At 61.0% G+C, this 55621-nt stretch carries 56 protein-coding genes (2 of these 56 cut by a window edge); 40 read left to right on the forward strand and 16 right to left on the reverse strand.

The features are described 5' to 3' along the window. The 3 genes in view from glpA to glpC are tightly spaced (each overlapping or abutting the next) and all read left to right on the forward strand, a layout consistent with a single transcriptional unit that may run on beyond the window. Window positions 1-746, forward strand: the 3' portion of a protein-coding gene (gene glpA, locus BVU99_RS22950) for an anaerobic glycerol-3-phosphate dehydrogenase subunit A (protein ID WP_099816937.1). It extends 904 nt beyond the left edge of the window; 746 of the gene's 1650 nt are visible here — the last part of the coding sequence; the start codon falls outside the window, past its left edge; its stop codon occupies window positions 744-746. Then, window positions 736-2004: a glycerol-3-phosphate dehydrogenase subunit GlpB gene (glpB, locus tag BVU99_RS22955; protein ID WP_060434789.1), complete on the forward strand. Its 1269-nt coding sequence runs from the start codon at window positions 736-738 to the stop codon at window positions 2002-2004. The genes glpA and glpB overlap by 11 nt, the downstream gene beginning before the upstream one ends. Continuing rightward, on the forward strand, window positions 2001-3200 hold the full coding sequence (gene glpC / locus BVU99_RS22960; protein WP_043142203.1) for an anaerobic glycerol-3-phosphate dehydrogenase subunit GlpC: 1200 nt from the start codon (window positions 2001-2003) through the stop codon (window positions 3198-3200). The genes glpB and glpC overlap by 4 nt, the downstream gene beginning before the upstream one ends. A 35-nt stretch (window positions 3201-3235) precedes the next feature. Here glpC and BVU99_RS22965 read toward each other — a convergent pair whose 3' ends face one another. From BVU99_RS22965 to BVU99_RS22975, 3 genes are all read right to left on the reverse strand, one after another. Continuing rightward, complete coding sequence (locus BVU99_RS22965) at window positions 3236-3799, reverse strand: DcrB family lipoprotein (RefSeq protein ID WP_025304887.1); 564 nt, start codon at window positions 3797-3799, stop codon at window positions 3236-3238. A gap of 80 nt (window positions 3800-3879) precedes the next feature. Beyond that, window positions 3880-4314 carry a GNAT family N-acetyltransferase gene (locus BVU99_RS22970; RefSeq protein ID WP_099816938.1) on the reverse strand — a complete coding sequence of 145 codons (435 nt, stop codon included), beginning with the start codon at window positions 4312-4314 and terminating at the stop codon, window positions 3880-3882. A gap of 40 nt (window positions 4315-4354) precedes the next feature. Then, the gene (locus BVU99_RS22975) at window positions 4355-5014 is read right to left on the reverse strand and encodes a 7-cyano-7-deazaguanine/7-aminomethyl-7-deazaguanine transporter (RefSeq protein ID WP_025304889.1); all 660 of its coding nucleotides are present in this window, start codon (window positions 5012-5014) and stop codon (window positions 4355-4357) included. A gap of 219 nt (window positions 5015-5233) precedes the next feature. On the opposite strand from BVU99_RS22975, the gene tusA reads away from it, so the two are divergent. Continuing rightward, the gene (gene tusA / locus BVU99_RS22980) at window positions 5234-5479 is read left to right on the forward strand and encodes a sulfurtransferase TusA (RefSeq protein ID WP_025304890.1); all 246 of its coding nucleotides are present in this window, start codon (window positions 5234-5236) and stop codon (window positions 5477-5479) included. A gap of 80 nt (window positions 5480-5559) precedes the next feature. Here the strand turns inward: tusA and BVU99_RS22985 are convergent, their stop codons facing one another. Next, on the reverse strand, window positions 5560-7878 hold the full coding sequence (locus tag BVU99_RS22985) for a zinc/cadmium/mercury/lead-transporting ATPase (RefSeq protein ID WP_099816939.1): 2319 nt from the start codon (window positions 7876-7878) through the stop codon (window positions 5560-5562). Window positions 7879-8560: 682 nt separating this feature from the next. On the opposite strand from BVU99_RS22985, the gene BVU99_RS22990 reads away from it, so the two are divergent. Both BVU99_RS22990 and BVU99_RS22995 read left to right on the forward strand, forming a co-directional pair. Continuing rightward, window positions 8561-10024: a serralysin family metalloprotease gene (locus BVU99_RS22990; protein WP_099816940.1), complete on the forward strand. Its 1464-nt coding sequence runs from the start codon at window positions 8561-8563 to the stop codon at window positions 10022-10024. A gap of 54 nt (window positions 10025-10078) precedes the next feature. Then, window positions 10079-10456, forward strand: coding sequence for an AprI/Inh family metalloprotease inhibitor (locus tag BVU99_RS22995; RefSeq protein WP_025304893.1), 378 nt, complete (start codon window positions 10079-10081; stop codon window positions 10454-10456). Window positions 10457-10496: 40 nt separating this feature from the next. Here BVU99_RS22995 and BVU99_RS23000 read toward each other — a convergent pair whose 3' ends face one another. Next, window positions 10497-11123, reverse strand: a complete 627-nt coding sequence (locus tag BVU99_RS23000) for a lysoplasmalogenase (RefSeq protein ID WP_033644998.1) — start codon at window positions 11121-11123, stop codon at window positions 10497-10499. A 159-nt stretch (window positions 11124-11282) separates the two neighbouring features. On the opposite strand from BVU99_RS23000, the gene BVU99_RS23005 reads away from it, so the two are divergent. After that, window positions 11283-11639: a DUF2500 domain-containing protein gene (locus BVU99_RS23005; protein WP_099816941.1), complete on the forward strand. Its 357-nt coding sequence runs from the start codon at window positions 11283-11285 to the stop codon at window positions 11637-11639. 3 nt (window positions 11640-11642) lie between these two features. On the opposite strand, the gene BVU99_RS23010 is transcribed toward BVU99_RS23005, so the two are convergent. Together BVU99_RS23010 and rsmD are read right to left on the reverse strand one after the other, a co-directional pair. After that, complete coding sequence (locus BVU99_RS23010) at window positions 11643-11915, reverse strand: DUF1145 family protein (RefSeq protein WP_004934327.1); 273 nt, start codon at window positions 11913-11915, stop codon at window positions 11643-11645. After that, the gene (rsmD, locus tag BVU99_RS23015) at window positions 11905-12525 is read right to left on the reverse strand and encodes a 16S rRNA (guanine(966)-N(2))-methyltransferase (protein ID WP_025304896.1); all 621 of its coding nucleotides are present in this window, start codon (window positions 12523-12525) and stop codon (window positions 11905-11907) included. The genes BVU99_RS23010 and rsmD overlap by 11 nt, the downstream gene beginning before the upstream one ends. Before the next feature lie 242 nt (window positions 12526-12767). On the opposite strand from rsmD, the gene ftsY reads away from it, so the two are divergent. From ftsY to rpoH, 4 genes are all read left to right on the forward strand, one after another. Beyond that, window positions 12768-14420, forward strand: a complete 1653-nt coding sequence (ftsY, locus tag BVU99_RS23020) for a signal recognition particle-docking protein FtsY (protein WP_099816942.1) — start codon at window positions 12768-12770, stop codon at window positions 14418-14420. Window positions 14421-14425: 5 nt separating this feature from the next. After that, on the forward strand, window positions 14426-15097 hold the full coding sequence (gene ftsE / locus BVU99_RS23025) for a cell division ATP-binding protein FtsE (protein WP_004934337.1): 672 nt from the start codon (window positions 14426-14428) through the stop codon (window positions 15095-15097). Beyond that, complete coding sequence (ftsX, locus tag BVU99_RS23030; protein WP_025304898.1) at window positions 15087-16040, forward strand: permease-like cell division protein FtsX; 954 nt, start codon at window positions 15087-15089, stop codon at window positions 16038-16040. The genes ftsE and ftsX overlap by 11 nt, the downstream gene beginning before the upstream one ends. A gap of 317 nt (window positions 16041-16357) precedes the next feature. Further along, entirely contained in the window at window positions 16358-17215 is an 858-nt protein-coding gene (gene rpoH, locus BVU99_RS23035; RefSeq protein ID WP_004934345.1) for an RNA polymerase sigma factor RpoH, read from the forward strand. Between the two features lie 64 nt (window positions 17216-17279). On the opposite strand, the gene BVU99_RS23040 is transcribed toward rpoH, so the two are convergent. From BVU99_RS23040 to panM, 3 genes are read right to left on the reverse strand one after another with little or no spacing between them, the layout of a single operon-like run. Next, window positions 17280-19355, reverse strand: coding sequence for a hypothetical protein (locus BVU99_RS23040; RefSeq protein ID WP_099816943.1), 2076 nt, complete (start codon window positions 19353-19355; stop codon window positions 17280-17282). After that, entirely contained in the window at window positions 19342-20559 is a 1218-nt protein-coding gene (locus tag BVU99_RS23045; protein WP_099816944.1) for a DUF3142 domain-containing protein, read from the reverse strand. The genes BVU99_RS23040 and BVU99_RS23045 overlap by 14 nt, the downstream gene beginning before the upstream one ends. Continuing rightward, complete coding sequence (panM, locus tag BVU99_RS23050) at window positions 20556-20948, reverse strand: aspartate 1-decarboxylase autocleavage activator PanM (protein WP_025304901.1); 393 nt, start codon at window positions 20946-20948, stop codon at window positions 20556-20558. Before panM ends, BVU99_RS23045 begins: the two co-directional genes overlap by 4 nt. Window positions 20949-21353: 405 nt before the next feature. Here panM and BVU99_RS23055 point away from each other — a divergent pair, with 405 nt between their 5' ends. The 12 genes from BVU99_RS23055 (at window position 21354) to BVU99_RS23110 (ending at window position 33640) form a co-directional block, all read left to right on the forward strand. Next, window positions 21354-22469, forward strand: a complete 1116-nt coding sequence (locus BVU99_RS23055) for a branched-chain amino acid ABC transporter substrate-binding protein (RefSeq protein ID WP_099816945.1) — start codon at window positions 21354-21356, stop codon at window positions 22467-22469. Window positions 22470-22586: 117 nt separating this feature from the next. Next, entirely contained in the window at window positions 22587-23513 is a 927-nt protein-coding gene (gene livH, locus BVU99_RS23060; protein WP_015376290.1) for a high-affinity branched-chain amino acid ABC transporter permease LivH, read from the forward strand. Further along, window positions 23510-24793, forward strand: coding sequence for a high-affinity branched-chain amino acid ABC transporter permease LivM (locus BVU99_RS23065; protein WP_025304903.1), 1284 nt, complete (start codon window positions 23510-23512; stop codon window positions 24791-24793). Before livH ends, BVU99_RS23065 begins: the two co-directional genes overlap by 4 nt. Beyond that, window positions 24790-25560, forward strand: a complete 771-nt coding sequence (livG, locus tag BVU99_RS23070) for a high-affinity branched-chain amino acid ABC transporter ATP-binding protein LivG (RefSeq protein WP_025304904.1) — start codon at window positions 24790-24792, stop codon at window positions 25558-25560. The genes BVU99_RS23065 and livG overlap by 4 nt, the downstream gene beginning before the upstream one ends. Window position 25561: 1 nt before the next feature. Beyond that, window positions 25562-26263 (forward strand): high-affinity branched-chain amino acid ABC transporter ATP-binding protein LivF, encoded by a 702-nt coding sequence (gene livF / locus BVU99_RS23075; RefSeq protein WP_025304905.1) that lies wholly within the window; start codon window positions 25562-25564, stop codon window positions 26261-26263. A 44-nt stretch (window positions 26264-26307) separates the two neighbouring features. Then, entirely contained in the window at window positions 26308-27495 is a 1188-nt protein-coding gene (locus tag BVU99_RS23080) for a PLP-dependent aminotransferase family protein (RefSeq protein ID WP_025304906.1), read from the forward strand. A gap of 187 nt (window positions 27496-27682) precedes the next feature. After that, window positions 27683-29002 (forward strand): sn-glycerol-3-phosphate ABC transporter substrate-binding protein UgpB, encoded by a 1320-nt coding sequence (gene ugpB, locus BVU99_RS23085; protein WP_049195230.1) that lies wholly within the window; start codon window positions 27683-27685, stop codon window positions 29000-29002. A gap of 78 nt (window positions 29003-29080) precedes the next feature. After that, entirely contained in the window at window positions 29081-29968 is an 888-nt protein-coding gene (gene ugpA / locus BVU99_RS23090; protein WP_099816946.1) for a sn-glycerol-3-phosphate ABC transporter permease UgpA, read from the forward strand. Next, window positions 29965-30810: a sn-glycerol-3-phosphate ABC transporter permease UgpE gene (ugpE, locus tag BVU99_RS23095; RefSeq protein ID WP_004934403.1), complete on the forward strand. Its 846-nt coding sequence runs from the start codon at window positions 29965-29967 to the stop codon at window positions 30808-30810. The genes ugpA and ugpE overlap by 4 nt, the downstream gene beginning before the upstream one ends. Window positions 30811-30815: 5 nt before the next feature. Further along, window positions 30816-31886, forward strand: a complete 1071-nt coding sequence (locus BVU99_RS23100) for a sn-glycerol-3-phosphate import ATP-binding protein UgpC (protein WP_099817764.1) — start codon at window positions 30816-30818, stop codon at window positions 31884-31886. After that, the gene (gene ugpQ, locus BVU99_RS23105; RefSeq protein ID WP_025304910.1) at window positions 31886-32623 is read left to right on the forward strand and encodes a glycerophosphodiester phosphodiesterase; all 738 of its coding nucleotides are present in this window, start codon (window positions 31886-31888) and stop codon (window positions 32621-32623) included. The genes BVU99_RS23100 and ugpQ overlap by 1 nt, the downstream gene beginning before the upstream one ends. Before the next feature lie 60 nt (window positions 32624-32683). Beyond that, window positions 32684-33640: an AEC family transporter gene (locus BVU99_RS23110; protein WP_025304911.1), complete on the forward strand. Its 957-nt coding sequence runs from the start codon at window positions 32684-32686 to the stop codon at window positions 33638-33640. Here the strand turns inward: BVU99_RS23110 and BVU99_RS23115 are convergent. Beyond that, window positions 33621-33950, reverse strand: coding sequence for a hypothetical protein (locus tag BVU99_RS23115; protein WP_025304912.1), 330 nt, complete (start codon window positions 33948-33950; stop codon window positions 33621-33623). The genes BVU99_RS23110 and BVU99_RS23115 overlap by 20 nt on opposite strands. A gap of 151 nt (window positions 33951-34101) precedes the next feature. Here BVU99_RS23115 and BVU99_RS23120 point away from each other — a divergent pair, with 151 nt between their 5' ends. Next, entirely contained in the window at window positions 34102-34962 is an 861-nt protein-coding gene (locus BVU99_RS23120) for a carboxylate/amino acid/amine transporter (protein ID WP_025304913.1), read from the forward strand. A gap of 15 nt (window positions 34963-34977) precedes the next feature. Here BVU99_RS23120 and metR read toward each other — a convergent pair whose 3' ends face one another. Then, entirely contained in the window at window positions 34978-35922 is a 945-nt protein-coding gene (metR, locus tag BVU99_RS23125) for an HTH-type transcriptional regulator MetR (RefSeq protein ID WP_016929455.1), read from the reverse strand. 90 nt (window positions 35923-36012) lie between these two features. Here metR and metE point away from each other — a divergent pair, with 90 nt between their 5' ends. Next, window positions 36013-38301 carry a 5-methyltetrahydropteroyltriglutamate--homocysteine S-methyltransferase gene (metE, locus tag BVU99_RS23130; RefSeq protein ID WP_072070321.1) on the forward strand — a complete coding sequence of 763 codons (2289 nt, stop codon included), beginning with the start codon at window positions 36013-36015 and terminating at the stop codon, window positions 38299-38301. A gap of 84 nt (window positions 38302-38385) precedes the next feature. Here metE and BVU99_RS23135 read toward each other — a convergent pair whose 3' ends face one another. Then, complete coding sequence (locus BVU99_RS23135) at window positions 38386-39213, reverse strand: dienelactone hydrolase family protein (protein ID WP_025304915.1); 828 nt, start codon at window positions 39211-39213, stop codon at window positions 38386-38388. Window positions 39214-39702: 489 nt separating this feature from the next. Between BVU99_RS23135 and udp the strand changes: the two genes are divergently transcribed. From udp to hemB, 12 genes are all read left to right on the forward strand, one after another. Then, the gene (gene udp, locus BVU99_RS23140) at window positions 39703-40464 is read left to right on the forward strand and encodes a uridine phosphorylase (RefSeq protein ID WP_004934432.1); all 762 of its coding nucleotides are present in this window, start codon (window positions 39703-39705) and stop codon (window positions 40462-40464) included. A gap of 257 nt (window positions 40465-40721) precedes the next feature. Continuing rightward, window positions 40722-41504, forward strand: coding sequence for a tyrosine-protein phosphatase (locus BVU99_RS23150; RefSeq protein ID WP_025304916.1), 783 nt, complete (start codon window positions 40722-40724; stop codon window positions 41502-41504). 79 nt (window positions 41505-41583) lie between these two features. Beyond that, window positions 41584-42114, forward strand: a complete 531-nt coding sequence (locus tag BVU99_RS23155) for a DedA family protein (RefSeq protein ID WP_004934438.1) — start codon at window positions 41584-41586, stop codon at window positions 42112-42114. A 140-nt stretch (window positions 42115-42254) separates the two neighbouring features. Then, a complete protein-coding gene (rmuC, locus tag BVU99_RS23160; RefSeq protein WP_049209369.1) occupies window positions 42255-43802 on the forward strand; it encodes a DNA recombination protein RmuC in 1548 nt (515 codons plus the stop codon). Window positions 43803-43880: 78 nt separating this feature from the next. Beyond that, entirely contained in the window at window positions 43881-44636 is a 756-nt protein-coding gene (ubiE, locus tag BVU99_RS23165) for a bifunctional demethylmenaquinone methyltransferase/2-methoxy-6-polyprenyl-1,4-benzoquinol methylase UbiE (protein ID WP_025304918.1), read from the forward strand. A gap of 13 nt (window positions 44637-44649) precedes the next feature. Beyond that, window positions 44650-45258 carry an SCP2 domain-containing protein gene (locus BVU99_RS23170; RefSeq protein WP_099816949.1) on the forward strand — a complete coding sequence of 203 codons (609 nt, stop codon included), beginning with the start codon at window positions 44650-44652 and terminating at the stop codon, window positions 45256-45258. Continuing rightward, window positions 45255-46886, forward strand: a complete 1632-nt coding sequence (gene ubiB, locus BVU99_RS23175) for a ubiquinone biosynthesis regulatory protein kinase UbiB (RefSeq protein ID WP_025304920.1) — start codon at window positions 45255-45257, stop codon at window positions 46884-46886. The genes BVU99_RS23170 and ubiB overlap by 4 nt, the downstream gene beginning before the upstream one ends. A gap of 80 nt (window positions 46887-46966) precedes the next feature. Beyond that, window positions 46967-47230, forward strand: a complete 264-nt coding sequence (gene tatA, locus BVU99_RS23180) for a Sec-independent protein translocase subunit TatA (protein WP_004934452.1) — start codon at window positions 46967-46969, stop codon at window positions 47228-47230. Window positions 47231-47233: 3 nt separating this feature from the next. After that, the gene (gene tatB, locus BVU99_RS23185; protein WP_025304921.1) at window positions 47234-47779 is read left to right on the forward strand and encodes a Sec-independent protein translocase protein TatB; all 546 of its coding nucleotides are present in this window, start codon (window positions 47234-47236) and stop codon (window positions 47777-47779) included. A gap of 3 nt (window positions 47780-47782) precedes the next feature. Further along, window positions 47783-48553 carry a Sec-independent protein translocase subunit TatC gene (gene tatC, locus BVU99_RS23190; RefSeq protein WP_004934456.1) on the forward strand — a complete coding sequence of 257 codons (771 nt, stop codon included), beginning with the start codon at window positions 47783-47785 and terminating at the stop codon, window positions 48551-48553. A 53-nt stretch (window positions 48554-48606) separates the two neighbouring features. After that, on the forward strand, window positions 48607-49389 hold the full coding sequence (gene tatD / locus BVU99_RS23195; RefSeq protein WP_099816952.1) for a 3'-5' ssDNA/RNA exonuclease TatD: 783 nt from the start codon (window positions 48607-48609) through the stop codon (window positions 49387-49389). Between the two features lie 14 nt (window positions 49390-49403). Beyond that, window positions 49404-50426, forward strand: a complete 1023-nt coding sequence (gene hemB, locus BVU99_RS23200; RefSeq protein WP_025304923.1) for a porphobilinogen synthase — start codon at window positions 49404-49406, stop codon at window positions 50424-50426. 45 nt (window positions 50427-50471) lie between these two features. On the opposite strand, the gene rfaH is transcribed toward hemB, so the two are convergent. After that, window positions 50472-50960: a transcription/translation regulatory transformer protein RfaH gene (rfaH, locus tag BVU99_RS23205; RefSeq protein WP_025304924.1), complete on the reverse strand. Its 489-nt coding sequence runs from the start codon at window positions 50958-50960 to the stop codon at window positions 50472-50474. Window positions 50961-51206: 246 nt separating this feature from the next. On the opposite strand from rfaH, the gene pepE reads away from it, so the two are divergent. The 3 genes from pepE (at window position 51207) to fre (ending at window position 54267) form a co-directional block, all read left to right on the forward strand. Further along, on the forward strand, window positions 51207-51932 hold the full coding sequence (pepE, locus tag BVU99_RS23210; RefSeq protein WP_025304925.1) for a dipeptidase PepE: 726 nt from the start codon (window positions 51207-51209) through the stop codon (window positions 51930-51932). Between the two features lie 86 nt (window positions 51933-52018). Beyond that, the gene (gene ubiD / locus BVU99_RS23215; RefSeq protein ID WP_099816950.1) at window positions 52019-53515 is read left to right on the forward strand and encodes a 4-hydroxy-3-polyprenylbenzoate decarboxylase; all 1497 of its coding nucleotides are present in this window, start codon (window positions 52019-52021) and stop codon (window positions 53513-53515) included. Between the two features lie 50 nt (window positions 53516-53565). Beyond that, a complete protein-coding gene (gene fre, locus BVU99_RS23220) occupies window positions 53566-54267 on the forward strand; it encodes an NAD(P)H-flavin reductase (protein ID WP_025304927.1) in 702 nt (233 codons plus the stop codon). Between the two features lie 172 nt (window positions 54268-54439). Here the strand turns inward: fre and fadA are convergent, their stop codons facing one another. Next, window positions 54440-55603 carry an acetyl-CoA C-acyltransferase FadA gene (gene fadA, locus BVU99_RS23225; RefSeq protein WP_025304928.1) on the reverse strand — a complete coding sequence of 388 codons (1164 nt, stop codon included), beginning with the start codon at window positions 55601-55603 and terminating at the stop codon, window positions 54440-54442. A 10-nt stretch (window positions 55604-55613) separates the two neighbouring features. After that, window positions 55614-55621: the 3' end of a fatty acid oxidation complex subunit alpha FadB gene (gene fadB / locus BVU99_RS23230; RefSeq protein ID WP_043137486.1), read on the reverse strand. Its footprint extends 2182 nt past the window's final position; the window shows 8 of its 2190 coding nt (coding positions 2183-2190); its start codon lies off the right edge, out of view; the stop codon is at window positions 55614-55616.

The raw sequence follows: 55621 nt of genomic DNA on the forward strand, positions 1-55621 counted from the left end.
CCCTGGCGCAGACCCGCATTCTGCGCGCCTATGCCGGGGTGCGGCCGCTGGTCGCCAGCGACGACGATCCCAGCGGGCGCAACGTCAGCCGCGGCATCGTGCTGCTCGATCACGCCGCCCGCGACGGGCTGGAAGGGTTTATCACCATCACCGGCGGCAAGCTGATGACCTACCGCCTGATGGCGGAGTGGGCCACCGACAAGGTGTGCGAAAAGCTTGGCGTAAACCGTCCGTGCACCACCGCGCAGGACGCGTTGCCCGGATCCCGCCAGTCGGCGGAGGAAACGGTGCGCAGCGTGGTTTCACTGCCCGCCAGCATCCGTGGTTCGGCGATTTACCGCCACGGCGATCGCGCCAGCCAGGTGCCGGCGGCCGATCGGCTCGACACCAGCCTGGTGTGCGAATGCGAGGCGGTGACCGCCGGGGAAGTGCGTTATGCGGTCAATTCGCTGACCGTCAATAACCTGGTGGATCTGCGCCGCCGCACCCGCGTCGGCATGGGCACCTGCCAGGGCGAACTCTGCGCCTGCCGCGCCGCCGGGCTGCTGACGCGCTTTAACGTCAGCACGCCGCAGCAATCCATCGCGCAGCTGTCGCAGTTCCTCAACGAACGCTGGAAAGGCGTACGGCCGATCGCCTGGGGCGATGCGCTGCGCGAGAGCGAATTTACCAGTTGGGTTTACCAGGGGTTATGCGGGCTTGAAGCCCAGGCCGACCAGGAGCAGGAGGCAGATGATGCGATTTGACGTCGTGGTGATTGGCGGCGGTCTGGCGGGCCTGAGCTGCGCCATTGCCGTGGCCGAACAGGGCAAGCGCTGCGCGGTGGTCAGTTCTGGCCAGAGCGCGCTCTACTTCTCCTCCGGCTCGCTCGACCTGTTGGCGAGATTGCCGGACGGCACGCCGGTCGAGATGCCGCTGGCGGCGTTGCCGCAGCTGGCGCAGCAGGCGCCGCAGCATCCGTATGCCCTGATCGGGCCCGGCCGGGTGGCGGCGCTGTCCGCTGCCGCACAGCGGCTGCTGGAGCGCTGCGGGTTGAACCTGCAGGGGGAGGGAACCAATAACCATCTGCGCATTACGCCGCTGGGCACGCGCCGCGCCACCTGGCTCAGCCCGCAGGCGATCCCGACGCTGCCGCTGACCGGCCAACTGCCGTGGCGGCGCATCGCGGTGATCGGCATCGAAGGGTTCCTCGACTTCCAGCCGCAGATGGCCGCCGATTCCCTGAGCCGCGAGCTTGGCGTGCAGACGGACGTGGCCTATCTGCACATGCCGGCGCTGGACAGATTGCGCAATAACCCCAGTGAGTTCCGCGCGGTGAACATCGCCCGGGTACTGGATTTGATGGAAAGCCTGCCGCCGATGGCCGAAGAGCTGCGGCGGCTGGCGGGCGAGGCCGAGGCGCTCTTCCTGCCGGCCTGTCTGGGCCTGGAGGACGATGCGTCGCTGGCGGTGTTGCAGGATGCGGTCGGCAAACCGATCCGACTGCTGCCGACGTTGCCGCCTTCGGTGCCCGGCATGCGCTTGCATCAGGCACTGCGGCGGCGTTTTCAGCAGCTGGGCGGCATTTTCATGCCCGGCGACAGCGTGCTGCGCGCCGAGAGCGAGGCCGGCCGTATCACCGGTTTGTACACCCGCAACCACGGCGATATTCCGCTGCGAGCGCAGCAGGTGGTGCTGGCCAGCGGCAGCTTCTTCAGCAATGGGCTTGTGGCCGATTTCGACCGGGTGCGTGAGCCGATCTTTGGGCTGGACGTACACAGCCGGGCGGATCGCGCCGACTGGAGCCGACGCGAGCTGTTCGCGCCGCAGCCTTACCTGCAGTTCGGCGTGCGTACCGACGGCAGGCTGCGGGCGATGAAGCAGGGAGTGCCGTTCGACAACCTGTACGCCATCGGCGCGGTCGCCGGTGGCTACGATCCGCTGCAGCAGGGCTGCGGCGCCGGCGTGTCATTGATCGGCGCGCTGCACGTCGCGCAGCAGATCGCCGCGGAGGAGAACGTATGAGCCTGCATCGGGACCACAGCTTTGAAAGCTGCATCAAATGCACCGTCTGCACCACTTACTGCCCGGTCGCCAAAGTGAACCCGCTCTACCCGGGGCCGAAACAGGCGGGGCCGGACGGCGAGCGGCTGCGGCTGAAAGACCCGGCGCTGTACGACGAAGCGCTGAAATACTGCACCAACTGCAAACGTTGTGAAGTGGCCTGCCCGTCCGACGTCAAAATCGGCGACATTATTCAACGCGCCCGCGCCGACTTCGCCCAGAGCAAGCCGACGCTGCGCGATGCCATCCTCAGCCACACCGACATCATGGGCTCGCTGTCGACGCCGTTCGCGCCGATCGTCAACGCCGCCACCGGGTTGAAACCGGTGCGCAAGCTGCTGGACAAGGCGCTGAAGATCGATCACCGTCGTGAGCTGCCGAAATATTCCTTCGGCACCTTCCGCCGCTGGTACCGGCAACAGGCGCAGGCTCAGCAGCGTTACGCTGAGCAGGTGGCATTCTTCCACGGTTGCTTCGTCAACTATAACCACCCGCAGCTGGGCAAGGATTTGGTCCGGGTGTTCAACGCGCTGGATATCGGCGTGCAGCTGCTGAAACGCGAGAAATGCTGCGGCGTGCCGCTGATCGCCAACGGGTTTATCGAGCAGGCTAAAAAGCAGGCCAGGGTCAATGCCGAATCGCTGCAGGAAACGGTGCTGGAGCGCGGCATTCCGGTGGTGGCGACCTCATCGAGCTGCACCTTCACCCTGCGTGACGAATACCCTCATCTGCTGGACGTAGACACCACTGCGGTGCGCGATCGGGTGGAGCTGGCGACGCGCTATCTCTATCGCCTGATCAATCAGGGGCGCAGCCTGCCGCTCAAGCGCACGCCGCTGCGGGTGGCTTATCACACGCCTTGCCATATGGAGAAGATGGGCTGGACCGCCTACACCCTGGAGCTGCTGCGGCAGATACCGGGGCTGGAGCTGGTGGTACTGGATTCGCAGTGCTGCGGCATCGCCGGCACCTACGGGTTCAAATCGGAGAACTACGCCACGTCGCAAGGCATCGGCGCGCCGCTGTTCCGGCAGATAGAAGAGAGCGGGGTGGATCTGGTGGTGACCGACTGCGAAACCTGCAAATGGCAGATAGAAATGTCCACCAGCAAGCGCTGCGAACATCCGATCACCCTGCTGGCGCAGGCGCTGGTATAAAAACGAAAGGGCCGGCAAACCGGCCCTCTGTGGGATTACTGCTTCAGCTTCAGAGTGGAGATGATGCCTTCGGCTTCGGTCTGCGCCTGCTGCTGATTGTCTGCCGGCAGCGTTACCTGGATGGTCAGCATGTTGTTGTTCAGCGAACCGATCAGGACGGAAGAATAAGCCTTTTCACCGCCGCTGGTGATGATGCTGTCCAGCTGACGCAGCGGCACGCCGTTGACGTCGAGCGCCTTGTTGGTGATCACCTGCAGGTTGGCGTCACGCGCGCGCTGGGTATTCTCCAGGCGTTTGGCCAGGGTCTCCAGGCTGTCGGCGGTCTTGTCGCCCAAGATGACGATCACCGCGCGCTGGCCGGTGCTGTCTGCGTAAACATGCATGTTGTTAGCCTGGTTGCCCAGCTTGCCGCTCTGATCCGCCATGCCGACCGGCAGGGTGAACGCCAGTTTACCGTCCAGCAGGCTTACCTGCTGCCCGGCCGGCGCGCTGGCCGCCGCGCCGTCTGGCGCTGCCTTGGTGTCTTTGGTGTTGCCGTCGCAGGCCGCGAGGCCAAGCGCCAGCAGGCTGATACCCATCAATTTCGCTACTTTACGCATCGGGCTTCCTTCTTCCTTTCCGGTAGGGATTTACTGTCGTATCGCAACCTATTCCAGGTTGAAATGCAAGGCAGATGTTGTCACAAGTTTTTTTCCAGTAATAGCCGATAATCAGCCACTTCGCCTTTCTTTTCCAGTTGAACAATCTGATAGTGGTGGGTGAGCAGCATCGTCAGCATGGCGCGGAACCGGTTACAGGTTTTGACCGTCAGTTGGCGATAGCCCTGCGCCCGTGCCCAGCGTTCCTGTTCGGCCAACAAGGCCTGCGCCACGCCGTGGCGACGGAATGCCGGCAGCACGCCACCCAGCCAGCTGTAAAACACCGTTTCCTGCCGTTGATAACCGAGTTTGAAACCGGCCGGCTGCCCGTCTATCTCGGCGATCAACAGGCTGGCGGGGGCGGTGCCGATACGCTGCTGCAGATCGGCCAGGCTATGCAGGCCGCCGAATTCGGGGATGCGTTGATAAAGGCGGTGGATTTCTTCGAGCGTGGCGGTGCGGACGATTGGGGTCATGAGCGGCCTCCAAGGATAAGGCCGCCCAGAATAGCATGGCTCAGCTCGGCTGCAGGCTGCCGCTGCGCGCCGCGATGCGTTTGAGCAGCATGTTCAGCAACACGCCGTACATCGGCAAGAAGAACAGCAGGCAGATCATCACCTTGAAGCTGTAATCCACCAGCGCAATCTCCACCCAGTTGTTGGCCATGAAGGGATCGCTGCTCTTGTAGAAGGCGATGAAGAAGAACGCCAGCGTATCGCTGATGTTGCCGAGGAACATCGCCGCCGCCGGCGCCACCCACCAGGCGCTGCGTTGGCGCAGACGGTTAAAGACGTGTACGTCGAGGATCTGGCCGAGCACATAGGCCATAAAGCTGGCCACGGCGATGCGCGCCACGAACAGGTTAAAACTGCTCAGCGCCGCGAAGCCCTGCCATTCTCCCTGATAGGTGACGGTGGAGATCACATAAGAGATGAACAGCGCCGGCACCATCACCGCCAGGATGATGCGTCGCGCCAGCGGCGCGCCGAAGATGCGCACGGTCAGATCGGTCGCCAGGAAGATAAACGGGAAGGTAAAGGCGCCCCAGGTGGTATGGAAGCCGAAAACGGTGATCGGCAGCTGCACCAGGTAGTTGCTGGAGGTAATGATGGCGATATGAAACAGCGAAAGCCAGACCAACGCCGTGAAGCGCTGCTGTGCGGTAAACGAATACATGTTGTAGCCTTTTTAGCAGTGGGGTGAGGGAACCCAGTGTGTCTTGTCAAAACAGCAAAAAACGCTGCGCGGCGGCATGATACGCGTTTGCGCAACCAATGCAATGGTTAAATTTAACGCAAACGTTAACGCATCTTGCGCAGAAAAACTACCGGCGTAAACTAGGCGCTAATGAGATGCGGCGAGCGTTCGCCGATCGTTTTGAACGAGAAAAATTGCATGACTGACTTATTTGCCCAGGCAGACCAGACGCTCGACGCGCTGGGGCTGCGTTGCCCAGAACCGGTGATGATGGTGCGTAAAACCGTGCGCCATATGGACAACGGCGAAACGCTGCTGATTATTGCCGACGATCCGGCTACCACCCGCGATATCCCGGGGTTCTGCCGCTTTATGGAGCATACGCTGGTGGCGCAGGAGACCGAGCAGGCGCCATACCGTTATCTGCTGCGTAAAGGCGTATAACGGCGGCGCGGCCGAGTTAAAAGTTCCTTCCCCCAAATGACAACGGGCGCGGTATGCCGCGCCCGTGTTTGTTTCAGAGCTTAGCTGCGCTTTCTCAACAGCCGCAGCGCGTTGGCGGTGACCAGCGCGGTGGCGCCGGAGTCGGCCAGCACCGCCAGCCACAGCCCGGTTAACCCCAGCAGGCTGGTGATCAGGAAGACCCCTTTCAACCCCAGCGCGATGGTGATGTTTTGCCGGATATTGGCGTGGGTGGCGCGCGAGATGCGGATCATTTCCGCGACGCCCACCAGTCGGTTGTGGGTCAGGGCGGCGTCGGCGGTCTCCAGCGCCACGTCGGTGCCGCTGCCCATGGCGATGCCGATGTTGGAGGCTTTCATCGCCGGGGCGTCGTTGATGCCGTCGCCGATCATCGCCGTCGGGCGCAGTTCGCTCAGTTCGGTGACCGCGCTGACCTTATCTTCCGGCAACAGACCGGCACGATAGTCGAGGCCCAGCTCGCCGGCGATCGCCGCGGCGGCGCGCGGGTTATCCCCGGTCAGCATCACGCCGCGAATACCCAGCGCGTTCAGTTCGGCTATCGCCTGTTTGGCGTCGCTGCGTAGCGTATCACGCAGCGCCAGCAAGCCGATGGGCGCGCCGTCTTCCAGCACCACCACCGCCGTTTTACCGGCGTTTTCCAGCTTGTCTACCTGGCTCTGCCATTGTGTGGCGAGCAGGCCCGGCGCCAGCTTGCCCGGCGCACTGATCAGCACGGTCTTGCCGTCCACGATCCCTTCCACACCGACGCCGGCCAGCGCGCGGCGCGCCTGCGCCAGCGGCAGCTCAGCCCCGCTTGCGGCGGCGCGGTTGATGATCGCTTGCGCCAGCGGGTGATGTGAACCGGCCTCTACCGCGGCGGCAAGCTGCAACAGCCGTTGTTCGGTCAGCGCGCCGATGGGCAGCACGTCGGTGACCGTCGGCTTGCCTTCGGTCAGGGTGCCGGTTTTATCGAAGGCGATGGTTTGAATCTGGCCCAGTTGCTCCAGCGCCGCGCCGCCTTTAATCAGCGCGCCGCGCCGCGTGGCGGCCGCCAGCCCGGATGTGATGGCCGCCGGCGTCGAGATCACCAGCGCGCATGGACAGCCGATCAGCAGCAGCGTCAGGCCGCGATAGATCCAGGTCTCCCACGGCTGCGAGAACAGCAGTGGCGGTACCAGGATCACCGCGACGGCCAGCAGCATAATGGCCGGGGTGTAATAGCGGCTGAAGCGATCGAGGAAGCGTTCGATCGGCGCGCGGCGTTCTTCGGCCTCTTCAATAAGCTGCAAAATGCGGTCGATGGCATTTTTGCCGGGCTCGGAAATCACCTTCATCTGTGCCGCCTGATCGACGGACAGGCTGCCGGCGGCCACTTTTTCCCCTTGTTGACGCTCGACCGGCACCGATTCGCCGGTCAGGGCGCTTTCGTCAAAGCTGGCGAACGGATTGAGCAGCTCGGCGTCGGCCGGCAGGCGCCCGCCGGGCGCGATTTCAATCACATCGCCAGGGCGCAGGCTGGCGACCGGCACGCGTTTGCGTTCCGTGCCTTGCAGCAGCAGCGCATCTTCCGGCACCAGCTCCATCAGCGCCTTCACCCCGCGCCGCGCACGGTTGGCGGCGTAGGATTCCAGCAGCTCGCCGACCATAAACAGCAGCAGCACCATCGCCGCCTCGGCGGTGGCGCCAATAAACAGCGCGCCGATGGCCGCCACGCTCATCAGCGTTTCGATGGCGAACGGCGTGCCGGAACGAATCAGACGCAGCGCCTTGGCGGCGACCGGCGCCAATCCGACCAGCGTGGTGGCGATAAAGGCGATGCGGCCCAGCTCCGGGTTAACCCGATCCAGCACCCAGCTGACGACCATCAGGGTGGTCAACAGCAGCAGCGGTGCGAATTCGCCGAAGCGTGAGGTTTTCGGCGCGGCGGCTTTGGCGGTCTGAGTGCCGAGCAGGGTAAAGCCGGCCTGGGCGACCGCGTCCTGGATCCGCAGGCTGATGTCGGACTGCGCGTCGACCACCAGTTTTTCAGTGGCGAACAATACGCGTGCGCTGTCAACGCCGGGGAGCGCGGTGACGGCATTTTCGATTTTCTTGGCGCAGCTGGGGCAGTCCATACCGGTGACTTTCCAGCTGAAACGTTGGCTGCCGGAAGGGGGAGCGGCGGCCAGCCTGTCGCTTTCCTCGTCCGGATCGTCGGGCGCGGTGGCGCAGCAGCCGCTATCGCCATGATCGTGATGATGGTGGGCGTGTTCGGCCTGTACGGCTGCGCTTTTCGGCTCACTGCTGCAGCCATGCTGCGTTTTGCTGTGGCTGTGGTTGCAGCCGCACCCGCCTTCGGCGTGGTGATGTTCCTGATGATTATGGTTTTGCTGATTGTGCATAACGTCCCCCTTCGGGCTGTTAAACGGGTTTGCTCAGCTGACTCTACACCCTGGAGTCCACTCCAGAGTCAAGCGCCGGATGAGAATTATTGCTAACGGCGTTCGGGCGTAGAAAAGGGGGATTCATTCAATAATGAATAATGCGAATTTAAATATATCGGCTTTTCTTATCCCCTATTTGGGCGAAAAGGCTCGCTGCCGTTAGTTTAAATAAGAAAATAATATTCCTATAGAAACTAAAAAATCGCCCGACCTAATAATAAAGAGTTATTAATCTATAACGCTTTAGCAAAATTTACCTTTTCCCCTGAGTAAAGCCAGCATGATTCGCTTGACTCTGCAGGCCGCGTTGCTATTGAAGTTTGGTGCCAACTTATCCTCATCAAGTTTCGTTTGCTTTGTAAAGACGCCTAAAAAGCAGCATAACAAACTTTCGTTGCGATAATAAATGGTTGATTATTTTATGTGCAGTTTTACGGTCCTGCCTATAATTGGAATCGATTACCATTTTTAATGGTGATCTTATTTGCTGATATATATGCATTAATTCTACCTAACACACTGCCGGTAACGGCGCATAAGCCCCTTCCAGCAAGCTTGAGGTTCATTAACCGTGGCTTACGGGGAGGTTATGTCTATCTGTCTGATTGATATCAATCAGGTAATGAGTGGAATCGAACCAATGCAATCTACTAAAAAGGCAATTGAAATTACTGAATCCAGCCTCGCGGCCGCCACAACCGGTTACGATGCTGTAGACGACCTGCTGCATTATCATGAGCGGGGTAACGGGATTCAGATTAATGGCAAGGATTCATTTTCTAACGAGCAAGCTGGGCTGTTTATTACCCGCGAGAACCAAACCTGGAACGGTTACAAGGTATTTGGCCAGCCGATCAAATTAACCTTCTCCTTCCCGGATTATAAGTTCTCTTCCACTAACGTCGCCGGCGACACCGGGCTGAGCAAGTTCAGCGCGGAACAGCAGCAGCAGGCTAAGCTGTCGCTGCAGTCCTGGGCCGACGTCGCCAATATCACCTTCACCGAAGTGGCGGCCGGACAAAAGGCCAATATCACCTTCGGCAACTACAGCCAGGATCGCCCCGGCCACTATGATTACGGCACCCAGGCCTACGCCTTCCTGCCGAACACCATTTGGCAGGGGCAGGATCTGGGGGGCCAGACCTGGTACAACGTCAACCAGTCCAACGTGAAGCATCCGGCAACCGAAGACTACGGCCGCCAGACGTTCACCCATGAAATTGGCCATGCGCTGGGTCTGAGCCATCCGGGCGATTACAACGCCGGTGAAGGCAACCCGACCTACCGCGACGCCACTTACGCGGAAGATACTCGTCAGTTCAGCCTGATGAGCTACTGGAGTGAAACCAACACCGGTGGCGACAACGGCGGTCATTACGCCGCGGCTCCGCTGCTGGATGACATTGCCGCCATTCAGCACCTGTATGGCGCCAACCTGTCGACCCGCACCGGCGACACCGTGTACGGCTTTAACTCCAACACCGGCCGTGACTTCCTCAGCACCACCAGCAACTCGCAAAAAGTGATCTTTGCGGCCTGGGATGCGGGCGGCAACGATACCTTCGACTTCTCCGGTTACACCGCCAACCAACGCATCAACCTGAACGAGAAGTCGTTCTCCGACGTGGGCGGCCTGAAGGGCAACGTTTCGATCGCCGCCGGTGTGACCATCGAGAACGCCATTGGCGGTTCCGGCAACGATGTGATCGTCGGCAACGCGGCCAACAACGTGCTGAAAGGCGGCGCGGGTAACGACGTGCTGTTCGGCGGCGGCGGGGCGGATGAGCTGTGGGGCGGTGCCGGTAAAGACATCTTCGTGTTCTCTGCCGCCAGCGATTCCGCACCGGGCGCTTCAGACTGGATCCGCGACTTCCAGAAAGGGATCGACAAGATTGATCTGTCGTTCTTCAACAAAGAGGCGCAGAGCAGCGACTTCATTCACTTCGTCGATCACTTCAGCGGCGCGGCCGGTGAAGCGCTGCTGAGCTACAACGCGTCCAACAACGTGACCGATTTGTCGGTGAACATCGGGGGTCATCAGGCGCCGGACTTCCTGGTGAAAATCGTCGGTCAGGTAGACGTCGCCACTGACTTTATCGTGTAACGCAGCAACGGAGCGCCCGGCGCAGTCTCGGCCGGGCGTGATGTGGGAGCCGGTATGAAAGGTACTTTAACGCGCGCCGCCCTTGCGGCGGGAGGCATGATGGTGACGAGTGCGGTGATGGCCGGCAGTCTGGCGCTGCCGACCGCGCAGTCGCTGGCGGGGCAATGGCAGGTAGCCGACAGCGAAAGGCAATGCCAAATCGAGTTTCTGGCCAATGAGCAAAGCGAGACCAACGGCTACCAGCTGGTGGATCGGCAGCGTTGTCTGCAAAGCGTATTTGCGGCCGAGGTGGTGGGCTGGCGCCCGGCGCCGGACGGCATCGCCCTGCTGCAGGCGGATGGCAGCACGCTGGCGTTCTTCTCGCGCGACGGCGATCTGTACCGCAATCAGCTGGGTGCGGGTGATGCCCTGACGTTGAAAGCGCTGGCTTGATGAAGAAACGGGTTCGGCGCGCCGAACCCGCGGCAGGTCTCTACAGGTAGAGCGAACGCACGATCAGGAAGTGGCCGGAAAAGTAACAGAAAGCCACGATGGCGTCCGCCGCGCGGAAGGTGAAGCGGTAGCGGTTGAGCAGCCAAACCACGTTGGCCAGCAGCAGCAGCGAGGTGCCGGTCAGCAGCGAGAAGCCGAAATCGGTGCTGCGCAGGAAATATTGCTCACCCGCCAGCCAGACCATCAGCAGCGTCATCGCCACATAGGTGACGATCGGCCAACGCATCTCTTCCAGCCGGGTCCAAAGGGCGGCCAGCAGCAATGCGCCGATCGCCAGCAGCGCCAGCGGCAGCGGCCAGAACAGACTGAACGTCATCTGGCTGGCGAAACTCAGGGTGTACAGCAAGTGGGACAGGAAAAAGGCGCCGATGGCGTACAGCACCCGCTCGCGCGGCAACAGAAGCAGCGCATCGCCGATCAGCGTTGCCAGCAGGCCGAGTACGATCAGATAACCCGCCGCGCTGAGCACCGGCGCCTGCCAGGCAAGCAGCAACAGCAGCAACAGCGTGACGGGTTTGAACACCCAACGCTGCCAGCGCGGCCCGCGGTAAGAGGCGTCGACGAACAGCCAACCGGAAAAGAATACGGCAAGGAACGGCCAACTCATTGATGTCATCCTTATGTAGGAGGGAGCCGCAACCACCGGCTCCAAACTGTCACCCATGTCACTTCTTATTTCAGTGTAGGTAGCCTGCCGACGATCGACAATGCTTTCTTGAGAATGCTATGTTTACGCCGATTTGGCCGTGAAGGAAATGGGAAACCGATGAGTAAGCCACCGTTATTTTTTGTCGCCGTCATTGCGTTGATCGCCGTGCTGGCCACGCAACGCTACTTCAAACAGCGCCAGCAGGAGACGGAAAACGATCGTGCGCCGATGCGCAGTCTGCAGGTGACGGTGAGCGACAAACGCGCGGTGCCGGTCACCAAGACCCGTGCGCCGCAGCGCGAGCCGTTGGTCAACGAGCCGATGTATTACGAGGTGGTGTTCAGCCCGAACCAGGGCGGTGAAGACATTACGCTGCGGCTGAAGCAATGGCAGTACAACCCGATAGAAAAAGGCGCGCACGGCACGTTAAACATGCAGGGCACGCGGTTCGTCTCGTTCACCGTTCAGCCGTAGCGGTCACTTTTTCTTGATGGGCGGCTGTTTCTTTTGCCAGGCCAGCAGCTCAAACACGCCAAAGATAAAGATCTTGGCCTCTTGCCAGTAGCTGATCGGCTGATCCTTCGGCTGGGTGGATTTCAACAGCACCAGCTGCAGGCCATGCATCACCACCATAAAAAACAGCGCCACGTCGATGAAATACTTCAGCGGCTTGGGAAACGGATGGAACAGGTTAGAGAGCAGGAAGCCCCATACGCACAGCATCAGCAGGCGGCCCAGATTAATCAGCATGGTCGGTTTTCTCTTTCGAACGAAGATAAAGGCGATAAGCCACCTGACCGGCGACCTTCTCCCGGTGCAACTGCCAGCTGGCAGGCACGTCCGCCGCGGCGCTTTCCGCCTCGGCTTCTACATAGATCCACGCCTCGTCGGCCAGCCAGCCACGCTGCTCCAGTAACAAGACGGTCTCCGCCAGCAGGCCTTTGCGAAACGGCGGATCGAGGAACACCACGTCAAACGGTTGACCGTCGCCCGCCAGCCAGCTCAACGCGTTGGTGTTGATAACCACCCCTTTGCCCTGCAGCAGCGCCAGATTTTTTTCCAGTTGCTGAGCCACCGGCCGTTCGAATTCCAGCAGCGTGGCGCTGCCGGCATAGCGCGACAGCGCTTCCAGCCCTAATGCGCCACTGCCGGCGAAGCAGTCCAGGCAGCGCGCGCCCTGAATCACCGGCGCCAGCCAGTTGAACAGGGTTTCACGCACCCGATCGGTGGTGGGGCGCAGCCCCGGGCTGTTTGGCACCGGGAGTTTGCGGCCGCGCCATTGGCCGCCGATGATGCGGATCTGTCCGGCTGCGGCCTGGGGCGGCTTTTTGGCCGCGGCCCGTGGCGAGAGTCTTGTCATAAGCGTTGTTTGATTTCTTTTGCGGCGCGGGGCCGCAGAGGTTAACGAAAAGTTGTCCCTATTCTACCGGTGACGGGCGTCGGGGGGAACGGTAAAACGTTGTTGTCTGATTTCACACCGGAAAGCATGCCGGATGCGTGTTGCTGCGCGAGGGAAAGTGATAGACTCGGCGGATTATTGTCAGCATATATCCTTCAGGTATGTAGGGTAAGCGAGCCTTCGGTACGGAGTAGAGTCATAACATGGCAAAAGATAAGAAACGTGGGTTTTTCTCCTGGCTGGGCTTTGGCCAGAAGGAAAAGGAAGAAGAGCAACAGCAACCTGAGCAGCCGGTAGAGCAGGCGGAACCTCAGGCCGCGGAGACGCCGGCTGAACCGGCCGCCGCCAAGCTGGATGACAAGCTCCCCGCCCAGGAATCTGAACCTGCCGCCTCCGTCGACACCCCGGGGGAGTGGGATAACGGTCAGGCCGGCGAGCAAATCGCGGAAAACCTGCCGGCGGCGGCTGAACATCCGGCGGCGCCGCAAGCGTTGGCTGAAGAGATCGTCAGCGTCACCGAGCAAGTGGTGGCGCAGCAGCAATCGGTGGTTGAACCTGAGCCGGTCGTCGAACCTGAGCCGGTCGTCGAGCCTGAGCTGGTCGTCGAGCCTGAGCCGGTCGTCGAGCCTGAGCCGGTCGTCGAACCTGAGCCGGTCGTCGAGCCTGAGCCGGTGGTTGAGTCCGAGCCGGTCGTCGAACCTGAGCCGGTCGTCGAGCCCGAGCCGGTGGTTGAGTCCGAGCCGGTCGCCGAACCTGAGCCGGTCGTCGAACCCGAGCCGGTGGTCGAGCCCGAGCCGGTGGTCGAGCCCGAGCCGGTGGTTGAACCCGAGCCGGTCGTCGAACCTGAGCCAATCGTCGAACCTGAACCGGAGCCGGAAGAAGCGCCGCTTGAACCTGTGGTGCCGGCCGCTGCGCAAGAGCAGGAACGCCCGACCAAAGAAGGCTTCTTCGCTCGCCTGAAACGCAGCCTGCTGAAGACTAAGCAAAACCTCGGTTCCGGCTTTATGGGGCTGTTCCGCGGTAAAAAGATCGACGACGACCTGTTCGACGAGCTGGAAGAACAGCTACTGATCGCCGACGTCGGCGTGGAGACCACGCGCAAGATCATCACCTCCCTGACTCAGCACGCCAGCCGCAAGCAGCTGAAAGACGCTGAAGCGCTGTACGGCAAGCTGAAGGAGGAAATGTCCGAAATTCTGGCCAAGGTCGATCAGCCGCTGGATGTCAGCGGGAAAACCCCGTATGTCATCCTGATGGTCGGCGTGAACGGCGTGGGTAAAACCACCACCATCGGCAAGCTGGCGCGTCAGTTCCAGGCGGAAGGTAAGTCGGTGATGCTGGCGGCGGGGGATACCTTCCGCGCCGCCGCGGTGGAGCAGCTGCAGGTGTGGGGCGAACGCAACCGCATTCCGGTGGTGGCGCAGCATACCGGCGCGGATTCCGCTTCGGTGATCTTCGATGCGGTGCAGGCCGCCAAGGCGCGCGGCATCGATGTGTTGATCGCCGATACCGCCGGCCGTCTGCAGAATAAATCGCACCTGATGGAAGAGCTGAAGAAGATCGTCCGCGTCATGAAAAAACTGGACGACCAGGCCCCCCATGAGGTTATGCTGACGCTCGATGCCAGCACCGGCCAGAATGCGGTCAGTCAGGCGAAATTATTTAATGAGGCCGTGGGCTTAACCGGCATCACGCTGACTAAACTGGACGGTACCGCCAAGGGCGGGGTGATCTTCGCCATCGCCGATCAGTTCGGTATCCCGATCCGCTATATCGGCGTCGGGGAAGGCATCGAAGATTTGCGGCCGTTTAAGGCTGACGATTTTATTGAGGCACTTTTTGCCCGAGAGGATTAATACGGATGATTCGCTTTGAACAGGTCAGTAAAGCTTATCTGGGCGGACGGCAAGCGCTGCAGGGGGTTGATTTCCATCTGCGCCCGGCGGAAATGGCGTTTCTGACCGGCCATTCCGGCGCGGGGAAAAGTACCCTGCTGAAACTGATTTGCGGTATCGAACGGCCCAGCGCCGGCCACATCTGGTTTGGCGGGCACGACATCAGCCGTTTGAAAAACCGCGAGGTGCCGTTCCTGCGTCGGCAGATCGGCATGATCTTCCAGGATCACCACCTGCTGCTGGATCGCACGGTGTATGACAACGTGGCGATGCCGCTGATCATCGCCGGCGCCAGCACCGAAGATATCCGCCGCCGCGTTTCCGCCGCGTTGGACAAAGTCGGTTTGCTGGATAAAGCGAAAAACTTCCCGATTCAGCTGTCCGGCGGTGAGCAGCAGCGCGTGGGCATCGCCCGTGCGGTGGTGAACAAGCCGGCGGTGCTGCTGGCGGATGAACCGACCGGTAACCTGGATGATGCGCTGTCGGAAGGCATTCTGCGCCTGTTTGAAGAATTCAACCGCGTCGGCGTGACCGTACTGATGGCGACGCACGACACCGGGCTTATCGCCCGTCGCAATTACCGCATCCTGACGCTGAGCCAGGGCCGCATGCAGGGGGGCGCTCACCATGGCCAATAACGCAAAAACCGCCAAGAGCAAGGCGCTGCGCGGCGGCTGGCGCGAACAGTGGCGTTACGCCTGGATGAACGCCATCAAAGACATGCTGCGCCAGCCGTTGGCGACGCTGCTGACGGTGATGGTGATCGCCATCTCCCTGACGCTGCCGAGCGTGTGCTACATCGTGTGGAAAAACGTCAGCACCGCGGCCAGCCAGTGGTACCCGACGCCGCAACTGACGGTCTACCTGGATAAATCGCTCGATGACGACGCGGCGCTGAAAGTGCTCGACGCCATCAAGGCGGAAGCCGGCGTGGAGAAGGTGAACTACCTGTCGCGTGAAGAAGCGCGCGGCGAGTTCCGTAACTGGTCGGGCTTTGGCGGCGCGCTGGACATGCTGGAAGAGAACCCGTTGCCGGCGGTGGCGATCGTCACGCCGAAGATGAGCTTCCAGAGTTCGGACACCCTCAACACCCTGCGCGATCGCGTAGCGGCGGTGCAGGGCGTGGAAGAAGTGCGTATGGATGACAGCTGGTTTGCCCGCCTGGCGGCGCTGACCGGGCTGGCGGGCCAGATCGCGGCGATCATCGGCGTGCTGATGATCGTGGCAGTGTTCCTGGTGATCGGCAACAGCGTGCGTCTGAGCATCTTCAGCCGTCGCGACACCATCAACGTGATGAAGCTGATCGGCGCCACCGACGGCTTTATTCTGCGGCCGTTCCTCAACGGCGGGGCGATGCTGGGTTTTGCCGGCGCGCTGTTGTCGCTGGTGCTCTCCGGCGCGCTGGTGTGGCAGCTGGAGTCGGTGGTCGTCGGGGTCGCCAAGGTATTCGGCACCACCTTCACCCTGCACGGGCTGGGCTGGGATGAGGCGCTGCTGCTGCTGATCATCTCCGCGATGATCGGCTGGATCGCCGCCTGGCTGGCGACGGTGCAACATTTACGCCGATTTACACCACAGTAAGATTTTTTTGGTATACTCTTCTCCTGCTGCTTTTGATCGCGTTGCGGGAGAAGAGTGACCTCAAGCGAAGTCAGCACCATCCCTCTCTTCTTAGCGCACAAATTCCCTATCGGCCTTCACCCTCGTCACGTATTGTCAGCGACAATGCTTGCAAAAAAGGGTGAACTTTTAGGGCGGAGTACGGTCAAAAATTGCAGCAAATGTTAAGGTGCCCGGCGTGTGGAACCGCTTTTGCTTCAGCAACTGCCGTAGAATCAATCATTTCCCCGCTGTAATAATCACCTGCATGATTTTGTATTCTCATAGAGAGGGTTTGAATGACCAAAGAAATGCAAACTTTAGCCTTAGTACCCCAAGGTAGCTTGGAAGCCTATATCCGGGCAGCCAACGCCTATCCGATGCTGACGGCAGAGGAAGAGCGGGAGCTGGCTGAACGGCTGCATTATCAGGGCGATCTGGATGCCGCTAAGCAGCTCATCCTGTCTCACCTGCGCTTTGTCGCTCATATTGCCCGCAACTATTCAGGCTATGGTCTGCCGCAGGCGGATCTGATTCAGGAAGGCAATATCGGCCTGATGAAAGCCGTTCGCCGCTTCAACCCGGAAGTCGGCGTGCGTCTGGTTTCCTTTGCGGTGCATTGGATTAAGGCGGAAATCCACGAGTACGTATTGCGCAACTGGCGCATCGTGAAAGTGGCGACCACCAAAGCGCAGCGCAAGCTGTTCTTTAACCTGCGCAAAACCAAACAGCGTTTGGGCTGGTTCAACCAGGACGAAGTGGAACTGGTGGCCCGCGAGCTGGGCGTAACCAGCAAAGACGTGCGCGAGATGGAATCTCGCATGGCGGCGCAGGACATGACGTTCGATCCGACTCCGGACGACGAGGCCCGCGATGGCCAGTCGATGGCGCCGGTGCTGTACCTGCAGGACAAAAGCTCGGACTTCGCCGAAGGCATCGAGGAAGATAACTGGGAAAGCAACGCCGCAGACAAACTGGCCTATGCGCTGGAAGGTCTGGACGAGCGCAGCCAGCATATCATCCGCGCCCGTTGGCTGGATGATGACAACAAATCGACGCTGCAGGAGCTGGCCGATCAGTACGGCGTTTCCGCCGAACGCGTGCGTCAGCTGGAAAAGAACGCCATGAAGAAACTCAAAATGGCGATCGAAGCCTGAGTCGATGCGAGATTCGATAAAAAAAGCCCGGCAAGCCGGGCTTTTTAGTGCCTGAAATTCGGCGTTATGGCGCCACGGCGGTGAAGTCCGGCGCCGGGCAGTCGTAGCCGAATTTCGCCGCCCACGGATAACGGGTGCCGGTGTTGATATAGCGCTGATAAAGCGCACGGCCGGATTTGGCATCACGCTTGATAACCCAGCTGGCAGCGTTACACAACACGGCGGCATAGGCCTGGCTCTTCGGCGGCAGCAGATCGGCCGCCTGTTGCGCCAGCCCCACCGCCTGCCAGCGATAGTGCAGGAAACGGTTGTCTTCCTCCGGTAGCGCCGCCTTGGCGCGCGCCGCTTCTGCGCTGTCGATCCAGCTTTTATGCTTCAGCTCGCGAGTATCGAACGCATCCCCCAGATAGGAATAGCCGGCGCCATAGATGGCGTAATCCGGCGTCATCTCATACCCGGTAAACTCCAGCCCCTGGGCGCGCAGCAGGTTGGCGGCGCGATAGTAAGCCTGCGCGCGCGTCAGCGGCGCGGCGGATTTGTCCTTGGCGGCCTTCAGTTCGTCGGCGAACTGCTGCGCCGCTTGCCGGTAGTTGGGGATATCGAAATAGGCCAGCGCTTCCGGCGCTCGTCCGGCGCGTATCAGCCGCCGCGCCAGCAGTTCGCGCAGCTGCACTTCCGGCGTGATCTGCTGGCCGCCGTAGTCGTCCGGATTAACCGGCTTGAGCGGCGTCGTCGGCGCCGGGGCGTGCTTATCGACAAAACCTTTCAACTCATCGACGGTCAGCACCCGCTCCGCCACGTCGGCCACGTCGGCCCAGTAGAGCGCTTTGCCGCGATACAGCAGGTCCATCGCCTGCAGATAGTCGCCGCGGTTCAGCGCCAGGATGGCCTGTTCGCCGGCCACCCGGCACTCGGGCACGATGGTTTCTGCGACGAAGTCGGCGTTGCGTTGTTCACCCCAGCTTTCGTCGGTGGGGAACGCGCTTGCCGCCTTGGCGTAGGCGGCAGTGGCGGCTTTCACGTCGCCGTCGCGCAGCGCCATTTTCGCGCGCAGCCACCACGCCAGGCCGCTGTCGCCGGCGTTTTTCAGCAGGCTCGCCGCCATCGGGTACTGCCCCGAACGGTAAGCCAACGCCGCCAGCCGATCGCTGCCGGCGAAGCCGCTTTTCACTGAGCCGTCCAGCAGCGTCAGGATCTGGCTGATGATCTGGGCGGAGCGGCCGTTGCCGTCGGTATCCGCCATTTGCAGGTTGCCGCTGCGCGCGAACAGCTCAATGGTCACCAACTGCTGGATCAACGGATCGCCGATAATCTGTTTCAGCGTGTCCAAATGGTCGGGGTTGACCAGGAGGCTGGAGACGTACTGCAGCGACTGCCCGCCGCTCGGATCGCCCTGCGCCGCCTGTTGCGCATAGAGGTGGGCGGCGGGGGCGACGTCACCCAGCCACAGGTGGATGCGCGCCTGCTGCCCAAGGCTGCTCAGCGCCAACTGATCGGGATCGGCGGCGCCGCTTTTCACCCGGTCGATCACCTGCTGGAATGCCGTCAGCGCCTGTTCAAGTTCGGCTTTAGGCGGATGCTCGGCGGCGGGAACCGCTTCACCGGATTCATTCACCGGTGTACCGTGGTCAGCCATCAGGACGCGGCCAAGCGAATACTGCGCCCGCAGTCCCCAGTCGCTCTGCTCGGCGGCCGGTAGCTTCAGCACCTGCTGGAAATAGTCTGTGGCGCGCGGATCGTGGCTGGCGAAAGCGACGGCGCCCAGTTGATAGAGACGCGCGGCGTTGGACAACCCCTGCGCATTGACGGCGTCAGCCTCTTCCACCGTTTTGGCTGCGCGCATTTTACCGATCGCGATCGTTTCCGGCGATTGCGGCATCGGTTTCGGCGGCATCGGCGGCGGCGGGGCTTGCCAGTGCGGCAACTGTTTATCCATCGGCACCAGCCGGCCGGCTTCGAAGGCGAAATTGCCCTCCGGCATATACAGCAGGGTGCCGTTGCGGTCGATCAGCAGCCGGTTAGGAAAATCCGGGCCGCAGGCATAGCCGTTCAGCGGCAGCGCCAGCGCGGCGCCGATCAGCATGGCCAGCGGAAGAAGGCGGCGGGTATTCCGTGCCGCGCGCGAATCAAGGTGTGACAAGGGTGCCTCCTGGCGTCAGTTGTTGGCAGCGCAGCCAGCCCAACGGCCGGGATTGCCCGGCGCGCAGTTGGTCGCTGCTGATGCGAATAAAGCGTTGCTGTTGCGGTGCGGATTCCAGCCGGTAGTGGCCGACCGCGTCCGCCGCCAGGCAGTCGTCGGCGCGGATGACCACCTCTTGCGGCAGCGGGGCATCCACCGGCCCGTTGTTGTGAATTATCAGATCATACAGCCCGTTTTGCTGTGGCTGGGGCCTAAATTTTACTTGCCAGTCGACATTCAGCGGCCGCCGTTCGATCACTGCTCGCAGCGTGGCGAGCGACCAGGCGCGCCGATCGTCCGCCAGCGGCAGTCGGAACCAGATAATGCCGCGCAGCCGGGGCGGCGTTTGCTGCGCCAGCGTTTGCAGAAAATCGGCGATCTGCTGCGGCGCGACCGTCAGCTCACGGCCGTTGCCCGCCACGCGCAGCGAGGATTCGCTCTCCACCTGCGCGCCCTGCGCATCAAACCCCAGCAGCGCCATGCCGTAGGCCGGCAGCGCGACGCGAAACGGCTTCGGTGTGACGGCAGCGTACTGCCGCACCCAGCGCAGCACCAAGGGGCCGTCAAACAGCCCCTGCTGCGGCGAGAGCACCGCATGCACCTGCAGGACGGAACTGTCGGCCTGTTGCAGTACGCCGGGCAGGTTGGGTGAGCCGATCCAGGCCGGCAGGGCGGTGATGCCGAGTTGCAAAGCGGCGGGCAGCCGTTGGCGCAGCCGCTGCAGAAAGCGTTGGTAGTCCGGCAGGCGGGCGGTGGCGGCATCATGATCGATCTCGATGCCGGTGACGGGCAGCCCGGCCGCCTGCCAGCGCTGGGTGAGCGCCAGCAGGCGCTGGATAATGGCCTCTTGATCCAGCTGCGGCAGTTGGCCGTCGAGGCGGGCTACCAGCCAGAGTGGGTGGCCGTCCTGCTTCAGCAGGCTGAGATCGGCCGGGATTTCCCGCCAGCCTTCACGCGGATGCACCTGCAGCGCCAGCACCCGCAGCCCGGTAAACAGATCGCGGCTGTGCGCCAGCGCATCGGCGTGCTGCGGCGTCCAAACCCGCTGCCAGACATAAACCTGCTGATCCCAGCCTGAGGCCTGGCGCAGCGCCTGCTGGCGCCCGGCGAACCAGGCCGCCAACCCCAGCGCAATCAAAACCAGCGCCGCCAGCCGGCGCTTCATTTTTGCCAGAGATCGCCTTGCGGTGCGAAGCCGCAGGCGCGCATGAAGTTATCGACTTCCCCACGTTCACGCGGCGCCAGGCCGGCGGTCGACAGCTGCCACTGGGCGACCTGCGGCAGCTGACGCTGTGCATCCTGCACCAGATAAAGACCGACGCCGCGGCGGCGCGTCACTTCGCGTACCAGCAGATCCTGCAGCTCGGCGCGGTCGTCCTGCAGCGCAATTTTCACCGCACCCAGCAGACGCTCGTTGAAGCGGGCGGCAAACAGCGCCTTGTCGTCGCTCAGCCAGCCTTGCCACTGTTCCGGCTGCTGGTGCGGCCAAATTTTACCGAGGTCGATAAGGTCTTGCGGGGACAGCGCGGTTAGGCGCTCGATGGTCAGTTTCATGCAGAATTTCCGCGCAGCTAAATGATGTCGACAGTGTAATAGATCTTGTGCAGAGCGTTGTGTAAGTTTTTCTGTACGATTACTGTGCAATATGTTTTTTGCACGGGGCATTTTCCGAGTAAATAGTTAGTAAACGGATTGTTAACCAGCACAACGCACTACGCCTAAAGGTAAAGAGCGCAGATTTAATTCGAATTTTATCCTGTTTACACCGCTTGTTTCTGCCAGATGAAGTTGATTTGCAGAAGAAAATTCCTGTTTAATGGCATGAAAAATAAAGTCTTATTAGAAAATAATGCCGACAAAACGCCTAAATCATTATTACTTATAACAAAAGCGGTCAATAACGATCGGGCGCAGGCAAACACAACAGGTACGTTCACAACGACAGATGGGGATTTGCGGATGAAATTAACAACAGGTAAGGCACTGCTGGCGGGTTGTATTGCGATGGCCATGAGCCAGGCGGCCATGGCGAAAGACATCAAGGTGGCGATCGTCGGGGCAATGTCCGGCCCGGTCGCGCAGTATGGCGACATGGAGTTTACCGGCGCGCGCCAGGCGATTGCCGACATTAACGCCAAGGGCGGCATCAAGGGCGACAAGCTGGTCGGCGTGGAATACGACGACGCCTGCGACCCGAAACAGGCAGTTGCGGTCGCCAACAAGGTGATCAACGACGGCATTCGCTACGTGATCGGCCACCTGTGCTCCTCATCCACCCAGCCGGCGTCCGATATCTATGAAGACGAAGGCGTGATCATGATTACCCCGGCGGCCACCAACGCGGATCTGACTACCCGTGGCTACAAGATGATCCTGCGCACCACCGGCCTGGATTCGGATCAGGGCCCGACCGCCGCCAAATACATCCTCGGCGACATCAAGCCGAAGCGCATCGCCGTGGTGCACGACAAGCAGCAATACGGCGAAGGCCTGGCGCGCTCGGTGCGCGACAGCCTGAAAAAACAGGGCACCGAAGTGGCGATGTTCGAAGGCATCACCGCCGGCGACAAAGACTTCTCCACCTTGGTGGCGCGCCTGAAGAAAGAAAATATCGACTTCGTGTACTTCGGCGGTTACTACCCGGAAATGGGCCAGATCCTGCGTCAGGCCAAGCAGGCCGGGTTGACCACTCGCTTCATGGGGCCGGAAGGCGTGGGCAACTCCTCGCTGTCCAACATCGCCGGCGCCGCCTCGGAAGGCATGCTGGTGACGCTGCCGAAACGCTACGATCAGGTGCCTGCCAACCAGCCGATCGTCGATGCGCTGAAAGCCAAGAAGCTGGATCCGACCGGCCCGTTCGTCTGGACCACCTATGCTGCGCTGCAGTCGCTGACCACCGGCATGGAGCGCAGCGGCAGCCAGGAGCCGGCGGACATCGTCAAGGATCTGAAAACCGGCAAGCCGGTGGAGACCGTGATGGGGCCGCTGACCTGGGATGACAAGGGCGATCTGAAAGGCTTCGAGTTCGGCGTGTTCGAATGGCATGCCAACGGCACGTCCACACCGATCAAATAAGCCATAATGATTAGGGTGGGGCGCAGCCCGCTGCGCCCGGCGGGTCGGCTTGCCGGCCCCGTCTCCCTTTACCCGCCGGTTCTCCGCCGGCGGGTTTCGCAGCCAAGGGTTCAGAGTATGTCAGAGCAACTCCTCTATTTTCTGCAGCAGATGTTCAACGGCTTAACGTTGGGCAGCACCTATGCATTGATCGCCATCGGTTACACCATGGTTTACGGCATCATCGGCATGATCAACTTCGCCCACGGCGAGGTGTACATGATCGGCAGCTATGTCTCCTTTATCGTTATCGCCGCCCTGATGATGCTCGGCATCGACGTCGGTTGGCTGCTGATCGGCGCCGCGTTCCTGGTCTCGATCGTTATCGCCAGTGCCTACGGCTGGAGCATCGAACGGGTGGCCTACAAGCCGGTGCGCAACTCCAAGCGCCTGATTGCGCTGATCTCGGCCATCGGCATGTCGATATTCCTGCAAAACTACGTCAGCCTGACGCAGGGCTCACGCGATCTGGCGCTGCCTAGCCTAGTGACCGGCCAGTGGGTGCTGGGAGAAAGCAACGGCTTCGCCGCCACCATCAGCACCATGCAGCTGACCATCTGGCTCGTGACCTTCCTGGCGATGCTGGCGCTGACGCTGTTTATCCGCTATTCACGCATGGGCCGCGCCTGTCGCGCCTGTGCGGAAGATCTGAAGATGGCCAGCCTGCTGGGCATCAACACCGACCGGGTGATCTCGCTGACCTTCGTTATCGGAGCGGTGATGGCGGCGGTGGCCGGGGTGTTGCTCGGCCAGTTCTACGGCGTCATCAACCCTTACATCGGGTTTATGGCCGGTATGAAAGCCTTCACCGCCGCGGTTCTGGGCGGCATCGGCAGCATTCCCGGTGCGATGATTGGCGGCCTGGTACTGGGCGTGGCGGAAGCGCTGACCTCTGCCTACCTGAGCACCGAATACAAAGACGTGGTGTCGTTCGCGCTGCTGATCGTGGTGCTGCTGATCATGCCGACCGGCATCCTCGGGCGTCCGGAGGTTGAGAAAGTATGAAACTCAATCTGCTCAATGCGCTGATCGCCACGGCGGTGCTGTTCGTGATGGCGTCGTTCCTGATGGGCATGCAGCTCAGCCTGGACGGCACCAAGCTGGTGGTGCACGGCGCGGCGGAAGTGCGCTGGATGTGGATCGGCATCGGCTGCGTCATCGTCTTTTTCTTCCAGCTGTTGCGCCCGCTGCTGCAGCAGGGATTGAAAAAAGTCTCCGGCCCGGCGTTCGTGCTGCCGAGCTTCGACGGCACCACGCCGCGGCAAAAGCTGCTGGCGGCTTTGCTCATCGTCGCGGCGGTCGCCTGGCCGTTCCTGGTGTCGCGCGGCACGGTGGATATCGCCACCCTGACGCTGATCTACGTGATGCTGGGCCTCGGCCTCAACGTGGTGGTGGGCTTGTCCGGTCTGCTGGTGCTCGGCTACGGCGGTTTCTACGCCATCGGCGCCTACACCTATGCGCTGCTGAATCACTATTACGGCCTCGGCTTTTGGGAGAGCCTGCCGCTGGCGGGTATCGTCACCGCCGCCTTCGGCTTCCTGCTCGGTTTCCCGGTGCTGCGGCTGCGCGGCGACTATCTGGCAATCGTGACGCTCGGCTTCGGTGAGATCGTGCGCATCCTGCTGCTGAACAATACCGAGATCACCGGCGGGCCGAACGGCATCAGCCAGATCCCGAAACCGACCTTCTTCGGCCTGGAGTTCAACCGCAGCCTGCGCGACGGCGGCTGGGATACCTTCCATAACTTCTTCGGCCTGAAATACGATCCGAGCGATCGCATCGTATTCCTGTACCTGGTGGCGCTGCTGCTGGTGGTGCTGACGCTGTTCGTCATCAACCGCCTGCTGCGCATGCCGCTCGGGCGCGCCTGGGAAGCGCTGCGCGAAGACGAGATCGCCTGCCGCTCGCTGGGCCTCAGCCCGACGCGCATCAAGCTGACCGCCTTTACCATCAGCGCCGCTTTCGCCGGGTTTGCCGGCACGCTGTTTGCCGCGCGCCAGGGGTTCGTCAGCCCGGAATCCTTCACCTTCGTCGAGTCGGCCTTCGTGTTGGCGATCGTCGTACTGGGGGGTATGGGCTCGCAGTTCGCGGTCATTCTGGCGGCAATCCTGCTGGTGGTGTCGCGCGAGCTGATGCGCGATCTGAATGAGTACAGCATGTTGCTGCTGGGTGCGCTGATGGTGCTGATGATGATTTGGCGGCCGCAGGGGCTGTTGCCGATGAAACGGCCGCAGTTGAAGCTGCAGGCGGCGGACATTCACGCGGGCAAGGGGGAACAGGCATGAGCGTTCAACCTTTACTGCAGGTAGAGGGCCTGTCGATGCGTTTCGGCGGGCTACTGGCGGTCAACAATGTGGCGCTGACGCTGAACGAAGGCGAAATCGTGTCGCTGATCGGCCCCAACGGCGCCGGTAAGACCACGGTGTTCAACTGCCTGACCGGTTTTTACCGCCCGACCGGCGGCACCATCAAATTGCGCGATCGCCACCTGGAAGGGTTGGCGGGGCAGGCCATCGCCCGCATGGGCGTGGTGCGCACCTTCCAGCATGTGCGGCTGTTCCGTGAAATGACGGTGATTGAGAACCTGCTGGTGGCGCAGCATCAGCACCTGAAAAGCGGCGTGTTCGCCGGGCTGCTGAAAACTCCGGCCTTCCGCCGCGCCGAAGCTGAGGCGCTGGCGCGTGCGGCGGAGTGGCTGGAGCGCGTCGGCCTGCTGGAGATGGCCAACCGTTCGGCGGGCAACCTGGCCTACGGGCAGCAGCGGCGGCTGGAGATCGCCCGCTGCATGGTGACCCGGCCGGAGCTGCTGATGCTGGACGAACCGGCCGCCGGCCTCAACCCGAAAGAGACCGACGAGCTGGATCACCTGATCGTCGAGCTGCGCGATCGGCATAAGGTCTCGGTGTTGCTGATCGAGCACGACATGAAGCTGGTGATGGGCATTTCCGACCGCATTTACGTGGTGAATCAGGGCACGCCGCTGGCGCAGGGCACACCGGCGGAGATCCGCAACAACCCGGACGTGATCCGGGCTTATTTGGGCGAAGAATAATATGTTGTCATTCAATCAGGTATCCGCCCATTACGGCAAAATTCAGGCGCTGCATCAGGTCAGTCTCACGATAAGTCAGGGCGAAATCGTGACGTTAATCGGCGCCAACGGCGCCGGTAAAACCACGTTGCTCGGCACCCTGTGCGGCGAACCGCGCGCCAGCGAAGGCAGCATCGTCTTTCAGGACCAGGACATCACCCAGTGGCAAACCTCGCGCATCATGCGCGAAGCGGTGGCGATCGTGCCGGAAGGGAGGCGCGTCTTCTCGCGCATGACGGTGGAAGAAAACCTGGCGATGGGCGGCTTCTTCGCCGATCGCCAGCAGTATCAACAGCGCATTGAACGGGTGTTCACGCTGTTCCCGCGCCTGCTGGAGCGCCGAAGCCAGCGCGCCGGCACCATGTCCGGCGGCGAACAGCAGATGTTGGCCATCGGCCGCGCGCTGATGAGTCAGCCGAAGCTGCTGCTGCTCGACGAGCCCTCGCTGGGGCTGGCGCCGATCATTATCCAGCAGATTTTCGACATCATTCAGCAACTGCGGGAAGAGGGCATGACCATCTTCCTGGTGGAGCAAAACGCCAATCAGGCGCTGAAATTGGCGGACCGCGGTTATGTACTGGAAAACGGCCGCGTGGTGTTGGAAGATACGGGGGCTGCATTGTTAGCCAACGAAGCAGTGAGGTCGGCGTATCTGGGCGGTTAATCCGCCCCCCTACGAATTAAAATAATCAGGTACGAGAAGAAGAAATGAAGACAGAAGGGTTACTCGCGCAGCGCATCGTTAACGTAAAAAGTTCGGCCATCCGTGAATTGCTTAAGCACAGCAAGATGGAACACGTCATTTCGCTGGCGGGCGGCATCCCCTCTGATGCGCTGTTCGATTTCGAAGGATTGAGCATCGCCACCCAGCAGGCGATCACCGAACAGCCGAAAAGCGCGTTCCAGTATGGCCTGACCGAAGGCAGCCCGCTGCTGCGTGAGCGTATTTGCGCGCTGTGCGCCGAGCGCGGCGTCACCGCTGGCGCGGAAGAGGTAATGGTCACCGCCGGCTCTCAGCAGGCTCTGGATTTGGTGATGCGCGCCATCGTCAACCCAGGCGATGTGTTCGTGGTGGAGCGCCCGACCTACCTGGCGGCGCTGCAAACGCTGGAGCTGGCGGAGGCCAACATCATGTCGGTCTCGTCCGACAGCGACGGCATGGTGGTGGAAGAGCTGGCCGAGCTGCTGAAAACCCAGCGCATCAAGGGCGTGTACGTGGTGCCGAACTTCGGCAACCCCAGCGGCATCACCCTCAGCGCCGCGCGCCGTGAACTGCTGGTGAAGCTGGCTGCTGAACATAACTTCCTGATCATCGAAGACGATCCGTACGGCGAATTGCGTTTCACCGAAGAGCGCCACCCGACGCTGCATCAGGTGTCACAGCAGGTGCTGGGCAACACTGACCACATCATCTATACCTCGACCTTCTCCAAGATCCTGGCGCCGGGCCTGCGCTTGGGCTGGGCGATCCTGCCGCCGTTCCTGCTGCACAAAGTGGCGATCATCAAACAGGCGGCGGATCTGCACGCCAGCGCGTTGTCGCAGAGCATCGTCGAATGCTATCTCGGCCTGGATCGCCTGCCGGCGCAGATCGACAAGATCCGCGCCGCTTACAAGCAAAAGGGCGAGATCCTGGCCGGTTTGGTGGAGCAGGAGCTGGGCGACTACATCACCTTCGATAAGCCGAAGGGCGGCATGTTCCTGTGGGCGCGCTTCCGCCAGCCGTTCAACGCCACCGAATGGCTGAACACGACCTTGCAGCAGGGTGTGGTGTTCGTGCCGGGGGAATACTTCTTCTCCGACAACCCGGATCGTTCAACCTTCCGCCTGTCGTTCGCCACCGCCACCGAGCAGCAGATGCAAGAAGCGGTGGCGCGCCTGCGCCGTTCGCTGTAATCCTCGCGGCGGCGGAGCCCATGCCCGCCGCCGACATCAAACCGCCATCTTCACTTCACCTTGCCGTCATGTGGCTGTCATATAACGGTTATTTTTCTGTCATCCGCGCATGGCATGTTAGCTTCCGAACAAAAAACTGATTCTTTTCGCTCACGCGCTTTTACACCAGCTTTTTCAGGAGTTAGGCATGCTCACCTACGCTATTCGCAAAACCACGCTGTGCGTCGCGTTGACCCTGGCGGTCAGCACTCAGGCGCTGGCGGCGACAGAAATCCCGTTCTGGCATTCAATGGAAGGTGAACTGGGTAAGGAAGTGGATTCCCTGGCGGATCGCTTCAATCAGTCGCACAGCGACGTCAAGATTGTGCCGGTTTATAAAGGCAACTACGAACAGAGCCTGGCGGCGGGCATCGCTGCTTACCGCTCCGGCAAGGCGCCGGCGATCCTGCAGGTTTACGAGGTGGGCACCGCCACCATGATGGCCAGCAAAGCCATCAAACCGGTCTATGAAGTGTTTAAAGAGGCCGGCATCAACTTCGACGAGTCGGTGTTCGTGCCGACGGTGGCCGGCTATTACACCGACAACAAGAGCGGACATCTGCTGTCGCAGCCGTTCAACAGCTCCACGCCGGTGCTGTACTACAACAAAGATGCCTTCAAAAAGGCCGGCCTGAACCCGGATCAGCCGCCGAAAACCTGGCAGGAGCTGGCGGCGGATACCGCCAAACTGCGTGAGGCCGGCATGAAGTGCGGCTACGCCAGCGGCTGGCAGGGCTGGATCCAGCTGGAGAACTTCAGCGCCTGGCATGGCGTGCCGTTCGCCAGCGAAAACAACGGGTTCGGCGGCACCAACGCCAAGCTGGAGTTCAACAAGCCGCTGCAGGTCAAACACATCGAGTTGCTGGAGGCGATGAACAAGAAGGGCGATTTCACCTACTTCGGCCGCAAAGACGAATCCACCGAGAAGTTTTATAACGGCGACTGCGCCATCACCACCGCGTCATCCGGTTCGCTGGCGGACATCAAGCACTACGCCAAATTCAACTACGGCGTCGGCATGATGCCGTACGACGCCGACGCGAAAAACGCGCCGCAGAACGCCATCATCGGCGGGGCCAGCCTGTGGGTGATGAACGGCAAAGACGCCGCCACCTACAAGGGCGTGGCCGAGTTCCTGCAGTACCTGGCGCAGCCGGAAATCGCCGCCGAATGGCACCAGAAGACCGGCTATCTGCCGATCACCACCGCGGCTTACGATCTGACCAAGCAGCAGGGCTTCTACGACAAGAACCCGGGTGCCGACGTCGCCACTCGCCAGATGCTGAACAAGCCGCCGTTGCCGTTCACCAAGGGCCTGCGCCTGGGCAACATGCCGCAGATCCGCAGCGTGGTGGATGAGGAGTTGGAAGGCGTGTGGACCGGCAAGAAAACGCCTCAGCAGGCGTTGGACGCCGCCGTGCAGCGCGGCGACGTGCTGCTGCGCCGCTTCGAAGCATCGACCAAGTAACCCTGCGTCGCGGGCCCGGCAGACCGGGCTCGCGTCTTCATGCCGATCCTTCCGTACCCGATTAATGGTTTAACTGCTATGTCATCTTCCCGTCCCGGTTTCGGCTGCAGCTGGCTGCCCTATGCGTTGGTGCTGCCGCAGCTGCTGATTACCGCCGTGTTCTTTTTATGGCCCGCCGGCGAGGCGCTGTGGTATTCGGTGCAGAGCCTCGATCCGTTCGGCCTGTCCAGCCAGTTTGTCGGGCTGGATAACTTTACGCAGCTGTTCCAGGATCCTTACTATCTCGACTCGTTCTACACCACGCTGATCTTCAGCTTCCTGGTGGCGGGCATCGGGCTGGCGGTGTCGCTGTTCTTCGCCGCGCTGGTGGACTACGTGCTGCGCGGCAGCCGCCTCTATCGCACGCTGATGATCCTGCCCTATGCGGTGGCGCCGGCGGTGGCGGCGGTGCTGTGGATCTTTCTGTTCAACCCCGGTCTGGGGTTGATCACCCATTTCCTCAACGGTCTGGGCTATAACTGGAACCATGCGCAAAACAGCGGCCAGGCGATGTTCCTGGTGGTGCTGGCCTCGGTATGGCAGCAGATAAGCTATAACTTCCTGTTTTTCCTCGCGGCGCTGCAGTCGATCCCGCGCTCGCTGGTGGAGGCGGCGGCCATCGACGGCGCCGGCCCGGTGCGGCGTTTCTTCCATCTGGTGCTGCCGCTGATCGCGCCGGTGAGCTTCTTCCTGCTGGTGGTCAATCTGGTGTACGCCTTCTTCGATACCTTCCCGGTGATCGACGCCGCCACCGGCGGCGGGCCGGTGCAGTCCACCACCACGTTGATCTACAAGATCTACCGCGAAGGCTTCGCCGGATTGGATCTCTCCAGCTCCGCCGCGCAGTCGGTGATCCTGATGCTGCTGGTGATCGGCCTGACGGTGATCCAGTTCCGCTTCGTTGAACGTAAGGTGCGCTACCAATGATTGAGAATCGACGCGGGCTGGATATCTTCAGCCATGTGATGCTGATTATCGGCGTGCTGGTGGTACTGTTCCCGCTGTACGTGGCCTTTGTCGCCGCCACGCTGGACGACAAGCAGGTGTTTCAGGTGCCGATGACGCTGGTGCCCGGCGGCCACCTGTGGGAGAACATTCGCAACATTTGGCAGGGCGGCGTGGGCAACCTCAAAGTGCCGTTCTCGTTGCTGCTGCTCAACAGCGTGATCATGGCGTTGGCGATCACCTGCGGCAAAATCGCGGTGTCGGTACTGTCGGCTTACGCCATCGTGTATTTCCGTTTCCCGCTGCGCAGCCTGTTTTTCTGGCTGATTTTCCTCACCCTGATGTTGCCGGTGGAAGTGCGCATTTTCCCGACGGTGGAGGTGATCTCCAACCTCAACCTGCTGGACAGCTATACCGGCCTGACGCTGCCGCTGATGGCCTCGGCCACCGCTACCTTCCTGCTGCGGCAGTTCTTCATGACGCTGCCGGATGAGCTGCTGGAGGCGGCGCGCATCGACGGCGCCGGGCCGATGCGTTTCTTCTGGGACATCGTGCTGCCGCTGTCGAAAACCAATCTGGCGGCGCTGTTTGTCATCACCTTTATCTACGGTTGGAACCAATATCTGTGGCCGATCCTGATCACCAGCGACGCTTCGATGGGCACCGCGGTGGCGGGCATCAAGAGCATGATCTCCACTTCCGGCGCGCCGACCCAGTGGAACCAGGTGATGGCGGCGATGATTCTAACTTTATTGCCACCGCTGGCGGTGGTGCTTCTGATGCAGCGCTGGTTTGTGCGCGGTCTGGTTGATAGCGAGAAATAACGACGATGGCAGGATTAAAACTACAGGCGGTCACCAAGTCTTACGACGGTAAAACGCCGGTGATCAAACAGATCGACCTCGACGTGGCGGACGGTGAATTTATTGTGATGGTCGGCCCGTCCGGCTGCGGCAAATCCACGCTGCTGCGTATGGTGGCCGGGCTGGAGCGCACTACCAGCGGCGATATCTATATCGATACCCGGCGCGTGACCGATCTGGAGCCCAAGGATCGCGGCATCGCGATGGTGTTCCAGAACTACGCGCTCTATCCGCACATGAGCGTGTACGACAACATGGCTTACGGCCTCAAGATCCGCGGTTTAGGCAAGGAGCATATCCGCCAGCGGGTGGAGGAAGCGGCGCGCATCCTGGAGCTGGAGCCGCTGCTCAAGCGCAAACCGCGCGAACTTTCCGGCGGCCAGCGCCAGCGGGTGGCGATGGGGCGCGCCATCGTGCGCGAACCGGCGGTATTCCTGTTCGATGAGCCGCTGTCCAACCTGGACGCCAAGCTGCGGGTGCAGATGCGCCTGGAGCTGCAACAGCTGCACCGACGCCTGAAAACCACCAGCCTGTACGTGACTCACGACCAGGTGGAGGCGATGACGCTGGCGCAGCGGGTGATCGTGATGAATAAGGGCGTGGCAGAGCAGATCGGCACCCCGAGTGAAGTGTACCAACGGCCGGCTTCGCTGTTCGTCGCCGGCTTTATCGGCTCGCCGGCGATGAACCTGCTGCCCGGCACCCTGAGCGCCGACGGCGGCCAGCTGCTGTTGGCGGACGGCATGACGCTGCCGTTGCCGGCGGCCAAGCCGCAGTGGGCGGGGCGGCAGTTGACGCTGGGTATTCGGCCGGAGCATATTCAATTGGTGGCGCAAGGCCAGGGCGTGCCGCTGCAGCTGCAGACGCTGGAACTGCTGGGAGCCGACAATCTGGCGCACGGCCAGTGGGGCGGTCACGGGGTGATCGCGCGGCTGTCGCATGAAACCTTGCCGACGGCGGGCAGTACGCTATATTTGCAGCTGCCTGCTCAGGCGCTGCACTTCTTTGACACCCACAGCGGATTACGGATGGATTGATGACAAGACCCTGGCCTTACCCTCATATTGTCGCCCACCGCGGCGGCGGTTCTCTGGCGCCGGAAAATACCCTGGCGGCGATCGACGTCGGCGCGCGCCACGGCCACAAGATGATCGAGTTCGACGCCAAGCTGGCGCAGGACGGGCAAATTTTCCTGCTGCACGACGACACGCTGGATCGCACCAGCAACGGTTGGGGCGTGGCGGGCGAGCTGCCGTGGGACAAACTGGTGCAGCTGGACGCCGGCAACTGGTACAGCTCGGCCTTCAAGGGCGAGCGGTTGCCGCTGCTGTCGGAGGTGGCGGAACGCTGCCGGGAACACGGCCTGATGGCCAATATCGAGATCAAACCGACCACCGGCAGCGACGATGAAACCGGCCGGGTGGTGGCGCTGGCGGCGCGGTTGCTGTGGCAAGGGCAGACCGATCCGCTGCTTTCTTCCTTCTCGGTAGAAGCGCTGGCGGCGGCGCAGCGCACCGTGCCGGATTTGCCGCGCGGCTTGCTGCTGGAGGCCTGGGACGACAACTGGCGCGAGCTGACCGAACGCTTGGACTGCGTCTCGCTGCATATCGACCACAAAGCGCTGACCGCCGAGCGGGTGAAAGCGTTGAAAGACGCCGGGCTGCGTATTTTGGTGTATACCGTCAACCAACCGGATCGCGCGCGCCTGCTGCTCGACTGGGGCGTTGACTGCATTTGCACCGACCGGATAGATTTGATTGGCCCGGCTTTTTAATCCGGCGCCGATGAATCCCGCGACGACAAGCCTTGCCGCCGCACCACCGGAAGGAATGCGATGCCTGGCTTTATCCTGTCACTGTGGCACCAGATCGTGCTGTCTTTACCGCTGTTCGTCCTGATCGCATTGGGTTATGGGCTGATTCGCTGGGGGAAATGGCCCTCCAGCATCACCGATGGCCTGACGCGCTTCGTGTTTTCCCTCGCCTTGCCCGCCATGCTGTTTCGCATGATGTGCGACTTCTCGCAGCGCCCGGCGGTCGACGCCCGGCTGCTGATCGCGTTCTTTGGCAGCTGCCTGATCGTATTTGTGCTTGGCCGCCTGGTCGCCCGGCACCTCTTCCGGTTGGATGGCGTCGCCGGATCGGTGTTTGCGCTGGGCGGTATTTTCTCCAATAACGTGATGCTCGGTTTACCTATCGCCAGCGTAATGCTGGGGCAGGCGGCGATCCCGTCGGTGGCGCTGGTGCTGGTGTTCAACGGCCTGATCCTGTGGACGCTGGTGACGGTGTCGATCGAATGGGCGCGCAACGGCTCGCCGACGTTGAGTGGTTTCGCTAAAACCGCGCGCAGCGTGCTGACCAACCCGCTGATCGTCGGCATTTTGTCCGGCACGCTGTTTAGCCTGACCGGCTTGCCGCTGCCGGACTTCGTCGATCGACCGGTCAGCATGCTCGGCCAGGTGGCGGCGCCGCTGTCGCTGGTGGTGCTTGGCATGGGGCTTGCCGAGTACCGCATCAGCGAAGGCTGGCAGCTGAGCAGCGCCATCTGCGTGCTGAAGTTGCTGGTGCAGCCGCTAGTGATTTGGCTGCTGGCCTGGATGATGGATCTGCCGCCGATGGAAACCCGCGTTGTTGTGCTACTTGGATCGATGGCGGTGGGGGTGAACGTCTACCTGATGTCGCGCCAGTTCAATACGCTCACCGGCCCGGCCGCCACCAGCCTGGTGATGTCCACCGTGCTGGCGGCGATCACCACGCCGCTGATCCTCACCGTTATGGGCGTGCGGGCGTAGCCGGCATCGGCGCCTGCGGCACCGCCGGTGCGGTGCGATTGAACGGATCGCGCGGCTGGTTGCCGTTAGGCAGCAACTGCCCGCCGTTCGGCGTGGTTTGCATCAGCTGTTGCCGCTGATTGTCGAACTGTCGCTGCTGCTGCAGGCGGCGTTGATCCATCTGCCGGTTGTTCAACAAGCGCTGTTGCTGCGCTTGCTGGTTGTTTTGGTTGAGTAACTGCTGCTGTGAGCGCAGGTCGGTTACGCCGTTGGCCGCCGCCGCCAACCCAGGCAGCAACAGCAGAGCGAACAGAATGTGAGACGTTTTCATGATGGTTACCTCGCCTTTTTATTAAGCCTAACCCAGCGGTGAAATTTTGCCGGTAGTTTGTCTTTTGTTCAGATGTAAACTGCCTTTCATCCCCTTAGGCGTCCATCTTCCGTTACAATCGCCCTTTCGGTCTTTTTAGGGTGAACCCATCGTGCTGCTTTTGGTTATAACCACCATTCTGTGGGCATTTTCTTTCAGCCTGATTGGCGAGTACCTGGCGGGCCACGTCGACAGCGGATTCTCGGCGCTGGTGCGCATCGGGCTGGCGGCGCTGGTGTTTCTGCCGTTTCTGCGTTGGCGCAACATCAAACTCAAGGTGATCCTGCTGTATATGCTGGTGGGGGCCTTCCAGCTGGGCATAATGTACCTGTTCAGCTTCCGCGCCTATCTCTACCTGACGGTACCCGAATTCCTGCTGTTCACCGTGTTGACGCCGTTGTATATCACGTTGATCTACGACTTGCTGAGCGGCCGACGCCTGCGTTGGGGCTACGTCTTCAGCGCGCTGCTGGCGGTGCTGGGCGCGGCGATCATTCGCTATCACCAACTGAGTGAACACTTCTGGTGGGGGCTGCTGTTGGTGCAGGCGGCGAATATCAGCTTCGCCATCGGCATGGTCGGCTATAAGCGCCTGATGGAAGTGCACCCCTTGCCGCAGCACACCGCCTTTTCCTGGTTCTACCTGGGGGCGGCGGTGGTGGCGGTGGTGGCCTGGTTCCTGTGGGGTAACCCGCAGCAGCTGCCAACCACCAACCTGCAGTGGGGCGTGCTGATCTGGCTGGGCGTGGTGGCGTCGGGACTGGGTTACTTCATGTGGAACTATGGCGCGACGCAGGTCGATGCCGGCACGCTCGGCATCATGAACAACATGCATGTGCCGGCCGGGCTGCTGGTCAATCTGGCCATCTGGCAGCAGCAGCCGCACTGGCCGAGCTTTATCATCGGCGGGGCGGTGATCGTCGCTTCACTGTGGGTGCATCGACGCTGGGTGGCGCCGAAGCAGCTCGGCTAAACGGGGGCCGGCAGTTTATACGCCGGCCGCCAACGCTTTGGCGCCGGTCGCGCCAGGGCGTGCGGCGTCGCGCACGAACGGCAGATGATCGCAGGCGTGCTGGCGGGCCGAGCGGATAAAGGCTTCGGTCACCGCCTGGCGCTGTTCACCGTCGCGCACGGCGGCGTACAGGCGGCTCCACAGGCCGTCACCCAGGGTTTTGGTCACCACCAGCCCCTGCCGTTCGAAACTCTCCACCACCCAGTGCGGCAGCGCCGCAATCCCCATCCGCGCCGATACCATCTGGATCAGCAGCAGCGTGTTATCGACGTTCTTCAATGCCGGGTTGACGCCCGCCGGCTGCAGGAAATGCCGCCAGATATCCAGCCGTTGGCGCTGCACCGGGTAAATCAACAGTGTTTCATCGCTCAAGTCTTCCGGCTCGATGTGCGGCTTGCCGGCGAGCGGATGATCCGGCGCCAGCACCAGACGCACCTCGAAATCGAACATCGGCGAATAGTGCAGGCCGCTGCGCGGCAGAATATCCGACGTCATCACCAGATCCAGCTCGCCCTGTTGCAGGGCCGGCTGCGGATCGAAAGTGACGCCGGAGGTGAAGTCCATCACCACCTGCGGGAAACGCTGGCGGAAGTTGTCCAGCGCCGGCGTCAGCCACTGAATGCAGCTGTGGCATTCGATGGCGATGCGCAGCGTGGTCTGATGCGGCTCGTGGCAGGCCTGCAGCGCCTGTTGGATCTGCGGGAGGACCTGCTCCGCCAGCTGTAGCAGGATCTCGCCCTGGGCGGTGAAGCGCAAGGGCTGGCTCTTGCGCACGAACAGCTTGAAGCCCAGACGTTGCTCAAGATCGCTGAACTGGTGCGACAGGGCAGACTGCGTCTGGTGAAGTTGGGCCGCCGCCCCCGCCAGCGAACCGCTGTTGCGCAGGGCCTGCAGCGTCCGTAAATGTTTCAGTTCGATCATGAGAGTCCTTCACATTGACAGTGAATAAATTGCGCTTGTGGTTAATACAGTACCTGCTGATTATGGATGTGTAAACATCTGGACGGCTAAATGGGGAATATGACGATGGCAATTTTGAATCACACACTGGGTTTTCCTCGCGTTGGGCTACGACGTGAGCTGAAAAAAGCTCAGGAAAGCTACTGGGCCGGCAACTCAACGCAGGAAGAGCTGTTGGCGGTTGGCCGCGAGCTGCGCGCTCGTCATTGGCAACAGCAACAGCAGGCCGGGGTGGATTTGGTGCCGGTCGGCGATTTCGCCTGGTACGATCATGTGTTGACCACCAGCCTGCTGCTGGGCAACGTGCCGGCGCGCCATCAGAATGCGGATGGCTCTATTGATCTGGACACGCTGTTCCGCATCGGCCGTGGCCGCGCACCGACCGGCGAGCCGGCGGCCGCGGCGGAAATGACCAAATGGTTTAACACCAACTATCACTACATGGTGCCCGAATTCCAGCAAGGCCAGCAGTTCAAACTGGGCTGGACTCAGCTGTTGGACGAAGTGGATGAAGCGCTGGCGCTCGGCCATCGCATCAAGCCGGTGCTGCTTGGCCCGGTGACTTACCTGTGGTTAGGGAAAGTGAAGGGCGAGCCGTTCGACCGCCTGTCGCTGCTGAAAGAGATCCTGCCGGTTTACCAGCAGGTGCTGGCCGAGCTGGCGAAGCGCGGCGTCGAGTGGGTGCAAATTGACGAGCCTGCGCTGGTGCTGGAGCTGCCGCAAGCCTGGCTGGACGCGTTCAAACCGGCTTACGACGCGCTGCAGGGGCAGGTGAAGCTGCTGTTGACCACGTATTTCGACAGCGTAGGCCACAACCTCGACACCATTCGCACGCTGCCGGTGCAGGGGCTGCATGTCGATCTGGTCGCCGGTCATGACGATATCGCCACGCTGAGCGCCGCATTGCCGCAAGACTGGCTGCTGTCGCTGGGGGTGATCAACGGCCGCAACGTTTGGCGCGCCGATCTGAGCCGCTGGTTTGAACGTCTGCAGCCGCTGGTGGGCACCCGCCCGCTGTGGATTGGCTCCTCCTGTTCACTGCTGCACAGTCCGATCGACCTGAGCGTGGAAAGCCGTCTGGACGAAGAAGTGAAAAGCTGGTTCGCCTTCGCGCTGCAAAAATGCGCCGAGCTGGCGCTATTAAGCTCGGCGCTGAACGCGCCTGACACGACGAAACAGGCTGAACTGGACGCCTACAGCGCGCCGATCCGCGCCCGCCGTCAGTCGAGCCGCGTGCATAACCCACAGGTTGAGCGCCGGCTGGCCGCGATCACCGCGCAGGACAGCGAACGCCACAGCGCTTACGCCGAGCGCGCCAGGGCGCAGCGCGAGCGTTTCAACCTGCCGGCCTGGCCGACCACCACCATCGGTTCGTTCCCGCAGACCACCGAGATCCGCGGCCTGCGTCTGGACTTCAAACAGGGCCGTTTGGACGGCAACAACTACCGCACCAGCATCGGTGAGCACATCAAACAGGCGATCGTCGAGCAGGAGCGCCTCGGGCTTGACGTACTGGTGCACGGTGAAGCCGAGCGCAATGACATGGTGGAATATTTCGGCGAGAACCTGGACGGCTTCGTGTTTACCCAGAATGGCTGGGTGCAGAGCTACGGCTCCCGCTGCGTGAAGCCGCCGGTCATCATCGGTGACGTCAGCCGCCCGGAAGCCATCACCGTCGAATGGGCCAAATTCGCCCAGTCGCTGACCGACAAGCCGGTAAAAGGCATGTTGACCGGGCCGGTGACCATCCTGTGCTGGTCGTTCCCGCGTGAAGACGTGACCCGCGAAGTGATCGCCAAGCAGATTGCGCTGGCGCTGCGCGACGAGGTGGAAGATCTGGAAAAAGCCGGTATCGGCATCATCCAGATCGACGAGCCTGCGCTGCGCGAGGGGCTGCCGCTGCGCCAATCCGACTGGGCCGCCTACCTGAATTGGGCGGTGGACGCCTTCAAATTGAACGCCGCCGTGGCGCAGGATGACACCCAGATCCACACCCACATGTGTTACTGCGAGTTCAACGACATCATGGACTCCATCGCCGCGCTGGACGCCGATGTGATCACTATCGAGACCTCGCGTTCCGATATGGATCTGCTGGAAGCCTTCAAAGAGTTCGAATACCCGAACGAAATCGGGCCGGGTGTCTACGATATCCACTCGCCGAATGTGCCGAGCGTGGAATGGATTGAAGCGTTGCTGCGTAAAGCGGCGCAGAACATCCCGGCGGAACGCCTGTGGGTCAATCCGGATTGCGGCCTGAAAACCCGTGGCTGGCCGGAAACCCGGCAGTCGCTGGCCAACATGGTATTGGCGGCGCAGCGCCTGCGCGAGCACGCGTGATGCCGTGCGGCGGGTAAACCGCCGCTTATAGATTTACTGGTGTGATGATTGGGCGCTTCGGCGCCCTTTTTTATGCGCGGGAAATTATTTGACGCCGTGCTGGGCGAACCACGCCAGCATGCGCTGCCAGCCGTCCTCCGCCGCTTCGGCGTTGTAGCTGGGGCGATAGTCGGCGTTGAATGCGTGCCCGACGCCAGGATATACCACGATTTCGGCCTCGGCGTTGGCGGCGCGGATCGCCTGACGCATGGTTTCCACCGTCTCCAGCGGAATGCCGCTGTCCTGCCCGCCATACAGCCCCAGCACCGGCGTTGACAGGTGGGTGGCGACATCGACCGGATGCTTCGGTGAATTCAGCGTTTTCTCGCCGACCAGTTTGCCGTACCAGGCGACCGCCGCCTTCAACTGCGGGTTGTGCGCCGCGTACAGCCAGGTAATGCGGCCGCCCCAGCAGAAACCGGTGATCGCCAGCTTGCCGGCGTCGCCGCCGTGGCGGATAGCCCAGTGCGCGGCGTGATCCAGATCCGACAGCACCTGACGATCCGGCACCTTGGTCACCAACTGCTGGAACAGTTCGCCGATATCGGTGTAGTCGTTGGCGTCGCCCTGACGGAAATAGAGCTCGGGCGCGATTGCCAGATAGCCCTGCTTGGCCAGGCGACGGCACAGATCCTGAATGTGCTCATGGACGCCGAAGATTTCCTGTACCACCAGCACGATGGGGAAGGGGCCGTTATGGTCGGCGGGTTTGGCGACATAGGCCGGCAGCGCGTCGCCCTGAGAAGGGATGGTCGTTTGCCCGGCGTGAATGCCCTGTTCGTCGGTGATAATCGCGGAGGCGGCCAACGGCGCGGCGGCCGGGGCGAATCCCCCCTGAGCCTGTTCTAATGTCATCACATGTTCGGTTTTCATTGCGGTCTCCGTGCAATAGAAAAAAGCGCTGAGATTAACTATAGGAAAGATTACCCATTATTGGCGCTGCGTGGCGCACTTTCGGACAAGTCGATAAAAAACGGCTAATTATCTGGCTTTGCGGCATTTTTAAGCGCTTTTTATCATGTTATTACGCGTTTTGGCCCACGTAAGTGCCATAAGGTGCGTTAGAGGGCTTTTTTGTCCCTAAGCAACCGATAAGATGGGGGTATTTCGAATTGATGAGCTAAATAGTTTCAGTCGGCAACCAACGGGCAGGGAGCGGCAAGGTTTGTCGGCTAGACTGAGATTTAGCGGTGCGTTCTGGATGCGTCATAGTGATTTTTTTCGTGATAAAAATCACAAAAAATATGTAGCATGTGATTTGTTTCTCTTTTCATAGTGACTATCGTCACGAAATTAAGCGGCGATTTTCAGTAGAGTGCTTTTTTGTTCCTCCCAATAAACATGATCCATGAGGAGTCTCGTATGTCTCAGTCTGATGTTTTTCATCTCGGCCTCACCAAGAACGATTTACAAGGGGCCCAGCTTGCCATCGTGCCGGGCGATCCGCAGCGCGTAGAGAAGATTGCCAAGCTGATGGAAAATCCGGTGCATCTGGCCTCCCATCGTGAATTCACCACCTGGCGCGCAGAGCTGGACGGCAAGGCGGTGATCGTCTGCTCCACCGGTATCGGCGGCCCGTCTACCTCTATCGCGGTGGAAGAGCTGGCGCAGCTGGGCATTCGCACCTTCCTGCGCATCGGCACCACCGGCGCCATTCAGGCCAATATCAACGTCGGTGACGTGCTGGTGACTACGGCGGCGGTACGCCTCGACGGTGCCAGCCTGCACTTTGCGCCGATGGAGTTTCCGGCGGTCGCGGACTTCGCCTGCACCACCGCGCTGGTGGAAGCGGCCAAAGCCAGCGGCGCGACCACCCACATTGGCGTGACCGCCTCTTCCGATACTTTCTACCCGGGCCAGGAACGTTACGACACCTACTCCGGCCGCGTGGTCAGCCGTTTTAAAGGCTCGATGGAAGAGTGGCAGGCGATGGGCGTGATGAACTATGAAATGGAATCCGCCACGCTGCTGACCATGTGCGCCAGCCAGGGCCTGCGCGCCGGCATGGTGGCTGGGGTGATCGTTAACCGCACCCAGCAAGAGATCCCGAACGCCGAAACCATGAAAAACACGGAAAGCAAAGCGGTGCAGATCGTGGTGGATGCCGCCCGCCGTCTGCTGTAATCACCTTCCCTCAACCTCATGCCATTGCCGGGTTTGCAAAGAGCTGCGGATAACAAACAGGGAAAATCAATTCATTGATTTTCGGCTGATGACCACAAAGGAGGAAAAACCGCGTTTTTTCCTCCTTTGTCAACGAACTGAACGGGCCGCTGACGCGGCCCGTTTTTCCATTCGCGGCGAATCTGTTACGGTGATACTCCTCAGCGCTGCGCCGATGGCTGCCGCGCGTTGTCATAACAAAAACAACGAGGACGTTTATGACCGCCCAGATCCTGCTTCATCCTTCGCTTGCGCCGCTCGACGGTGGCATCAATTTCCGCGACTTCGGTGGCAACGGCGTGGCCGACGGGCGCCGCATCAAACGCGGCCTGCTGTTCCGCTCCGGTTCTCTCGAACGGCTGACGGAAAGCGACTGCACTTTCCTCGCTGGAGTGCCGGTACGTTCCGTGCTGGACTACCGCGATGCCGACGAGGTGCAAGCCAAACCGGATATTCTGTGGAATGGCGCCGACTATCACCACGTGCCGGCTAACCCGCTGAGCAGCGAAGTTAACGCCAACCTGGAAAAGCTCACCAACGAAACGCTGGCCGCTTTCGACGCCCGGGCGTTCATGCTGGAGCTGTATCGCCGCCTGCCGTTCGGCAATGCGGCCTATCAGCGGCTGGCGCAGCTGTTGAGCAACCCTGGCGGCGGCGCGATCGTGCAGCACTGCGCGGTCGGCAAGGATCGCACTGGCGTCGGTTCGGCGCTGGTGCTGTTCGCGCTGGGCGCCGACGAAGCGACGGTGCTGGAAGACTATCTGCTGACTGAAACCACGCTGGCCACTTTCCGCGAGCAGATGCTGGATCAGCTGTCTATCAAGCTGAATGCGGCGGCGCTGGAGCAATTCGCCTACGTGCTCAGCGCGCGCGAGGAGTTCCTGATGACGGCGCTGGGCTGCATCCGTCAGCAATACGGCTCCACTGACCGCTGGCTGGAAGCGGAATACGGCCTGGGCGCGGCCCAGCGCGAAGCGCTGCAGGCGTTTTACCTCGAGTAAATTACCGCGTGTTTAGCCGGGGTTTAACTCGCCCCGGCTTATCCTAGGCGGCGAATCATCGCGTATCAGGAGCCCTGCATTGAGCCTCAATGACGTTATCAACTGGGTCAGCGACGTCGTGCGTCAGCACGAAGGCTGGGCCATTCCCATCATCTTCTTCCTGGCGTTCGGTGAGTCGCTGGCGTTTTTGTCGCTGCTGCTGCCGGCCACGGTGATCCTGCTGGCGCTGGGCGCGCTGATCGGCGAAAGCGGCATCGCCTTTTGGCCGATTTGGGCCGCCGCCGCCGCCGGGGCGTTTTTCGGCGACTGGCTCTCTTACTGGATCGGCTATCACTATCAGGATCGCGTGGCCCATATGTGGCCGCTGTCGCGCAATCCGCAGCTGCTGGCGCGCGGCCATGCCTTCTTTGAGCGCTGGGGCGTGCTGGGCATTTTCATCGGCCGCTTTTTCGGCCCGCTGCGCGCCGTGGTGCCGCTGGTGGGCGGCATTTGCGGCATGCCGCAGCGCTATTTCCAACTGGCCAACGTCACGTCGGCGATGATCTGGGCGTTCGGCATTCTGGCGCCGGGGGCGTTCGGCATCAAGTGGCTCAGCCAGTGGCTGGGCTGATTTCTCGCTAAATTGCGTAGCGCCGCGCAATATTGTGCGCGGCGGGCAAAATCAGGCTGGACATCCATACAGCCTCCCCTTAACGTGACGGGCAATGGGCGTGCGAAACGCCGGAACGGCAAGGTGCAACAGGAGGCAGGGTGGATACCAGTCTGATTTATGGGATTGGCGGCGTCGCGATCGGCATGCTGTTGGGGTGGCTGATCGCCAGTCTGCGGGTGCAGCAGACGAATGCGCAACATGAAACCGAACTGCGGTTGCTGGAGCAAGCATTGCAGCAGGCGCAGCAGGAAACGGCCGTGCGGCAGGATACCCTGCAGCGTCACGAGCAGCAGTTGCGCCAGAGCGAGCTGGAGCTGCGCAACCTGCACAGCCAGCTGGCGGCCGGGCATGAAAAGCTGCAACAGCTCAATCATTGGCGCAACGAATGCGAACTGCTCAATCAGGAGCTGCGCGCCCAGCGCGAGGTTAACAGCGCGCAGGAGGCCGAGCTGCGCGAAGTCACCATCCGTCTGGAAGAGACGCGTATGGCGGCGGAGGAGAAGCAACGCCTGCTGATCAACAGCGAACAGCGCCTCACCACCCAGTTTGAAAATCTCGCCAATCGCATTTTTGAACACAGCGGCCGCAAGGTGGACGAGCAAAATAAGCAAAGCCTGGATCGTTTACTGCTGCCGCTGCGCGAACAGCTGGACGGTTTCCGCCGCCAGGTTCAGGACAGCTTTGGCCAGGAGGCGCGGGAGCGCCACACGCTGACGCACGAGATACGCAATCTGCAGCAGTTGAACGCGCAGATGGCGCGCGAGGCGATCAACCTCACCAAGGCGCTGAAAGGCGACAACAAAACGCAGGGCAACTGGGGCGAGGTGGTGCTGAGCCGGGTGCTGGAAGCCTCTGGCCTGCGCGAAGGGCATGAGTATGAAACGCAGGTCAACGTGCGGGTGGATCACCAGAGCCGCATGCAGCCCGATGTGATCGTACGCCTGCCGCAGGGCAAGGATGTGGTGATCGACGCCAAGATGTCGCTGATCGCCTACGAGCGCTATTTCAACGGCGAGGATGAGGCGGAGCGCGAGGCGGCGCTGAGCGAACATATCGCCTCGCTGCGCGGTCACATCCGCATGCTGGGCCGCAAGGACTACCAGCAACTGCCGGGGCTGCGCTCGCTGGACTATGTGCTGATGTTCATTCCGGTCGAGCCCGCCTTCCTGCTGGCTATCGATCGCGAGCCGGAGTTGATCAGCGAAGCGCTCAAGCACAACATCATGCTGGTCAGCCCGACCACGCTGCTGGTGGCGCTGCGTACCATCACCAACCTGTGGCGTTATGAGCATCAGAGCCAAAATGCCCAGCGCATCGCCGATCGCGCGGCGAAACTGTATGACAAGATGCGGCTGTTCGTGGACGATATGTCCGCGCTGGGGCAGAGCCTGGACAAGGCGCAGGGCAGTTATCGTCAGGCGATGAACAAACTGAGCGAAGGCCGTGGTAATCTTATCGGCCAAATTGAAGGTTTCCGCGCGCTGGGGGTTGAGGTCAAACGGCCGATCAACCCGCTGCTGGCGCAGCAAGCCGGCGCGCAACACGATGACGCGGAAGAGGCGAACGACGATGATGTCGCCGCGCTGCCGCAGACGAAAGACGATGACGATACCGCCGGGGAGCCGGGCTTCGTTTCGCACGGCTGAGGCCGTGGCGAGGTGGGGTATTCCCCAGGCTTCTGGTACACTCATCAACACAAAATTGACTGAATAGCAGGCAGGACAATGGCAGATCAACCGCAGGAAACCACCGATTTCGGTTTTCGCACCGTCGCTAGAGACGAAAAACAGGCCATGGTGGCGGACGTTTTTCATTCGGTAGCGGCAAAGTATGACGTGATGAACGACCTGATGTCGTTCGGCATCCACCGTATCTGGAAGCGTTTCACCATTGACTGCAGCGGCGTGCGCCGTGGGCAGCGCGTGCTGGATCTGGCCGGCGGTACCGGCGACCTGGCGGCCAAGTTCTCCCGCATGGTCGGCGAGCAGGGGCAGGTGGTGCTGGCGGACATCAACGATTCGATGCTGAAGATGGGGCGCGAGAAGCTGCGCGATCGCGGCATCGTCGGCAATATCAATTACGTGCAGGCCAACGCCGAGGCGTTGCCGTTCCCAGATAACTACTTCGATTGCATCACCATCTCCTTTGGCCTGCGTAACGTGACCGACAAAGACAAAGCGCTGCGCTCGATGTTCCGCGTGCTGAAGCCGGGCGGGCGCCTGTTGGTGCTGGAATTCTCCAAGCCGCTGCTGGCTCCGCTGAGCAAGGCTTATGATGCCTACTCCTTCCACGTGTTGCCGAAGATCGGCGAGCTGGTGGTGAAAGATCCGGACAGTTACCGTTACCTGGCGGAATCGATCCGTATGCACCCCGATCAGGAAACCCTGAAAGGCATGATGGGCAACGCCGGTTTTGAAAACGTCACCTATTTCAACCTGACCGGTGGGATTGTCGCCCTGCATCGCGGCTTCAAGTTCTGAGAGGGAGATGCCGATGCTGTTTACCCCTCTGCTGACCGGTGCGCTGGAAACCTCGCTGAATAACCTGCTGTTTCGCGATCGCAGCATGAAAGCCGCTCGCCAACGCCTGGCGGGCAAGGTGCTGCGCATCGAACTGGAAGAGTTGGCTTCACCGCTGGTGCTGGTGTTCAGCGAACTGCGTGTGGATGTGCTGGGGCAGTCTGAAGACAGTGCCGATTGCACCGTGCGCAGCCGCATTCCCGCCTTACTGAAGCTGCGCGATCGCCAGCAGTTGCCAGTGCTGATGCGCAGCGGCGAATTGACGGTGGAAGGCGATATTCAGGTGGTGCAACAGCTGGTTGGCCTGCTCGATCTGGCGGAGTGGGATCCGGCGGAATGGCTGGCGCCTTATATCGGCGATATCGCCGCTCAGGGCATTACGCAGGCGCTGGGCAAAGGCGTTTCGTTACTCAAGGCCGGATTGATGCGTCGGCAGCAAGACATGGCTGAGGCGCTGACTGAAGAGTGGCGTCTGGCGCCGGGGCCGCTGGAAGTGGTGTGGTTCAATGAAGAAGTGGATGCGCTCGCCCGCGGCGCGGAAGCGCTGATTGCCCGCATGGATAAGTTGGAGGGCAAGCGATGACCCCAGGCGAACTGCGTCGTTTGTATTTTATCGTCCGCGTTTTTCTCAGCTATGGGCTGGACGAGCTGATCCCGACAATGCGTTTGACGCTGCCGCTGCGCTTCGGCCGCCGGCTGCTGTTCTGGATGCCTAATCGGCACAAGGACAAACCGCTGGGCGAACGTCTGCGGCTGGCGCTGCAGGAATTGGGGCCAGTCTGGATCAAGTTCGGCCAGATGATGTCGACCCGCCGCGATCTGTTCCCGCCGCACATTGCCGATCAGCTGACGCTGCTGCAGGATCGGGTGGCGCCTTTCGACGGTGCGCTGGCGCGCAAGCATATCGAGCTGGCGATGGGCGGCCCGCTGGAAGCCTGGTTCGACGACTTCGATCAGCAGCCGCTGGCCTCTGCCTCGATCGCGCAGGTGCATACTGCGCGGTTGAAAACCACCGGCCAGGAAGTGGTGCTGAAGGTGATCCGGCCGGATATCGGGCCGATTATCAAAGCCGATGTGCGCTTGATGTACCGGCTGGCCGGTTGGGTGCCGAAGCTGTTGCCGGACGGCCGCCGCCTGCGTCCGCGCGAAGTGGTACGCGAGTACGAGAAAACCCTGCTGGACGAATTGAATCTGCTGCGTGAAGCGGCCAACGCCATTCAGCTGCGTCGCAATTTCGACGGCAGCCCGATGCTGTACGTGCCTGAAGTCTACTCCGACTACTGCCGCGAAAGCGTGTTGGTGATGGAGCGTATCTACGGCATTCCGGTCTCGGACATCGCCACGCTGGAGCAGCAGGGCACCAACATGAAACTGTTGGCGGAACGTGGCGTTCAGGTGTTCTTTACCCAGGTCTTCCGCGACAGCTTCTTCCATGCGGACATGCATCCCGGTAATATTTTCGTCAGCTACGAACATCCGGAAGATCCCTGCTACATCGGCATCGACTGCGGCATCGTGGGTTCGTTGAACAAGGATGACAAACGCTATCTGGCGGAAAACTTCATCGCCTTCTTCAACCGCGATTACCGCAAGGTGGCGGAACTGCACGTCGACTCCGGTTGGGTGCCGCGTGACACCAACGTGGAAGATTTCGAATTTGCTATCCGCACCGTGTGCGAACCGATTTTCGAGAAGCCGCTGGCGGAGATTTCCTTCGGCAACGTGCTGCTGAATCTGTTTAACACCGCGCGCCGCTTCAATATGGAAGTGCAGCCACAGCTGGTGTTATTGCAGAAGACCTTGCTGTATGTTGAAGGACTGGGGCGTCAGCTCTACCCGCAGCTTGATCTGTGGACCACCGCCAAGCCGTTCCTCGAGAGCTGGCTGCGCGATCAGGTCGGCATTCCCGCCGTGGTGCGTGCGTTGAAAGAGAAAGCGCCGTTCTGGGCGGAGAAACTGCCCGAACTGCCCGAGCTGTTTTACGATAGCCTGCAGCAGCATAAACTGTTGCAACAAAGCGTTGATAAGCTGACCAACCAGATGCAGGCTCAGCGGGTTCGTCAGGGGCAGTCACGTTATTTGTTCGGCGTTGGCGCTACACTGTTGGTAAGCGGCACGCTGTTGCTGCTGGGGCAAATCGAGGTGTTTCCCGCCTGGATGATGGCCGCCGGCATCGTATGCTGGGTGATTGGCTGGAAGCGAACCACCTGATTTAATTCGTTACTCTGGTAAAGTCGGCTCTATAATGCGGGCTGGCTTTAAAAGACCCTTTAAAATTAGAGGTAATTAAAATGGGCGGTATTAGTATTACGCAATTGTTGATCATCGCAGTGATCGTGGTGCTGCTGTTCGGTACCAAAAAACTGCGCACGCTGGGCTCCGATCTCGGCGCCTCGATCAAGGGCTTCAAAAAAGCGATCGGTGACGATACGCCGTCGACCCCCAATACGGCTGAAAAAAGCAGCCTGGATGATGCTGACTTCTCGGCCAAGCCTATTACCGATAAGCAGCCGGAAGTGAAACCGGAAGAGTCGAAGAACAAAGAGCAGGTATAAACCGTGTTTGACATTGGGTTTAGTGAGCTGCTGCTGGTGCTGGTGATCGGCCTGGTTGTTCTGGGGCCGGAACGCTTGCCGGTTGCGGTCAGAACGGTATCGGGCTGGATCCGCGCGCTGCGCTCGCTGGCGGCCTCGGTGCAGCACGAACTGTCTCAGGAGCTGAAGCTGCAGGAGCTGCAGGACAGCCTGAAAAAAGCCGAACAGGCCGGCCTGCAGAACCTGACGCCGGAGTTGAAGGCGTCGATGGATGAGCTGAAAGACGCGACGGAATCTTTGAAACGCACCTACCGGGGCGAGAAAGAAGAGCTGGCGAACACCATTCATAACCCGCAGGCCATCGATCCGGAAGCTTTGCACGACGGCGTGACGCCGGCGGAAGCGGCAACCAGCGCCAGCGCGCCCGCCGCGGTGCCTAAACCGGCAGTGGAACCTGAAGCCGTCGTGGCGGCGCAACCGGCTAAAGCGCCGGTGGAAACCGTGCCTGCTCCTGTCGAACCTGTTGCGGATAAAACCCCAGCGTCTCACCAACCTAGTGGCGATCGTTAATACATGGCTGTTGAAGATACCCAACCCCTTATCAGTCACCTGATAGAGCTGCGCAAGCGGCTGCTTAACTCGATTATTTGCGTGCTGGCGGTGTTCGTGGTGCTGGTGTTTTTCGCCAACGACATCTACCAGCTGGTCTCTGCGCCGCTGCTCAAGCAGCTGCCGGCCGGGGCGAGCATGATCGCTACCGACGTGGCGTCGCCGTTCTTTACGCCGATCAAGCTGACCATGATCGTCTCGGTGTTCGTCTCTGCGCCGATGATCCTGTATCAGGTGTGGGCATTCATCGCGCCGGCGCTGTACAAGCATGAACGCCGCCTGATGATGCCGCTGCTGGTGTCCAGCAGCCTGTTGTTCTACCTCGGCATGGCTTTCGCCTACTTCATTGTGTTCCCGCTGGCCTTCGGTTTCTTCGCCAAGACCGCGCCAATGGGGGTGACCATTGCGACCGATATCAAAAACTACCTCGATTTCGTCATGGCGCTGTTTATGGCGTTTGGCGTCGCTTTCGAAGTGCCGGTCGCCATCATTCTGCTGTGCTGGAGTGGCGTCACCTCGCCGGAAGATCTGAAGAAGAAACGGCCGTATGTGTTGGTTGGCGCGTTTGTGGTCGGCATGTTGTTGACGCCGCCGGACGTGTTTTCGCAAACCCTGTTGGCGATACCGATGTATCTGCTGTTTGAAGTGGGGGTGTTCTTCGCTCGCTTCTATACCGGAAAACGTCGTCCACAGGCGGAAGAAGAAGACGAGGGTGACGAACCCCCAGCCCCCTGATCCATCTTGATTGCTAAGCCGCCCATTGGGCGGCTTTTGCTTTGGAAAAAACCATGTTTGATATCGGCGTTAACCTCACCAGCAGCCAATTCGCCAAAGACCGCGAGACCGTGGTGGAGCGTGCCCGCGCGGCGGGCGTTACCGGGATGTTGATTACCGGCACCGATCTGCCTGAGAGCCGCGAGGCCGCCAAACTGGCGCAGCAGCATGCGGGCTATTGCTGGTCCACCGCCGGTGTGCATCCGCATAACGCCAGCAGCTGGGATGAACACAGCGCCGAGCAGATTTATGCGTTGGCCGCGCACCCAGAAGTGGCGGCGATCGGCGAATGCGGCCTGGATTTCAACCGCAATTTCTCGACGCCCGCACAGCAGGAAGCGGCGTTCATTGCGCAGCTGGCGTTAGCGGCGGAATTGGCGCTGCCGGTGTTTCTTCATTGCCGCGACGCACACGCACGTTTTGCCGAGCTACTGACGCCGTGGTTGGATAAACTGCCCGCGGCCGTGGTGCACTGCTTCACCGGCACCGCCGAAGAATTAGCAAGCTGCCTGTCGCTAGGCCTGTCTATCGGGATTACCGGTTGGGTCTGCGACGAGCGGCGCGGCCTGGAGTTGCGTGCCCTGTTGCCGCAGATTCCGGCCGAGCGTCTGCTGCTGGAAACGGACGCCCCTTATCTGTTGCCCCGGGATTTACAGCCTAAACCCGCATCTCGCCGCAACGAACCCTGTTTCCTGCCCCATATCGTGCATCAGGTCGCCGTCTGGCGACAGGAAGAGCCGCAATGGCTGGGGCAAAAAACTGATGAGAACGCCCGCCGGCTATTCCGGCTGGTTTGAGCTAGGAGAAAACTATGAGCTATGCATTTCCGGGTACCTTCCCTGGTCGTCGTATGCGCCGCGTGCGCCGTCATGACTTCAGCCGCCGCCTGGTCGCCGAGAACCAACTGACGGTCAATGACCTGATTTATCCGGTGTTTGTCATGGAAGGCAGTAACCGCCAGGAAGAAGTGGCCTCGATGCCGGGCGTATCGCGCATGACGATCGATCTGCTGATTAAGGAAGCGGAAACCATCGCCAAACTCGGCGTGCCGGTGATCTCCCTGTTCCCTGTGATCGAACCGGGTCTGAAATCGCTGCATGCGGAAGAAGCCTATAACCCAGAAGGGCTGGTACAGCGCACGGTGCGCGCGCTGAAAGACGCGGTGCCTGAGCTGGGCATTCTGACCGACGTCGCGCTCGATCCCTACACCACCCACGGGCAGGACGGAGTGATCGATGAGCAGGGCTACGTGATTAACGACGTGACCAAAGACATTCTGGTGCGTCAGGCGCTGTCTCATGCCGAAGCAGGCGCAGAAATCGTGGCGCCGAGCGACATGATGGACGGCCGTATCGGGGCGATCCGCGATCGTCTGGAACTGCAGGGTTTGGTGAATACCCAGATTATGGCCTACTCCGCCAAGTATGCTTCCTGCTACTACGGTCCGTTCCGCGATGCGCTGGGTTCCAGCGGCAACCTGAAGGGCGGCAACAAAAAAACCTATCAGATGGATCCGGCCAACAGTGACGAAGCGCTGCAGGAGATTGCGCAGGATCTGCAGGAAGGTGCGGACATGGTGATGGTGAAACCGGGCATGCCTTACCTGGACGTGGTGCGCCGCGTGAAGGATACCTTCGGTGTGCCGACTTTCGCTTATCAAGTGTCCGGCGAGTACGCCATGCACATGGCGGCGATTCAGAACGGCTGGCTGCAGGAGCAACCTGCGGTGATGGAGTCGTTGATGTGCTTCAAACGCGCCGGCGCCGACGGCGTGCTGACCTACTTCGCCAAGCGTGTCGCCCAGTGGCTGCACGACGACGCGATGCGCCGCTAAGCGGAACATGAGCCAACAAAAAGGCGCCTGAGGGCGCCTTTTGCATTACATCTTCTGGAACTGTCGGTTGTCGATGCTTTGACTGACCTGCTTGTTGATCAGGTTCAGCAACAACATGGAACGCGCCTCGCCGTCCGGCTCGGTGTAGATCGCCTGCAGCCCTTCGAACACGCCGTCGACGATCAGAACAGTATCCCCCGGCTGTGGGGTTTCCGGATCGACATAGGTTTCGCAGGCGTGCGTGCGCAGTTCATCGATTACCTTGCTCGGGATGACGCTCGGCAACGTGCCGAAACGCACGAAGTGGCTGACGCCACGGGTAGCGCTGATGGTGGTGGTGTGAATGCGCTCCGGGTCGAACTCCACAAACAGATAGTTGGGAAACAGGGGTTCGCTGACCGCGATGCGCTTACCACGCACGATCTTTTCCAGCGTGATGATCGGGCTGAGGCAGTTTACCTGCTGCCGCTCCAGATGTTCCTGCGCTCGCAACAGCTGACCGCGTTTGCAATAAAGTAGATACCAGGATTCCATAGTTTCACATGCCTTTCTGCCAGCCGGTAAGCATATCAAAAGCTATTCCGGATACATAGTGATGCAAGTTTCAGCGTGTAACATCACCTATCTCTATGAATCTGCGGCTATTAGCGAGGGGTCACACACTTATCGATACGGCGCTGGTATAACAGAGGGCTAAAAATTTGTTACCGTCACAGTATGGCAAGGCGTTGCGCTACCGGCTGTGACGCTATTCATCGTTTTCGACCGAGGGAGAAAGAAATGGAGCTGTTTCTGTTGAGCAACGGCAAGCTGTCTGGTGAAGCCGAGCTGCTGGGGTACGCTAAAAGCCAACTGCTGGCGATGATTGCGCGTCGTGGCATCAAATCCGCCGTCTTTATCCCTTACGCCCTGATCCGTTACGACTACGACCAGCGTGCGCAGGAACTGGCGCAAACGCTGGGCATCGAAGTCACCAGCATCCACCACGCCGCTTCACCGGCGGCGGCGATCGCGCAGGCGGAATGCATTTTGGTCAGCGGCGGCAATACCTGGTTGCTGAACCAAATGCTGCACGAGCAAGGCCTGATCGTGCCTATCCAGCGCGCGGTGCGCGAGCGTGAAGTGCCTTACGTCGGCTGGAGCGCCGGTTGCAATGTGGCCACGCCGAGCATTCGCACCACCAATGACATGCCGGTGCGCTGCAGCGTGGTGCTGTCGGCGCTGGGGCTGTTCCCGGTACAGATCAACCCGCATTACATCGACGCGCACATCAGCGGCCACATGGGCGAAACCCGTGACGAGCGCCTGGCGGAGTTCTGCGCGATCAACCCGAGCGAATCGGTGGTGGCGCTGCGGGAAGGCAGCCTGCTGCATGTTGAAGGCAATGCGCTGCGTTACTTCAGCGCTAATGGGCAGGGCTTCAAGGTGTTCCGCCATGGCGAGGAGACGCGCGAATATCAGGATACGCGCGCGCTGGCTGCGCTGGTGCCGTTCAACTGCGGCTGAGAGCCACCCGGCAGCGGGCGGCGTTAACAAAATTGCAGCAACAACCGTGAAGAGGGCTTATAATGCCCTCCCCACAGGCCGTTATAATGATCAGCATGAAATACCGTGACTTACGCGATTTCCTCTCGTTGCTGGAGAAGAGAGGGGAACTAAAACGCATCAGCCAGCCGATCGATCCTTACCTGGAAATGACGGAGATTGCCGATCGCACCCTGCGGGCAGGCGGCCCGGCATTGCTGTTTGAAAACCCGAAAGGGTACGACATGCCGGTGCTGTGCAACCTGTTCGGCACCGCCAATCGCGTGGCGATGGGCATGGGGCAGGAAGACATCAGCGCGCTGCGCGAAGTCGGCAAACTGCTGGCGTTTCTCAAAGAACCGGAGCCACCGAAAGGCTTCCGCGATCTGTTCGACAAAATGCCGAAGTTCAAGCAAGTGCTGAACATGCCGACCAAGGTGCTGGGGTCCGCGCCTTGTCAGGAGCAGGTATGGCAGGGTGAGGATGTCGATCTGGGCCGTATTCCGGTGATGCACTGCTGGCCGGAAGACGCCGCGCCGCTGATCACCTGGGGGCTGACGGTGACCCGTGGCCCGCATAAGGAACGGCAAAACCTCGGCATCTATCGTCAGCAGGTGCTGGGCAAGAATAAAGTGATCATGCGCTGGCTGTCGCATCGCGGCGGCGCGCTGGATTATCAGGAGTGGTGCCAGGCGCACCCCGGCGAGCGTTTCCCGGTTGCGGTGGCGCTGGGTGCCGATCCCGCCACTATCCTCGGTGCGGTCACGCCGGTGCCGGATACCCTGTCTGAATATGCCTTTGCCGGGCTGCTGCGCGGCAATAAAACCGAAGTGGTCAAGTGTCTTTCCAACGATCTGGAAGTGCCAGCCAGCGCCGAAATCGTGCTGGAAGGCTATATCGAGCCGGGTGAAATGGCGCCGGAAGGCCCCTACGGCGACCACACCGGTTACTACAATGAAATCGACCAGTTCCCGGTATTTACCATCACGCACATCACCCAGCGTCGCAACGCGATCTACCACTCGACCTATACCGGCCGCCCGCCGGATGAGCCGGCGATCCTGGGCGTGGCGCTGAATGAAGTGTTCGTGCCGATCCTGCAAAAACAGTTCCCGGAAATCGTCGATTTCTATCTGCCACCGGAAGGGTGCTCGTACCGCCTGGCGGTAGTGACCATGAAAAAACAGTACGCCGGCCATGCGAAACGCGTGATGATGGGCGTCTGGTCGTTCCTGCGGCAGTTTATGTACACCAAATTTGTTATCGTCTGCGATGACGACGTCAATGCGCGCGACTGGAACGACGTAATTTGGGCGATCACCACACGAATGGATCCGGCAAGGGATACCGTTCTGGTGGAGAATACGCCGATCGACTATCTGGACTTCGCCTCGCCGGTTTCCGGTCTGGGTTCGAAGATGGGGCTGGACGCCACCAATAAATGGCCGGGTGAAACCGATCGCGAATGGGGCCGTCCGATTCAGATGGATGAAAAGGTACGTGCGCGCGTCGACGAAATCTGGGATGAGCTCGCAATCTTCAGTGACAGGGAACCGACGCTGTAGCGTCAGGCCCTGTTCTCAGCTTTGCATTGATGACCCGACAGAGGGAACGCATGACAATATTGAGCTGTAAAGTGACCTCGGTAGAGGCCATTACCGATACGGTTTATCGGGTACGTCTGGTGCCCGAGCAGCCGTTTTCTTTCAAGGCAGGGCAATATCTGATGGTGGTGATGGACGAGCGCGACAAGCGCCCGTTCTCGCTGGCATCAACCCCGACGCAGCAAGAGTACATCGAGCTGCATATCGGTGCTTCGGAGCTGAATCTGTACGCCATGGCGGTGATGGATCGCATCCTGAAAGAGCAGGCGATCACCGTTGACGTGCCGCATGGCGACGCCTGGCTGCGGGAAGAGGGCAGCCGTCCGCTGGTGCTGATCGCCGGCGGCACCGGTTTCTCTTACGCGCGTTCAATCTTGTTGACCGCGCTGGAGCAGCAGCCCGATCGCGACATTTCCATCTACTGGGGCGGGCGTGAGCTGAAGCACCTGTACGATTTGAGCGAGCTGGAAGCGCTGTCGTTGCAGCATCCGAATCTGAAGGTGATCCCGGTGGTCGAGCAGCCGGAAGCCGAATGGCGCGGCCGCAGCGGCACCGTGCTCAGCGCGGTGCTGCAGGATTTCGGTACGCTGGCGGAGCACGACATCTACATCGCCGGGCGTTTCGAGATGGCGAAAATCGCCCGCGAGCGTTTCTGCGCCGAACGCGGCGCGCAGGAAGCGCATATGTTTGGCGACGCGTTTTCGTTTATCTGACCGAGGCGATACGCAGTGAACGGGGTGGCCGAGGGTCGCCCCGTTTTTATTTGGGCGCCGGCAAACTTCAGGCATAAAAAACCCGCCCCTGACAGGCGGGAAGAACGGCAACTAAACTTGGCGGGATGCCGCGATTTGAAGTGGTGACGCGGTCATCCCAAGATAGACACAGCTAAACGCGTTCAAACACGGTGGCGATGCCCTGGCCCAGGCCGATGCACATGGTCGCCAGGCCGAACTGTGCGTCGCGGCGTTCCATGTTGTTCAACAGGGTGGTCGAGATGCGGGAGCCTGAACAGCCCAGCGGGTGGCCGAGCGCGATGGCGCCGCCGTTCAGGTTAATCTTGTCGTCGATACTGTCCATCAGCCCCAGATCTTTGATGCACGGCAGCGACTGGGCGGCGAACGCTTCGTTCAGCTCGAACAGATCGATGTCCTGCACGCTCAGGCCGGCGCGTTTCAGCGCCAGCTTGCTGGCCGGCACCGGGCCGTAGCCCATGATGGAAGGATCGCAGCCGACGACCGCCATCGAGCGGATGCGGGCGCGGGCCTTCAAACCGAGCGCTTTGGCGCGCGACTCGCTCATCAGCAGCATGGCGGAAGCGCCGTCCGACAGGGCGGAAGAACTGCCAGCGGTGACGGTGCCGTTGACCGGATCGAACGCCGGACGCAGGGCCGACAGGCTTTCGACGGTGGTTTCCGGGCGAATGACTTCATCGAAATCGTAACGGGTCAGCACGCCGTCGGCGTCGTGGCCGTTGGTCGGAATGATCTCGTTTTTAAAGTAACCCGCCAGCGTCGCTGCATGTGCGCGCTGGTGGGAGCGGGCAGCAAACTCATCCTGCATCTGGCGGCTGATGTTGTGCATCTTGGCCAGCATTTCGGCGGTCAGCCCCATCATCCCGGCGGCTTTTGCCACGCTGCGGCTCAGCCCCGGATGGAAATCCACGCCGTGGTTCATCGGCACATGGCCCATGTGTTCCACGCCGCCGATCAGGCTGACGTGTGCGTCGCCAACCATGATGGCGCGCGCCGCGTCGTGCAATGCCTGCATCGAAGAGCCGCACAGGCGGTTAACGGTCACCGCCGGCACGCGGTGCGGGATTTCGGCCAGCAGTGCGGCGTTGCGGGCGATGTTGAAGCCTTGCTCCAGCGTCTGCTGCACGCAGCCCCAGTAAATGTCATCGATCTCGGCGGCGTCCAGCGCCGGGTTACGGCTCAACACTTCACGCATCAGGTGAGCGGAGAGATCTTCGGCGCGCACCTGGCGGAAGGCGCCGCCCTTGGAGCGGCCCATCGGCGTGCGTACGGCATCAACAATAACTACGTTTTCCATCTTTATGACCTCATGCCG

The sequence above is a fragment of the Serratia sp. OLAL2 genome (assembly GCF_002752475.1).
Lineage (GTDB): Bacteria > Pseudomonadota > Gammaproteobacteria > Enterobacterales > Enterobacteriaceae > Serratia > Serratia bockelmannii.

Excerpts from the sequence above, each read along its gene's own strand:
- BVU99_RS23005 (WP_099816941.1), top strand. The coding sequence starts at position 11,283 with ATGAGTAAGCCACCGTTATTTTTTGTCGCCGTCATTGCGTTGATCGCC.
- rpoH (WP_004934345.1), top strand. The coding sequence starts at position 16,358 with ATGACCAAAGAAATGCAAACTTTAGCCTTAGTACCCCAAGGTAGCTTG.
- metR (WP_016929455.1), bottom strand. The coding sequence starts at position 35,922 with ATGATCGAACTGAAACATTTACGGACGCTGCAGGCCCTGCGCAACAGC.
- hemB (WP_025304923.1), top strand. The coding sequence starts at position 49,404 with ATGAGCTATGCATTTCCGGGTACCTTCCCTGGTCGTCGTATGCGCCGC.
- tatD (WP_099816952.1), top strand. The coding sequence starts at position 48,607 with ATGTTTGATATCGGCGTTAACCTCACCAGCAGCCAATTCGCCAAAGAC.
- rsmD (WP_025304896.1), bottom strand. The coding sequence starts at position 12,525 with ATGACAAGACTCTCGCCACGGGCCGCGGCCAAAAAGCCGCCCCAGGCC.
- BVU99_RS23065 (WP_025304903.1), top strand. The coding sequence starts at position 23,510 with ATGAAACTCAATCTGCTCAATGCGCTGATCGCCACGGCGGTGCTGTTC.
- rfaH (WP_025304924.1), bottom strand. The coding sequence starts at position 50,960 with ATGGAATCCTGGTATCTACTTTATTGCAAACGCGGTCAGCTGTTGCGA.
- tatC (WP_004934456.1), top strand. The coding sequence starts at position 47,783 with ATGGCTGTTGAAGATACCCAACCCCTTATCAGTCACCTGATAGAGCTG.
- BVU99_RS23115 (WP_025304912.1), bottom strand. The coding sequence starts at position 33,950 with ATGAAAACGTCTCACATTCTGTTCGCTCTGCTGTTGCTGCCTGGGTTG.
- livH (WP_015376290.1), top strand. The coding sequence starts at position 22,587 with ATGTCAGAGCAACTCCTCTATTTTCTGCAGCAGATGTTCAACGGCTTA.
- BVU99_RS23080 (WP_025304906.1), top strand. The coding sequence starts at position 26,308 with ATGAAGACAGAAGGGTTACTCGCGCAGCGCATCGTTAACGTAAAAAGT.
- BVU99_RS23055 (WP_099816945.1), top strand. The coding sequence starts at position 21,354 with ATGAAATTAACAACAGGTAAGGCACTGCTGGCGGGTTGTATTGCGATG.
- BVU99_RS22970 (WP_099816938.1), bottom strand. The coding sequence starts at position 4,314 with ATGACCCCAATCGTCCGCACCGCCACGCTCGAAGAAATCCACCGCCTT.
- udp (WP_004934432.1), top strand. The coding sequence starts at position 39,703 with ATGTCTCAGTCTGATGTTTTTCATCTCGGCCTCACCAAGAACGATTTA.
- metE (WP_072070321.1), top strand. The coding sequence starts at position 36,013 with ATGGGGAATATGACGATGGCAATTTTGAATCACACACTGGGTTTTCCT.
- tusA (WP_025304890.1), top strand. The coding sequence starts at position 5,234 with ATGACTGACTTATTTGCCCAGGCAGACCAGACGCTCGACGCGCTGGGG.
- ubiD (WP_099816950.1), top strand. The coding sequence starts at position 52,019 with ATGATCAGCATGAAATACCGTGACTTACGCGATTTCCTCTCGTTGCTG.
- ugpE (WP_004934403.1), top strand. The coding sequence starts at position 29,965 with ATGATTGAGAATCGACGCGGGCTGGATATCTTCAGCCATGTGATGCTG.
- panM (WP_025304901.1), bottom strand. The coding sequence starts at position 20,948 with ATGAAACTGACCATCGAGCGCCTAACCGCGCTGTCCCCGCAAGACCTT.
- ftsE (WP_004934337.1), top strand. The coding sequence starts at position 14,426 with ATGATTCGCTTTGAACAGGTCAGTAAAGCTTATCTGGGCGGACGGCAA.
- BVU99_RS23150 (WP_025304916.1), top strand. The coding sequence starts at position 40,722 with ATGACCGCCCAGATCCTGCTTCATCCTTCGCTTGCGCCGCTCGACGGT.
- ftsX (WP_025304898.1), top strand. The coding sequence starts at position 15,087 with ATGGCCAATAACGCAAAAACCGCCAAGAGCAAGGCGCTGCGCGGCGGC.
- BVU99_RS23135 (WP_025304915.1), bottom strand. The coding sequence starts at position 39,213 with ATGAAAACCGAACATGTGATGACATTAGAACAGGCTCAGGGGGGATTC.
- BVU99_RS22975 (WP_025304889.1), bottom strand. The coding sequence starts at position 5,014 with ATGTATTCGTTTACCGCACAGCAGCGCTTCACGGCGTTGGTCTGGCTT.
- pepE (WP_025304925.1), top strand. The coding sequence starts at position 51,207 with ATGGAGCTGTTTCTGTTGAGCAACGGCAAGCTGTCTGGTGAAGCCGAG.
- ftsY (WP_099816942.1), top strand. The coding sequence starts at position 12,768 with ATGGCAAAAGATAAGAAACGTGGGTTTTTCTCCTGGCTGGGCTTTGGC.
- ubiE (WP_025304918.1), top strand. The coding sequence starts at position 43,881 with ATGGCAGATCAACCGCAGGAAACCACCGATTTCGGTTTTCGCACCGTC.
- BVU99_RS23100 (WP_099817764.1), top strand. The coding sequence starts at position 30,816 with ATGGCAGGATTAAAACTACAGGCGGTCACCAAGTCTTACGACGGTAAA.
- glpC (WP_043142203.1), top strand. The coding sequence starts at position 2,001 with ATGAGCCTGCATCGGGACCACAGCTTTGAAAGCTGCATCAAATGCACC.
- BVU99_RS22990 (WP_099816940.1), top strand. The coding sequence starts at position 8,561 with ATGCAATCTACTAAAAAGGCAATTGAAATTACTGAATCCAGCCTCGCG.
- ubiB (WP_025304920.1), top strand. The coding sequence starts at position 45,255 with ATGACCCCAGGCGAACTGCGTCGTTTGTATTTTATCGTCCGCGTTTTT.
- BVU99_RS22985 (WP_099816939.1), bottom strand. The coding sequence starts at position 7,878 with ATGCACAATCAGCAAAACCATAATCATCAGGAACATCACCACGCCGAA.
- BVU99_RS22995 (WP_025304893.1), top strand. The coding sequence starts at position 10,079 with ATGAAAGGTACTTTAACGCGCGCCGCCCTTGCGGCGGGAGGCATGATG.
- glpB (WP_060434789.1), top strand. The coding sequence starts at position 736 with ATGCGATTTGACGTCGTGGTGATTGGCGGCGGTCTGGCGGGCCTGAGC.
- BVU99_RS23000 (WP_033644998.1), bottom strand. The coding sequence starts at position 11,123 with ATGAGTTGGCCGTTCCTTGCCGTATTCTTTTCCGGTTGGCTGTTCGTC.
- tatA (WP_004934452.1), top strand. The coding sequence starts at position 46,967 with ATGGGCGGTATTAGTATTACGCAATTGTTGATCATCGCAGTGATCGTG.
- fadA (WP_025304928.1), bottom strand. The coding sequence starts at position 55,603 with ATGGAAAACGTAGTTATTGTTGATGCCGTACGCACGCCGATGGGCCGC.
- ugpB (WP_049195230.1), top strand. The coding sequence starts at position 27,683 with ATGCTCACCTACGCTATTCGCAAAACCACGCTGTGCGTCGCGTTGACC.
- BVU99_RS23170 (WP_099816949.1), top strand. The coding sequence starts at position 44,650 with ATGCTGTTTACCCCTCTGCTGACCGGTGCGCTGGAAACCTCGCTGAAT.
- BVU99_RS22965 (WP_025304887.1), bottom strand. The coding sequence starts at position 3,799 with ATGCGTAAAGTAGCGAAATTGATGGGTATCAGCCTGCTGGCGCTTGGC.
- ugpQ (WP_025304910.1), top strand. The coding sequence starts at position 31,886 with ATGACAAGACCCTGGCCTTACCCTCATATTGTCGCCCACCGCGGCGGC.
- BVU99_RS23045 (WP_099816944.1), bottom strand. The coding sequence starts at position 20,559 with ATGAAGCGCCGGCTGGCGGCGCTGGTTTTGATTGCGCTGGGGTTGGCG.
- BVU99_RS23110 (WP_025304911.1), top strand. The coding sequence starts at position 32,684 with ATGCCTGGCTTTATCCTGTCACTGTGGCACCAGATCGTGCTGTCTTTA.
- livF (WP_025304905.1), top strand. The coding sequence starts at position 25,562 with ATGTTGTCATTCAATCAGGTATCCGCCCATTACGGCAAAATTCAGGCG.
- ugpA (WP_099816946.1), top strand. The coding sequence starts at position 29,081 with ATGTCATCTTCCCGTCCCGGTTTCGGCTGCAGCTGGCTGCCCTATGCG.
- fre (WP_025304927.1), top strand. The coding sequence starts at position 53,566 with ATGACAATATTGAGCTGTAAAGTGACCTCGGTAGAGGCCATTACCGAT.
- livG (WP_025304904.1), top strand. The coding sequence starts at position 24,790 with ATGAGCGTTCAACCTTTACTGCAGGTAGAGGGCCTGTCGATGCGTTTC.
- BVU99_RS23010 (WP_004934327.1), bottom strand. The coding sequence starts at position 11,915 with ATGCTGATTAATCTGGGCCGCCTGCTGATGCTGTGCGTATGGGGCTTC.